The organism is Devosia sp. Z11_6, assembly GCF_058133665.1.
Genome location: NZ_JBYUNQ010000003.1, coordinates 506,713 through 554,524 on the forward strand (window position 1 = coordinate 506,713; position 47,812 = coordinate 554,524).

51 protein-coding genes (1 of these 51 cut by a window edge) are annotated in these 47,812 nt (G+C 61.4%); 22 read left to right on the top strand and 29 right to left on the bottom strand.

The window, feature by feature from the left end; translation table 11 throughout:
• Nucleotides 1-1,487, top strand: partial view of a D-lactate dehydrogenase gene (gene dld / locus AC3YMN_RS11940; RefSeq protein WP_489890147.1) — the 3' portion only. It extends 199 nt beyond the left edge of the window; 1,487 of the gene's 1,686 nt are visible here — the last part of the coding sequence; the start codon falls outside the window, past its left edge; it ends in the stop codon at nt 1,485-1,487.
• On the opposite strand, the gene AC3YMN_RS11945 is transcribed toward dld, so the two are convergent.
• The 5 genes from AC3YMN_RS11945 to AC3YMN_RS11965 all read right to left on the bottom strand — a co-directional run bounded on the left by AC3YMN_RS11945 (nt 1,488) and on the right by AC3YMN_RS11965 (nt 6,607).
• Nucleotides 1,488-2,372: a DMT family transporter gene (locus AC3YMN_RS11945; RefSeq protein WP_489890202.1), complete on the bottom strand. Its 885-nt coding sequence runs from the start codon at nt 2,370-2,372 to the stop codon at nt 1,488-1,490.
• Between the two features lie 17 nt (nt 2,373-2,389).
• Nucleotides 2,390-3,604 (bottom strand): mandelate racemase/muconate lactonizing enzyme family protein, encoded by a 1,215-nt coding sequence (locus AC3YMN_RS11950; RefSeq protein ID WP_489890148.1) that lies wholly within the window; start codon nt 3,602-3,604, stop codon nt 2,390-2,392.
• 124 nt (nt 3,605-3,728) lie between these two features.
• Nucleotides 3,729-4,739: a TRAP transporter substrate-binding protein gene (locus AC3YMN_RS11955; protein ID WP_489890149.1), complete on the bottom strand. Its 1,011-nt coding sequence runs from the start codon at nt 4,737-4,739 to the stop codon at nt 3,729-3,731.
• Nucleotides 4,740-4,796: 57 nt separating this feature from the next.
• The gene (locus AC3YMN_RS11960; RefSeq protein WP_127752725.1) at nt 4,797-6,074 is read right to left on the bottom strand and encodes a TRAP transporter large permease; all 1,278 of its coding nucleotides are present in this window, start codon (nt 6,072-6,074) and stop codon (nt 4,797-4,799) included.
• Nucleotides 6,071-6,607, bottom strand: a complete 537-nt coding sequence (locus AC3YMN_RS11965) for a TRAP transporter small permease (RefSeq protein ID WP_127752724.1) — start codon at nt 6,605-6,607, stop codon at nt 6,071-6,073. Before AC3YMN_RS11965 ends, AC3YMN_RS11960 begins: the two co-directional genes overlap by 4 nt.
• A gap of 199 nt (nt 6,608-6,806) precedes the next feature.
• Here AC3YMN_RS11965 and gntR point away from each other — a divergent pair, with 199 nt between their 5' ends.
• A complete protein-coding gene (gene gntR / locus AC3YMN_RS11970; RefSeq protein ID WP_489890150.1) occupies nt 6,807-7,841 on the top strand; it encodes an HTH-type transcriptional regulator GntR in 1,035 nt (344 codons plus the stop codon).
• A 76-nt stretch (nt 7,842-7,917) separates the two neighbouring features.
• On the opposite strand, the gene AC3YMN_RS11975 is transcribed toward gntR, so the two are convergent.
• Nucleotides 7,918-8,127, bottom strand: a complete 210-nt coding sequence (locus tag AC3YMN_RS11975; protein WP_127752722.1) for a YMGG-like glycine zipper-containing protein — start codon at nt 8,125-8,127, stop codon at nt 7,918-7,920.
• 148 nt (nt 8,128-8,275) lie between these two features.
• Nucleotides 8,276-8,467: a hypothetical protein gene (locus tag AC3YMN_RS11980; protein WP_489890151.1), complete on the bottom strand. Its 192-nt coding sequence runs from the start codon at nt 8,465-8,467 to the stop codon at nt 8,276-8,278.
• A 192-nt stretch (nt 8,468-8,659) separates the two neighbouring features.
• Here AC3YMN_RS11980 and AC3YMN_RS11985 point away from each other — a divergent pair, with 192 nt between their 5' ends.
• Nucleotides 8,660-9,562, top strand: a complete 903-nt coding sequence (locus tag AC3YMN_RS11985; protein ID WP_127752720.1) for a S1C family serine protease — start codon at nt 8,660-8,662, stop codon at nt 9,560-9,562.
• Nucleotides 9,563-9,603: 41 nt separating this feature from the next.
• Here AC3YMN_RS11985 and AC3YMN_RS11990 read toward each other — a convergent pair whose 3' ends face one another.
• From AC3YMN_RS11990 to AC3YMN_RS12020, 7 genes are all read right to left on the bottom strand, one after another.
• Complete coding sequence (locus tag AC3YMN_RS11990) at nt 9,604-10,524, bottom strand: MYG1 family protein (protein ID WP_489890152.1); 921 nt, start codon at nt 10,522-10,524, stop codon at nt 9,604-9,606.
• Nucleotides 10,525-11,138: 614 nt separating this feature from the next.
• Nucleotides 11,139-11,516: a septal ring lytic transglycosylase RlpA family protein gene (locus AC3YMN_RS11995; RefSeq protein ID WP_127752718.1), complete on the bottom strand. Its 378-nt coding sequence runs from the start codon at nt 11,514-11,516 to the stop codon at nt 11,139-11,141.
• 567 nt (nt 11,517-12,083) lie between these two features.
• Nucleotides 12,084-12,998 carry an SMP-30/gluconolactonase/LRE family protein gene (locus AC3YMN_RS12000; RefSeq protein ID WP_489890153.1) on the bottom strand — a complete coding sequence of 305 codons (915 nt, stop codon included), beginning with the start codon at nt 12,996-12,998 and terminating at the stop codon, nt 12,084-12,086.
• Between the two features lie 32 nt (nt 12,999-13,030).
• Nucleotides 13,031-13,996 carry an ABC transporter permease gene (locus AC3YMN_RS12005; RefSeq protein ID WP_489890154.1) on the bottom strand — a complete coding sequence of 322 codons (966 nt, stop codon included), beginning with the start codon at nt 13,994-13,996 and terminating at the stop codon, nt 13,031-13,033.
• Nucleotides 13,993-14,988 (bottom strand): ABC transporter permease, encoded by a 996-nt coding sequence (locus tag AC3YMN_RS12010; RefSeq protein ID WP_489890155.1) that lies wholly within the window; start codon nt 14,986-14,988, stop codon nt 13,993-13,995. Before AC3YMN_RS12010 ends, AC3YMN_RS12005 begins: the two co-directional genes overlap by 4 nt.
• Nucleotides 14,985-16,454 (bottom strand): sugar ABC transporter ATP-binding protein, encoded by a 1,470-nt coding sequence (locus tag AC3YMN_RS12015; protein WP_489890156.1) that lies wholly within the window; start codon nt 16,452-16,454, stop codon nt 14,985-14,987. Before AC3YMN_RS12015 ends, AC3YMN_RS12010 begins: the two co-directional genes overlap by 4 nt.
• A 19-nt stretch (nt 16,455-16,473) precedes the next feature.
• Nucleotides 16,474-17,487, bottom strand: coding sequence for an ABC transporter substrate-binding protein (locus AC3YMN_RS12020; RefSeq protein WP_127752713.1), 1,014 nt, complete (start codon nt 17,485-17,487; stop codon nt 16,474-16,476).
• A 223-nt stretch (nt 17,488-17,710) separates the two neighbouring features.
• Between AC3YMN_RS12020 and AC3YMN_RS12025 the strand changes: the two genes are divergently transcribed.
• From AC3YMN_RS12025 to AC3YMN_RS12035, 3 genes are all read left to right on the top strand, one after another.
• On the top strand, nt 17,711-18,463 hold the full coding sequence (locus AC3YMN_RS12025; protein ID WP_127752712.1) for a GntR family transcriptional regulator: 753 nt from the start codon (nt 17,711-17,713) through the stop codon (nt 18,461-18,463).
• A 9-nt stretch (nt 18,464-18,472) separates the two neighbouring features.
• Nucleotides 18,473-18,682: a tautomerase family protein gene (locus AC3YMN_RS12030; RefSeq protein WP_127752711.1), complete on the top strand. Its 210-nt coding sequence runs from the start codon at nt 18,473-18,475 to the stop codon at nt 18,680-18,682.
• Nucleotides 18,683-18,796: 114 nt separating this feature from the next.
• A complete protein-coding gene (locus AC3YMN_RS12035) occupies nt 18,797-19,840 on the top strand; it encodes an Ldh family oxidoreductase (protein ID WP_489890157.1) in 1,044 nt (347 codons plus the stop codon).
• 45 nt (nt 19,841-19,885) lie between these two features.
• On the opposite strand, the gene AC3YMN_RS12040 is transcribed toward AC3YMN_RS12035, so the two are convergent.
• From AC3YMN_RS12040 to AC3YMN_RS12060, 5 genes are read right to left on the bottom strand one after another with little or no spacing between them, the layout of a single operon-like run.
• The gene (locus AC3YMN_RS12040; protein ID WP_127752709.1) at nt 19,886-20,497 is read right to left on the bottom strand and encodes a DJ-1/PfpI family protein; all 612 of its coding nucleotides are present in this window, start codon (nt 20,495-20,497) and stop codon (nt 19,886-19,888) included.
• Between the two features lie 56 nt (nt 20,498-20,553).
• Nucleotides 20,554-21,504, bottom strand: a complete 951-nt coding sequence (locus AC3YMN_RS12045; RefSeq protein ID WP_172123002.1) for a substrate-binding domain-containing protein — start codon at nt 21,502-21,504, stop codon at nt 20,554-20,556.
• A 46-nt stretch (nt 21,505-21,550) separates the two neighbouring features.
• Complete coding sequence (locus tag AC3YMN_RS12050) at nt 21,551-22,555, bottom strand: ABC transporter permease (RefSeq protein WP_489890158.1); 1,005 nt, start codon at nt 22,553-22,555, stop codon at nt 21,551-21,553.
• The gene (locus AC3YMN_RS12055; RefSeq protein ID WP_489890203.1) at nt 22,542-24,053 is read right to left on the bottom strand and encodes a sugar ABC transporter ATP-binding protein; all 1,512 of its coding nucleotides are present in this window, start codon (nt 24,051-24,053) and stop codon (nt 22,542-22,544) included. Before AC3YMN_RS12055 ends, AC3YMN_RS12050 begins: the two co-directional genes overlap by 14 nt.
• Nucleotides 24,054-24,109: 56 nt before the next feature.
• Nucleotides 24,110-24,820 (bottom strand): GntR family transcriptional regulator, encoded by a 711-nt coding sequence (locus AC3YMN_RS12060; RefSeq protein ID WP_489890159.1) that lies wholly within the window; start codon nt 24,818-24,820, stop codon nt 24,110-24,112.
• A 174-nt stretch (nt 24,821-24,994) separates the two neighbouring features.
• Here AC3YMN_RS12060 and AC3YMN_RS12065 point away from each other — a divergent pair, with 174 nt between their 5' ends.
• The 11 genes from AC3YMN_RS12065 to AC3YMN_RS12115 all read left to right on the top strand — a co-directional run bounded on the left by AC3YMN_RS12065 (nt 24,995) and on the right by AC3YMN_RS12115 (nt 36,271).
• Nucleotides 24,995-25,822 (top strand): alpha/beta hydrolase, encoded by an 828-nt coding sequence (locus AC3YMN_RS12065; protein WP_489890160.1) that lies wholly within the window; start codon nt 24,995-24,997, stop codon nt 25,820-25,822.
• Between the two features lie 73 nt (nt 25,823-25,895).
• The gene (locus AC3YMN_RS12070) at nt 25,896-26,687 is read left to right on the top strand and encodes a YdcF family protein (protein WP_489890161.1); all 792 of its coding nucleotides are present in this window, start codon (nt 25,896-25,898) and stop codon (nt 26,685-26,687) included.
• A gap of 132 nt (nt 26,688-26,819) precedes the next feature.
• The gene (locus AC3YMN_RS12075; RefSeq protein WP_489890162.1) at nt 26,820-27,740 is read left to right on the top strand and encodes an acetamidase/formamidase family protein; all 921 of its coding nucleotides are present in this window, start codon (nt 26,820-26,822) and stop codon (nt 27,738-27,740) included.
• Between the two features lie 273 nt (nt 27,741-28,013).
• Complete coding sequence (locus AC3YMN_RS12080) at nt 28,014-29,594, top strand: ABC transporter substrate-binding protein (RefSeq protein WP_489890163.1); 1,581 nt, start codon at nt 28,014-28,016, stop codon at nt 29,592-29,594.
• Nucleotides 29,594-30,631: an ABC transporter ATP-binding protein gene (locus AC3YMN_RS12085; RefSeq protein WP_489890164.1), complete on the top strand. Its 1,038-nt coding sequence runs from the start codon at nt 29,594-29,596 to the stop codon at nt 30,629-30,631. The genes AC3YMN_RS12080 and AC3YMN_RS12085 overlap by 1 nt, the downstream gene beginning before the upstream one ends.
• Nucleotides 30,628-31,506, top strand: a complete 879-nt coding sequence (locus tag AC3YMN_RS12090) for an ATP-binding cassette domain-containing protein (protein WP_489890165.1) — start codon at nt 30,628-30,630, stop codon at nt 31,504-31,506. Before AC3YMN_RS12085 ends, AC3YMN_RS12090 begins: the two co-directional genes overlap by 4 nt.
• On the top strand, nt 31,503-32,225 hold the full coding sequence (locus AC3YMN_RS12095; RefSeq protein ID WP_489890166.1) for a glycerophosphodiester phosphodiesterase: 723 nt from the start codon (nt 31,503-31,505) through the stop codon (nt 32,223-32,225). Before AC3YMN_RS12090 ends, AC3YMN_RS12095 begins: the two co-directional genes overlap by 4 nt.
• Nucleotides 32,222-33,658, top strand: coding sequence for an alkaline phosphatase family protein (locus AC3YMN_RS12100; protein ID WP_489890167.1), 1,437 nt, complete (start codon nt 32,222-32,224; stop codon nt 33,656-33,658). Before AC3YMN_RS12095 ends, AC3YMN_RS12100 begins: the two co-directional genes overlap by 4 nt.
• A complete protein-coding gene (locus AC3YMN_RS12105) occupies nt 33,646-34,593 on the top strand; it encodes an ABC transporter permease (protein ID WP_489890168.1) in 948 nt (315 codons plus the stop codon). Before AC3YMN_RS12100 ends, AC3YMN_RS12105 begins: the two co-directional genes overlap by 13 nt.
• On the top strand, nt 34,590-35,495 hold the full coding sequence (locus AC3YMN_RS12110) for an ABC transporter permease (RefSeq protein ID WP_489890169.1): 906 nt from the start codon (nt 34,590-34,592) through the stop codon (nt 35,493-35,495). Before AC3YMN_RS12105 ends, AC3YMN_RS12110 begins: the two co-directional genes overlap by 4 nt.
• Complete coding sequence (locus AC3YMN_RS12115; protein WP_489890170.1) at nt 35,492-36,271, top strand: HAD-IIA family hydrolase; 780 nt, start codon at nt 35,492-35,494, stop codon at nt 36,269-36,271. The genes AC3YMN_RS12110 and AC3YMN_RS12115 overlap by 4 nt, the downstream gene beginning before the upstream one ends.
• A gap of 210 nt (nt 36,272-36,481) precedes the next feature.
• Here AC3YMN_RS12115 and AC3YMN_RS12120 read toward each other — a convergent pair whose 3' ends face one another.
• The 4 genes from AC3YMN_RS12120 to AC3YMN_RS12135 form a co-directional block, all read right to left on the bottom strand.
• The gene (locus AC3YMN_RS12120; RefSeq protein ID WP_489890171.1) at nt 36,482-36,805 is read right to left on the bottom strand and encodes a hypothetical protein; all 324 of its coding nucleotides are present in this window, start codon (nt 36,803-36,805) and stop codon (nt 36,482-36,484) included.
• A 405-nt stretch (nt 36,806-37,210) separates the two neighbouring features.
• Nucleotides 37,211-37,537, bottom strand: a complete 327-nt coding sequence (locus tag AC3YMN_RS12125; RefSeq protein WP_489890172.1) for a hypothetical protein — start codon at nt 37,535-37,537, stop codon at nt 37,211-37,213.
• A complete protein-coding gene (locus AC3YMN_RS12130; RefSeq protein WP_489890173.1) occupies nt 37,534-38,814 on the bottom strand; it encodes a site-specific DNA-methyltransferase in 1,281 nt (426 codons plus the stop codon). The genes AC3YMN_RS12125 and AC3YMN_RS12130 overlap by 4 nt, the downstream gene beginning before the upstream one ends.
• A 280-nt stretch (nt 38,815-39,094) precedes the next feature.
• Entirely contained in the window at nt 39,095-39,895 is an 801-nt protein-coding gene (locus AC3YMN_RS12135; protein WP_489890174.1) for a hypothetical protein, read from the bottom strand.
• A gap of 235 nt (nt 39,896-40,130) precedes the next feature.
• Here AC3YMN_RS12135 and AC3YMN_RS12140 point away from each other — a divergent pair, with 235 nt between their 5' ends.
• The 3 genes from AC3YMN_RS12140 (at nt 40,131) to AC3YMN_RS12150 (ending at nt 43,193) form a co-directional block, all read left to right on the top strand.
• Nucleotides 40,131-40,889: a TIGR02391 family protein gene (locus tag AC3YMN_RS12140; RefSeq protein ID WP_489890175.1), complete on the top strand. Its 759-nt coding sequence runs from the start codon at nt 40,131-40,133 to the stop codon at nt 40,887-40,889.
• 924 nt (nt 40,890-41,813) lie between these two features.
• A complete protein-coding gene (locus AC3YMN_RS12145) occupies nt 41,814-42,281 on the top strand; it encodes an acyltransferase (protein ID WP_489890176.1) in 468 nt (155 codons plus the stop codon).
• A gap of 531 nt (nt 42,282-42,812) precedes the next feature.
• Nucleotides 42,813-43,193 (top strand): Rap1a/Tai family immunity protein, encoded by a 381-nt coding sequence (locus AC3YMN_RS12150; RefSeq protein WP_489890177.1) that lies wholly within the window; start codon nt 42,813-42,815, stop codon nt 43,191-43,193.
• A gap of 31 nt (nt 43,194-43,224) precedes the next feature.
• On the opposite strand, the gene AC3YMN_RS12155 is transcribed toward AC3YMN_RS12150, so the two are convergent.
• Entirely contained in the window at nt 43,225-43,362 is a 138-nt protein-coding gene (locus AC3YMN_RS12155) for a hypothetical protein (protein ID WP_489890178.1), read from the bottom strand.
• 564 nt (nt 43,363-43,926) lie between these two features.
• Here AC3YMN_RS12155 and AC3YMN_RS12160 point away from each other — a divergent pair.
• Nucleotides 43,927-44,088 (top strand): BA14K family protein, encoded by a 162-nt coding sequence (locus tag AC3YMN_RS12160; protein WP_489890204.1) that lies wholly within the window; start codon nt 43,927-43,929, stop codon nt 44,086-44,088.
• 209 nt (nt 44,089-44,297) lie between these two features.
• The gene (locus AC3YMN_RS12165; protein WP_489890205.1) at nt 44,298-44,435 is read left to right on the top strand and encodes an excalibur calcium-binding domain-containing protein; all 138 of its coding nucleotides are present in this window, start codon (nt 44,298-44,300) and stop codon (nt 44,433-44,435) included.
• Nucleotides 44,436-44,503: 68 nt separating this feature from the next.
• Here the strand turns inward: AC3YMN_RS12165 and AC3YMN_RS12170 are convergent, their stop codons facing one another.
• From AC3YMN_RS12170 to AC3YMN_RS12190, 5 genes are all read right to left on the bottom strand, one after another.
• Complete coding sequence (locus tag AC3YMN_RS12170) at nt 44,504-44,902, bottom strand: hypothetical protein (RefSeq protein WP_489890179.1); 399 nt, start codon at nt 44,900-44,902, stop codon at nt 44,504-44,506.
• 395 nt (nt 44,903-45,297) lie between these two features.
• Nucleotides 45,298-46,482, bottom strand: coding sequence for an AAA family ATPase (locus AC3YMN_RS12175; RefSeq protein ID WP_489890180.1), 1,185 nt, complete (start codon nt 46,480-46,482; stop codon nt 45,298-45,300).
• Nucleotides 46,479-47,063 carry a hypothetical protein gene (locus tag AC3YMN_RS12180; protein ID WP_489890181.1) on the bottom strand — a complete coding sequence of 195 codons (585 nt, stop codon included), beginning with the start codon at nt 47,061-47,063 and terminating at the stop codon, nt 46,479-46,481. Before AC3YMN_RS12180 ends, AC3YMN_RS12175 begins: the two co-directional genes overlap by 4 nt.
• Nucleotides 47,060-47,377 (bottom strand): hypothetical protein, encoded by a 318-nt coding sequence (locus tag AC3YMN_RS12185; RefSeq protein ID WP_489890182.1) that lies wholly within the window; start codon nt 47,375-47,377, stop codon nt 47,060-47,062. Before AC3YMN_RS12185 ends, AC3YMN_RS12180 begins: the two co-directional genes overlap by 4 nt.
• Complete coding sequence (locus AC3YMN_RS12190) at nt 47,370-47,582, bottom strand: helix-turn-helix transcriptional regulator (protein WP_489890183.1); 213 nt, start codon at nt 47,580-47,582, stop codon at nt 47,370-47,372. The genes AC3YMN_RS12185 and AC3YMN_RS12190 overlap by 8 nt, the downstream gene beginning before the upstream one ends.
• Nucleotides 47,583-47,812 lie beyond the last annotated feature (230 nt).

The window sequence follows — 47,812 nt, forward strand, 5'->3', positions numbered from 1 at the left end:
AGGCGGCTAATACGGGCCTGACCGGCGGGTCAACGCCGGCAGGGAACGATTATGACCGACCCATCGTCATCATCAACACGATGCGGATCGACCGGATCGACCTGATCGAGGACGGGCGCCAGGTGATCGCCCTGCCCGGCGCCACCCTCGACAAGCTGGAAAAAGCCCTGCGGCCGATCGGGCGCGAGCCCCATTCGGTGATCGGATCGAGCTGCATTGGGGCTTCGGTGACAGGCGGGGTGTGCAACAATTCGGGCGGCTCGCTGATCCGGCGCGGGCCGGCCTATACGCAGTTTGCCCTTTATGCGCAGATCGATGCGGAAGGACGATTGCAGCTGGTCAACCATCTGGGTGTGGCGCTAGGCGATGATCCCGAGACGGTGTTGTCGCGGCTGGACCGGAAGGATTACCGGGACAGCGACATCACTCATGCCAGCAATCAGTGGGCTTCGGACAAGCAATATTGCGAGCATGTGCGCGATATCGATGCCCCGACGCCGGCACGGTTCAATGCCGATCCGCGGCGGCATTATGAGGCTTCGGGCTCGGCCGGCCGCATCGGCGTGTTTGCGGTGCGGCTCGACACCTTCGAGGCGGACAAGGATGTGACCGTGTTCTATATCGGCGCTAATGACCCCAACACCTTGGGCGAGATCCGGCGCGATATCCTGGCCAAGTTCGAGAACCTGCCCATTGCCGGGGAATATATCCACCGGGAGGCCTATGAGACCGCGCAGGTCTACGGCAAGGATTTGTTCCTGTTCATCCGCGCCTTTGGGACCGACAATGTGCCCAAGGCCTATTCCGCCAAGAGCTGGTTCGATGGCCTGACCGAGCAGTTGCGGCTCGGCTCCACCATTGGCGATCATGTGCTGAATGCCCTGGCGCGGCTGTGGCCGGAGCACCTACCCAAGCGGATGAATGCGTATCGGGATCGCTATACCCATCATCTGCTGCTCAAAATGGGTGGCCCCGGAGTGGCCGAGGCGCGCGACTATCTTGCAGCACGGTTGCCGAGCGGGGATGCGGACTTCTTTGAGTGCACCAAGGAAGAAGGCGAGGCCGCGTTCCTCCATCGCTTCGTCGTGGGTGGATCAGTGGTGCGCTATCGCGCCACCCACAAGCAAACGGTGGAGAACATCGTGGCGCTGGACGTCGCCCTGCCCCGCAATGCCATCGACTGGTTTGAAACCTTGCCGGCCAGCATCACCGACCGGATCGAGCGCACGATCTATTGCGGGCATTTCTTCTGCCATGTGCTGCACCAGGAATATCTGGCGAAGAAAGGCGTGGATTGCCATGCGCTCGAAGAGGAGATGCTGACGATCCTCGACACGCGGGGCGCGCAATATCCGGCCGAGCACAATGTGGGGCATCTCTACAAGGCGCAGCCGGCGCTCGAGGACTTCTACCGGAGCCTTGATCCAACCAACAGCTTTAACCCGGGCATCGGCAAGACCTCCCGCAAGAAGATGTGGGCGGCCTGATCAACCCGGTTCAGGCTGGGCCGCGCCGAGTTCGGCCTTGGCGCGGTTTTCGCGCAGATAGATGATGAAGCTCGAGGCGAGGATGATGGCCGCGCCGAGGAGCGTCAGCGGGCGCGGCAGATCGCCAAAGAACAGATAGCCCAGGATAATGGCCCAGGGCAGCAGCGTATATTGCAGGGGCGCGATGGTTGCCGCATCGGCCAGCTTGACCGCACGATTGACCCCGATATGGGCCACCATGGCCACAACGCCGAGCGCGCCGAGCAGCAGGAAGTCGGGGGCGGTGGGCGTGGTCCAGCTGAAGGGGGTCAGCACCAGGCCTGCGACCAGTGCGCCGCCGAGCTGGAACAGCACCAGCGTGGTATCGGGCGTGCCGCGCAGGCTGCGGCCAGTGATCATCATTAGCGCAAAGGCAAGCGTGCCGACCAATGCGGCGCCGAGCGCAATGAAATTGATCTCACCCGAGGGCGTCAGCGCCACGAGCACGCCGACGAAGCCCAGGGCAATGGCCGCCCAGCGCACCGGACCGACCTTTTCCTTGAGCAGGATTGGCGAAAGGGCTGCGACATAGATGGGCGCGGCAAGCCAGTAGGTCATCACGTCGGCGAGCGGCAGATAATACACCGCCCAGTAAAAGCAGAACACTTCGGCGGTGGAGAACACGACGCGCATGAACTGCAGCCACGGGCGCTCGGCCGAAAGGATCGGGCGCAGTCCCGCTTTCCACAGGAAGGGCAAGAGGATCAGCAGCGCCACGGCGGAGCGCAGCAGCAGGACCTGACCGACCGAATAGGTCGAGACCAGCCACTTGCCCATCGCATCATTGAGCGAGAACAGGAACATCGCCAGCAGCATGACGAGCACCCCCATTCGAGCGGGGGACATGGCTGGCTTAGATGTGGTCACGTCACTTCTCCGTCGGCGCCTGAGCGGCGGTGGATGGCATCGGGGCGGGTAAACAACTCAGGCAGAAGCTCAAGCCCCAAGCCGGGCGCGTCGGCGACCGAAATCTCGCCTTTGCTGACGAGGGGCAACGCGGTCACAAGCTCGGTGTACCAGCCGGTGTAAAAGGCTCGCACGGACTCCTGGATCAGGGTGTTTCGCGCATGGAGCGAAAAATGGCAGGAGGCCATGAACACGACGGGACCCGTGCAATCATGGGGCGCCACCGGAATGTGGTGCGCTTCGGCGAGTGCAGCGATTTTCCGCGCTTCGGAGAGGCCACCGCACCAGGACAGATCGAGCATGGCAACGCCCGCGACACCGGTCGCGAGATAGTCGCGGAAGGCATGGGGATAGGCCAGCGTTTCAGAGGCACAGATCATCGCATCGGAATGGGGCGCATAGGCCTTGAGCGTCTCGAGGCTATCCATGCGAACAGGATCTTCGTGCCAGAAGGTGTCGTAGGGCTTGAGCGCGCGGGCGATGCGCTGGGCGGCCGGCAATTTCCACAGTGAGTGGAACTCCACCATGATGTCCATCTTGTCCCCTACCGCACGGCGGATGCGCTCAAAGGGCGCCAGAGCGATCGTGAGCTCCTCGGCAGAGATATCCAGGCCATTGGTACGCTCGGCCGCCAAGTCGAAGGGCCAGATCTTCATGCCGGTTACGCCCTGCTCGAGCAGGGAGTGGGCCAGATCGTCGGCGCGGTTAAGGAATGCGTCCAAGTCTTCGTATGGACCGGGAGCGGCTTCGCCCATGCCCCAATTGGCAACACTTTGCGCACGCGCATCGCGGATGTAACGGTAACCGGCGCAGGTGTTGTAGGTGCGGATCTTGTCGCGCGACTTCCCACCCAGCGCCACCGAGATCGGCACCCCAAGCACTTTGCCGAAGATGTCCCAAAGCGCGATATCCACCGCGGAATTTCCGCGTGTTTCCACACCGGCCCCGCGCCAGCCTAGATAACCGATCAGGTCCCGATTAATGGCTTCGATCTGCAGCGGGTCACGGCCGATCAGTTTTGGCGCAACTGTCTCGTGGATATGGGCTTCAACGGCTGCGGCGCCCATGAAGGTTTCGCCCAGTCCGGTGACGCCTTCGTCGGTGCGCAGAATAATCCAGACGATGTTGGCAAATTCGGCAAGCCGAAGCGTCTCGACGCCGGTGATCTTCATCTAGGCAATCCGGGAGCGGTTGTCCGCGCCGTGCTGAATAACGAGCAGCGGATTGGGTAGGCAGGGCGGGATAGAAGAGGCGGAACCAAAGCACTGGTCCCGCCCCCGTGATGCGCTCGCGGGTTTAGCCGCGGATTTCGGCTAGGGCCGCGTTGACGCGCTCGACGACCTCGGCACCGATGGTGGCGGCACTGCGCTCGTAGACGCCCTGCACGGCTTCGCGGATCTTGGCCATGTTCTCTGGCGAGATGTCGTTGACCTCGAGGCCCGCATCCTTGATCCGCTGGAGCGACTGCTCGGAAAGCGTGCGGCTGGCCTTGCGCTGCACGTCGCGGCCAACCACGGAGCATTCCTGCAGGATCTGCTGCTCTTCGGCCGAGTAGGTGTCAAAGATTGGCTTCGAGAACAGGACCATGAACGGCGTATAGGCGTGGCGGGTGTTGGAGACGTAATCCTGCACTTCAAAGAAGCGCGAGGTGTCGATCGTCACATAGGGGTTTTCCTGCGCATCGATTGCGCCGGTTTCGAGGGCTGTGAACACTTCGCCGAATGCCATTGGCGTGGCGTTGGTGCCCAGCGTCTGGAAGGTATCGAGGAAGATGTTGTTCTGCATCACGCGAACGCGCATGCCCTTGAAGTCCTCAAGGCTTTCCACCGGACGCAGCGAGTTGGAAAGATTGCGGAAGCCGTTCTCCCAATAGGACAAGTTGACCAAGTTGTGCTTGGGCATCATATCGGCGATGTACTGGCCGAATTCGCCATCCAGCAGGGCATCAGCTTCCTGTTCGCTCGAGATCAGGAATGGCAGATCAAACACGCCCAGTGCCGGCTCGATGGCGACAAGTGGCGAGCTCGAGGAAATCACCATTTCCAGCGTGCCGGAGCGAAGCGACTGGGCGGACTGCAGATCGTCGCCCAGCGCCGAGCTCCAGAAGGCGTTGACGGTCCAGGCGCCGTCGGTGCGCTCGGCGATGCACTGGGTCATCGCGTCGACGCCGTCCCCCACCGGATGATCGGCGGCAATGCCGTTGGCGATGCGAATGGTGCGCTGGGATACTTCGGCGCTGGCCGGGACGGTCAGGGCCGCAATCAGGGTTGCCGATACGGTTGCGGCAAGAAGTGCCTTGAGTGTCATGTGGTTGTCCTCCTCTTTTGGACGTCGTTCTTTAGTCGTCAGGTCCTCGCGGCGGGGCTAGCGCAGCCAGCGCAACGGCGTGAGGACAAGTTCTGGAAACAGTACCAGCAGCAGCAGCACAAAACAGTGCGCCAGCAGGAACGGCATCACGCCGGTGATAACCTTGCCAAGCGGCACGCGCGCTACGCCGCTCACCACATTGAGTACGACACCAACGGGCGGCGTCAGCAGGCCGATGCAGTTGTTCATGATGAACAGGACGCCGAAGTAGACCGGGTCGATACCGGCCTGACGCACGATGGGCATCAGGACCGGGGTAAGAATGAGAATGGTGGGGGTGAGATCGAGCGCCGTACCGACGACGAATACCAGCACCATGATGAGCAGCATCAGGAGCAGTTGGTTGCCCATCACCGGCTCAAGAATGCGGGTGATCTCGCCCGGGATGTTGGCGCTGGTGATGAGCCAGGCCGAAACCAGCGCACCAGCGACGAGGAACAGGACAACCGATGTGGTCTTGGCTGCGCGCAGGAACACCCAATAAAGATCGACAAGCTTGAGTTCGCGATAGATGAACAGGCCGACGAACATGGCGTATACGGCGGCGATCACACCAGCCTCGGTTGGCGTAAAGATGCCGAAGCGAATGCCGCCCAGAATGATCACGGGCATCATCAGCGCCCAGCCAGCACGCAAGGTGGCACGGCCGCGGGCACCCCAATCCTGCTTGGGCAGGACCTCGACGCCATCCCGGCGCGACACGATGGACCAAGCAACTAGCAGCGCCACCGCCATCAGCAGGCCCGGCACGATGCCGGCCAGGAACAGCTGAGTGATCGACACATTGGCGGCCACGCCAAAAACGATGAAGGCGATGGAAGGTGGGATCACTGGGGCGATAATGCCGCCCGCTGCGATCAAGCCAGCAGAACGAGGCACGTTGTAGCCGGCCTTGCTCATCATGGGGATCAGGATGGCGGCCAGCGCTGCCGTGTCGGCGGCCGCAGAACCCGACAGCGAGGCCATGATCAGGGCTGCGAAGATGGCGACAAAGCCGAGGCCGCCACGGAGATGCCCAACAAAGGAGATGGCGAAATCGATGATGCGCTTGGACAGGCCACCCGCATTCATCAACTCACCGGCGAGGATGAAGAACGGAATGGCCAGCAGAATGAAGCTGTTGGTGCCATCGACCATGTTCTGAGCGACGATCTGCGGATTGAAGATGCCCATATAGGTCATGAGCACGATGCCGCAGAACATCAGCGCAAAGGCGATCGGTGCGCCGATGGCCATGGCGCCCAGCAGTGACGAGAGGAATACGAACAGCGTCATTCGCCGCGCTCCAGCAAGCTGTCGATACTCTCGTAGTCACCCACGAACTGGGCGATCTCGCCTTCGGTCACCCGGCCGGTGAAAATTCGGAACAGCCGCCAGATCGCGATCACACCAATGCCGGCCGCGGTAAAGAAGGTGACACCGAACACATAAGCCAGGGGCATGCCAGCCACCGGCGAACGCATCGAGGCGTTGATCGGCGCCTGCATCCACGTGCCCCAGAACAGAACCACCACGCAAAACAGGATGAGGATGTTGGTCAGCGCCATGCAGATGATGCGGCCACGGCGACCGAACCGCCGGACCAGCGTTTCGACACCCAGATGACCATTCTCGCTGAAGGCCAACACGGCCCCGATAAAGGTGAGCCAGACAAAGAAGAACCGGCTCATTTCCTCGGAAATGACCAGGCCGGAATTAAAGCCGTAGCGAAGCACGACATTGAGAAAGATCATGGCCGCCATGCCTGCAAGCAGCAGCACAAGGGATACCTCGATGATCCTGCCGATGCCCGAAGTGAGCCGCCTCATGGCAAGCATGCCCCGAGCGTGGCGAACGGAGTCGCATTGGTCACGATGATCTTCTCCCCACGGCCTGCCGCACATTGCGGCCTGCCGCTCTCCCCTCACGACTGCCCTGGTCAGCCGTCAATATAGACAACGGCTTAAATGACAGCGTATGTCATTGTCAACGGCTCACCTGCTGCGGACGGGTGCATTTGGAGGGGCGATGGGGGAAAATGGCAGAAGTTACAGGGCGGTAACGCTCAAGGATGTTGCGGCCGCTGCTGGTGTAAGCGTTATCACCGCATCTCGCGCTTTGCGGACGCCTGACATAGTGTCCGGGCTTGCTTTGGCGAGGGTAAAAGAAGCCGTTGCGAGTCTCGGCTATACACCTAACCAGGCAGCCCGCGCGCTCGCATCCGCGACCACCTCGACCATCGGGGTGATCATCCCATCCCTAACCAACCAGGTCTTTGCGGAAGTGCTGCGGGGCATTTTCGACGCGGCGGAAGGCACAGCTTACCAAGTGCAGCTGGGCAATTCGCGTTATACGAACCGCAAGGAAGAAGAGCTTCTGCGCTTGTTTGGTGCACAACGTCCCGCGGGGCTCGTGGTCGCGGGAATCGATCAAAGCGAATTGGCGCGTGCCATGCTCGACAGCTTCGGCTGTCCGGTGGTGCAGATCATGGACATCGGCGCCAGCCCAATCGACATGATGATCGGGTTTGACCACCGGGAAGGCGGGCGCGCCGCGGCGCGGCACCTGCTGGAGAAAGGTTATCGGCGCATCGGTTTCATTGGAGCCCGTATGGACCCGCGCGCGCAACGGCGGCTGGAGGGATATCGGGACGTTTTGCAAGCTGTCGATCTGTTTGACGAAAGGCTGATCTATACCAGCCCGCACCCATCTTCGGTCACCCGAGGCGCGGAGATGCTCGCCGATTTTCTGGAACTGGTGCCGGATGCAGATGCCGTATTCTGCAACAATGATGACATGGCCCTGGGCGCCCTTTTCGAGTGCCAGCGGCGACATATCCGGGTACCGAGCCAGTTCGGCATTATGGGCTATAACGACCTGGAATATGCTGCAGCTAGCGCGCCGAGCGTGTCATCGATCCGCACGCCGCGCTACGAAATGGGGCGCCAGGCGATCGGAATGATCATTGCCGCCGCGAATGGCGAGCGCCCTGTGCCCGCGGTGGTGAACCTTGGTTTCGAGCTCAAGGCGAGAGACAGTACGGATCGTCAGATCAGCGACTGACGCCAACCTATCGCTAATGAAAAAAGGGGCCCGAGCGAACTCAAGCCCCAGACAATCGCGAAACGTATTGGCCGCCCTATCGGGAGTTCCGGCCAATAACGGCGCCCGTCGCGCCACCGGCGACGCCACCGACAACGGCACCGGGCGTGCCAGCGACCGCGCCGCCGACAACTGCGCCAGCGCCAGCGCCAATCGCAGCGCCAGCGACAGTACGCTCAGTGGTGGTGCACGCAGTAAGGGACATGGCCCCAACAAGGACCAAGGCAATAGGTGCAATCTTCTTCATGTTTTCCTCCGGAGGTAAGATGGAGAGTGAACCACTAAAATCCTATGTGGTTCCAACCGAGATTGCCGCAACTTAGATCAAAGCCGCAAGGATTGTCGTTGAGGGAGTGGGACTTACCTTCCTGGATTGCCGAAATGAGCTCCTGGCGTCAGCCGGTTGTAGTGTAGGTGGCTAGCAACCAGGCCTTCAGCTCGGACTTATCCAAAATGGAAGCGGGCAACTGGTCGGGCAAGGCAAAGCCGTGCCGGCGCAGCGTCGCGCTCAGCGCGAGAGCGCGGTTTTGCGGGTTGACGACCTGCATTGTTCGTTCTGCGATCTCTGCCGCGAGGGTCTTGGACATGCGTTTTGTCAATGTTTCACTCCGAAGCTGACAGGCGCCAGTGAACGTAAAGCACGAGGCCAGCTTCTGTATGGCACTTCACTCTCGCGGTTTGAACCGGCAGAGCATGTTAACGGGCTGGAGACGAGCCTTGCGGCTGTGCGATATCATCCTATCTGGAACAAGTGCATGGCTCGCCGTGGGGAGATAGAAATGACCAACAAGTTCCGAACCTCCATTGTGTCCCTCAGGGCGATGGTGCCCGAAACGGCATTCACCGCCTCGACCCTGGGTACGATCCGCGAAGGCAGCGGCGTCGTCATCAACACCACCGGCTTGGTCCTGACCATCGGATATCTCATCACCGAGGCTGAGGAAGTATGGCTAACCACGCATGACGGGCGGGTTGTCTACGCCCATGTGCTCGGCATCGACCAGCAAACCGGATTTGGCCTCGTCCAGGCTTTGGGAGAACTGGATCTCCCTGCCCTTACCCTTGGCAGTTCCGGTGCCACCAAGTTGGGGGATATCGGCACTATTATTGATGGGGAAGGCAGTGAGGTGCTGACCGAGATTGTCGCCAAGCAGGAATTCGCCGGCTACTGGGAATACCTGCTTGATGAGGCAATCTTTACCGCGCCGTTCCACCCTTCCTGGGGCGGGGCTGCGCTGGTGGATCCGCAGGGTCAGTTGATCGGACTGGGTTCGCTGCGCCTGCAGATGCTGCAACTCGGGCGCACCACGGACATCAATATGTTCGTGCCGATCGATTTGTTGAAGGACATCCTTGATGACCTCGTCAACCTCGGGCGGTCGCGGAACGAGCCTCGCCCGTGGCTAGGCGTATTCACGGCCGAGCAGAACAACGAGGTGATCGTGATGAGCGTCGCCGAGCACGGCCCCGCTGCAGACGCGGGGCTCAAGAGCGGGGACATCATCAGTGAGCTCGACGGCCACGCTATCAATGGCCTGAGTGATTTTTACCGCAAGCTTTGGACCACGTCCCCGGTGGGCTCCGAGTTCGCCTTACGCTTGGTCCGAGACGGGAGAGACAATTGGGTCCGGGTAAAAACCGCGGACCGCAACAGCTTCCTGCAAAAGCCGCAACTGCAGTAACGAACAACGCCCCTGCCCGGAGGTATCGGAGCGGAGTGGGATCAGGAGGTAATTTCTCGAACAGCCAAGTCGGCCATGGCCAGGATGGCGTCGCGAGACTTTGCCGCCGCGATGAACCGCCCATTGTGGCAGAAGCTCGCGCCCTCGACGCCGCAGACGGCCTCGAGATCGCCATTGGTCAGGCCAGCCCATGCGGCGGGAAGATCCGCTCGGAGCTTGAATTCGCCTTGCACGACGGGAATGCCGCCCAGGCACCAATCCTTGTCGCGGGGATGGACCACAAAGAGCAGGTGGTCGGCACCTGATTTCGCGATCGCTGATCGGTATGGCATGCCTTGGGGAAGCTCTAGGATCCGTCCTGAGCCGGCTGTTTCGATGGCCTGCAAAACCACTTGCTCCGCGCGCAATTTGGCAGCCCTGCGAGCGACATTGCCCTCAACAAACCGGCTGACAATGGCGAGAGCTTCGGCAAAGGCTCTGTCTTCGCTTGCCGGATCGGCCTGATCAAAGGGGGGCCTGAGACTATCCAGCAAAGCCGGCAGGGTCAGTTCGGCCAAGGCCCCCGCGACGGTGGCGCTGAGCGCGCCATTGTCCATCAGGTCGACCGGGAGAACGAATTCGCTGTCAAAGGAGGCGTGCACCTCATCCAAATTGGCGTCGACGATCCCTGAGGCACGGAGATAATCGCGTCCGTAGTGCTTCCAGACCAAGCCAAAGGAGCTGAACGGCTCGCCGCTGTCCCGAACCGGCGCACCGCGCTGATGGTGATCGAAGATCTGTGCTGCGGCATCATAGGCGCCGCCAACATCGTAGATGATGCGGTCTTGGGCGGGAGTAATCCACTGTGCACCGCGGGAGCGGATTAGTTGCGCATCGGGGAAGAGCCGGGTCAGAACGACGCTGGACAGGAGTTCGTCGGCGTGAAAGCCACCGGAGTGAGTAACGAGAAAGTTCGGCTGCAAAACGGGAACGCGCCTTTCTTGGGCAGAGCGATACGGCGCCTAGCATCTGGCTCGCCGATAAACCAGTGGCGCATGGCAACAAAAGTGCGGGAGGCGCCAAGCTCTACCCCGAATGGCGGATGATCAGAAGCGCAGGACTTAGCGAACAGCAGCCGATCGCTGGACCGGCTGCTTGGGGCAACTTGCGCAGTCTTCTGGGTCAACGCTGGCTTGGCTATCGGCTGGCGAAGTAGGGGTTCTCCGGGAAATCTCCTACCAAGCAGCGCGAGAAGCCGCGGGTGCCGGGCCGATAATCGAGCCGCACGCATGCCGCACGGCGGTCAGCTTCAGGAAACGCGGCGACATAGCCGCGGCCGGGCCGCAGCGCCGCGACGGAATCCACATTTCCCCTGGCGGGTGTCGGTTCGACGCGCCGAACCACTGGCTGCGGCTGAACAATAACCGCAGTTGGTGGTGATAAGACCACGACGCGCTCTCGAGACGTAGAACAGCCTGCCAGTGCCACAGCGGCTGCGAAGACTACAAGGACTTTACGCATGATGATCACCTCTGCTTGAAGAACACCCGTCTTATTGGTTTGTTCCCAAGCGCATTGAGGTGCAATTTCTGCTTATTTATGCGAGTATTTCTACAGTGACCGACGCGGTCCCGGAGCCGATCATGCCGATGGCCTGGGCAGCGCCTTTGGAGAGGTCGATGATCCGGCTGCCAACGTAAGGTCCACGATCATTGATCCGCACGATGACGGACTTGCCGTTCTTCTTGTTGGTCACACGAACCTTGGTGCCGAACTTGAGGGATTTGTGAGCCGCGGTGAGCTGGTGCATATTGTACTTCTCACCATTAGCCGTGGTGCGCCCGTGAAAGCCGGGGCCATACCAGGAAGCCACACCTGACAAAGTGCTGTCCTTGGCGAAGGCTTGTGGAGCCATTGGAACTGCGGCGAGGGTGAGGGAAAGAGCAACGGCGGCGGCTTTGAAAATCTTCTGCATTAAGGGAACGATATCTCGTTGTTGACGTTGAGGTCAGCATTAAAGGGATCGTTGCGGCCCCAATGGGCGGACAGAGCGGCTGGATTAGGGTGATTCTGGGACCCTGCCGCATTGCGTCCTTATTGTGGGGCATTGCTGCCCAACATGCGTCCGAATCGGGATCGTCAACCCTGCGACAGGTGTGCCTGGTCGACGCAGGTCGCGGTGTAGCTTGACATTGAGGACGCTCGTCACGCGCCGCTGTAACCTGTGCTCGCACGCACCGGCCGAGATGTTGGACCCGTTGGGAACAGGGATTTAACACTTCAATGCTGCGGAAAGCCCGCACGACACGGCTCGGGAGATCGGGAGCGGAGCACGCAGCAAAGAACAGGAAACGGCGCGCAATGCACCCTCTCTATCTCGTGACCGGGGAGCGTCTTGCGGGTAGGCCAGCCGCAACTATCTAAGGGTCAAGCCGGTGCGCGATCCCCTCCTCGCGGCCGCCGGCGAAAAGAAGGCCCTGGCGCTGTTATAGCTGCCGGGGCCTTTGTTTTTTGTGCGGTGCCTCCCGTTGAGTGGTCGGGCTCAGAAGGTCTTTGCGCCGTTAACGAAGAGGCGCACGGAATACAGTGTCGTTGTGGCGCAGATAAAGAGCCGGTCCCGCTTGGGTCCGCCAAAGCAGACATTAGCCACGACTTCGGGAATGCGCACCTTGCCGATCAGGGTGCCATCGGGATCATAAACGTGTACGCCATCGGCAGCCGAGGTCCAGATGCGGCCATCCGTATCGAGGCGGAAGCCGTCGAACAGCCCGGCCGTGCAATCCGCAAAGACCCGACCGCCTGAGAGCGTGCCATTCTCGCCGACTTCGAACACGCGCATATGCGCCGGGTTCTGCGGGCCATGGGTGCGGCCGGTGTCGACGACGTAAAGCAGCTTTTCATCGGGCGAGAACGCCAGGCCGTTTGGCTTGACGAAGTCATCACAGACAATGGTGAGTGCGCCGGAAGCGGGATCGATCCGGTAGACATTGGACGCGCCGATCTCGCTTTCGGCCTTGTTGCCCTCGTAGTCAGAATCGATGCCATAGGTCGGGTCGGTAAACCAGATCGAGCCGTCCGACTTGACCACCACGTCATTGGGGCTGTTCAGCCGCTTGCCGTTGTAGTTGTCGGCAAGGACCGTGATGGAGCCGTCATGCTCGGTGCGGGTGACGCGGCGGGTGCCATGTTCGCAGGTAACAAGGCGACCCTGGCGGTCAACGGTGTTGCCGTTGCTGTTGTTGGCGGGCTGGCGGAAGACGCTGACGGCGTCGCTGGCCTCATCATAGCGCAGCATGCGGTTGTTGGGCGCGTCGGACCAGACGAGGTAGCGCCCGGCCGGGAAGTATGCGGGACCCTCGGCCCAATGGCAGTCTTGGTAAAGCTTATGGACATTGGCCGTGGTGCACGGCAGGCGCGCAAAGCGTTCGTCCAGAACTTCATAATCCGATGCAGCCAAAATACCCTCCTCCGAGATTGCTTCTTGGGCTCTTACCTGAGCGCCTGACGCGTGCCAGTGATGGCGATCGCGGCAACGATGATCAGACCGGTAAAGACGTCCCGCAAGCCCGAGCCGAAGCCTGCGGTGTTGAGCAGAGTGGACACCATGAACAGGAACAAGGCGCCGCCCCAAAGGCCGGGGACATTGGCCCGCCCGCCCGCGACCGAGGTGCCGCCGAGCACGACCACGGCGATTGAGGTCAGCAGGTATTCGCGGCCCATCGACAGCGAGGAACCTCCCGAAAATCCGGCCAATAGCGCGCCGCACAGCGCGGCAAGAGCGCCGGAAAGCACATAGGTCAACAGCCGGGTGCGCTCGACCGACAGGCCGGCGAAGCGGGCGGCGCGTATATTCTGGCCAGTGGCGAGCACGGTGCGGCCATAGATGGTGCGGTGCAGCACGATCCCTGCCACGACCGACAGGGCGATGGCGACGATGGCGAGTACGGGAACACCTAGAAAGCGCGAGAAGGTAAAATCGGAGAGCGCCGCGGGCGGCTTGATCTGCAGGCCGCGGCCATAGCTGATGCCGACGGACTGGATGATGAAGCTCGAGGACAGGGTCGCCACGATGGGCGGGATGCGGAGGAGCCGGATCAGCAGATAGTTGAAGCCGCCGATCAGGATGCCGCAGGCGAGCGCGGCAAGGAGGCCCCAGAGGATAAGGCTGTTCTGTCCATCCATGACCTTCATGGCGACGGCGCTGGCTAGGCCAATGGTGGCCGGGATCGAAAGGTCAACATTGCCGGGCCCGAGGGTAATGACGAACATCTGGCCCAAGCCCACCATGACGGTGAACACCGAGAAGGACAGGGCGGCGACAAGCATTCCCTGGGCGCCCTGCCCCGCAATGGAAAACGACAGCACCCAGACCAGAAAGGCGCCGAGGAATGACCAGAGCCAGACCGGAAGACTGTTTAGGGTGAACCGCGAAAGGGAAAGGGTCTGATCGGTCATTTTTCAGCTTTGCTGATGAGCACGCGGGCGGCGAGGATGATGATCAGGAACATGCCTTGGGCACCAACCTGCCATTCCTGAGGAATGCGGCCGCCAGGCAGGAACGGCACCTGGAAGAAGTTCAGCGCCGAGGATGCCAGTTGCAGCACCAGAGCCCCAATCACCGCGCCGATGGGCGAGATGCGACCGCCAACGAACTCGGCGCCACCAATCACTGCCCCGGCGATGGAGAGCAAGGTGTAGCCGGTGGCCATGTTGGCGTCGGCGCTGGAGGACACGCCCACGAGCGTCATGCCGGCCAGAATGCCGAACACACCGGCCAGGGCGAACATGGCGATTTTGGCCTTGAGGATGGACCAGCCGGCACGATGGACCGCGCGGGCATTGCCGCCAACGCCGCGCAGCACCGCGCCATAGGAGGAGCGCATCAAGATGAGGTGCACGACGAGGCCAATTACGATCGCCAGCAAGACCGGCATGGGGATGAACGGGGGCTGGAGGGCCATGAAGTCGCGCAGAAAGCCGGGGGCGGAGCCGCCGGGCGTCGGGCGGATCAGGAGGGCGAGGCCGGCCCAGAAAAAGCTCAGGCCCAGGGTCACGACGATGGAGGGGACATTGCGCAGGTGGATGATGACGGCCGCCAGCATGTAAACCAGCACGCCGCCGGCCAGCATGAGCGCGGCAAGGAGCGGCGCTTCAGGCATATAGGTGGCGGTGACGCAGGCAACGAAGCCGACAAAGGCACCGATCGACAGATCGAGCTCGTTGGTGGCCATGACGCACATCTGGGCGATGGTGGCCAGAGCGACGGGAATGGCGAGGTTCAGCATCAGGTTGAGGCCGAAATAGCTGATCGCCCGGGGATTGAAGTACCAGATGGCTGCAAGCACGATGACGAGCGAGACTGCCGGCAGGGCGCCGCGCAGCAGGCGCTGACGGGAGGACGCAGCCAGGTTCTGGCCGCGTGCCGTGGTCGAAATGTCGGTGGTCATGCCGCGTCCTTGTCCTTGAACGAGGAGCCAATCACGCTGGCCTCGGTAATGTCAGCGCCCTGCAGTTCGCCCACGATGCGCCCGTTCTGGAACACGTAGACGCGGTCGCAATATTCGAGCTCTTCGAACTCGGTGGTGTACCAAAGGAAGGTTCGGCCGCCCGCTGCCTGCTCGGCAATGATGTCATAGACTTCGAGCTTGGTGCCGATATCGACGCCGCGCATGGGATCGTCCATCAGCACCACGGCGGATGTGGTCGAGAGCGCCCGGGCAAAGAGCGCTTTTTGCTGGTTACCGCCGGAGAGGGAGAGAATTTCGTCGTCAAGCGAGGGCGCCTTGATCGCCATGGTTCGGCCCCAGCGGCTCGAAAGCTCCCGCTCCTTGGCGCCGGACAGAAGCAGGCCGTTGCGCAGCACCGGCAGCGAGCCAACGGCAATGTTGTCGGCGATGGACCAGAGCGGGAAGATGCCATCGGCTTGCCGGTCGCCGGCAACGAAGGACACCGCGCCCGCGACGGTGATCTCGGGCTTGCGGGCGCGCGCCGCTTCAAAGACCTGCACCAGGAATTCGGTCTGACCATGCCCGGACAAGCCAGCAAGGCCGATGACCTCGCCGCGCCGGGCAACGAAGGGCAGCCCCCTGCCCGCTGGTTCGGCCTTGACGGCAACGGGAGCGTCGGCGAGGGAGCGGATCGAGCGCTGGCGCGCTGCGCGGTCAGGATGCTCGCCGCCGCTCATCAGATCGACGAGGCTGTCGCGCGAGAAGTTGGCGACCGGGCCGGAAGCCACCAGTTGGCCATTCTTCATCACCGCGATCTGATCGGAGTAATCGAGGATTTCGCCCAACATATGCGAGATGAGGATGCACGAGACCCCGCTCTGGACCTCCTTGCGCACGAACTCCAGCAACTGGCGCGACGTGGTCGCATCAAGTGAGGATGTCGGTTCATCGAGGATCACGAGGCGCAGCACGCCTTCGCTGACGGTGAAGGCTCGGGCGATCTCGACCATCTGGCGGCGGCCGATTGAGAGGTCGGAAACTACGGTGTCGGGCGAAATGTCGTGGCCGGGAAAAATGCGCTCCAGCATGGCGCTGATCAGCGCACCGGCCTTTTTGCGCCAGCCCCAGCCCTTGATGGAGGGGTGGAGGATGCGCGTGTTCTCGGCCACTGTGAGGTTGGGGCACAAGGACAGTTCCTGAAACACGCAGCGCAGCCCCAGGGTTTGCGCCAGGTGCACCGAAATCTGGTCGTACTGCTGCCCGCCGACCTGGATGCGGCCCTGATCGGGTCGCAGCGTGCCGGCAAGGACATGCATCAAGGTCGACTTGCCGGCCCCGTTATGGCCGACAAGTCCGAGGCATTGGCCCCCGGCGATCAACAAGTTGACGTCGGACAGGGCGCGCACCGCGCCAAAGGAGCGGGAAACACCCGCCAGCTCAATTGCCGATCCGTTTGGCGCGGTCATGGCTTACTTCTGCTCTCGCCTAGAGGTTGTCTGCGATGGCCTGGATGGCTTCCTCTTGCGAGTATTCCTTATTGGCAACGCCGCCGACCGGCGTGTTGGCAACAGCTTCATCCAGCGTTTCCTGGGTGACGGTCAGGTAGGGAACGGTCACGTCCTTGGGGATTTCCTTGCCGTCAAGGATCTGCTGGGCAACCCAGAAGGCGAGCGTCGAGATGCCGGGCGCGATGGTGCCGGACCAGGTCTCGTAACCATTGGCATCGCGCTGCTCCTGCCACCAGGCCAGCTCGTCCTGACGGTTGCCCATGATGATGATCGGCACATCACGGCCGGCAGCACGGAAGGCCTGAGCCGCGCCATAGCCGTCGCCGCCCTGGGTGACGATGGCATCGATCTCGGGCAGCGAGGGCAGCACGGTCGACACAGCGCGCTGGGCCGTGGCCTGATCCCAGTTGCCGGTAGCTTCACCCACAATGGTGAAGTTTGGATGAGCCTTGACGCCGTCGGCGATACCTTCATGAATGAGGTTATCAATGGAAGTGCCGGCAAGACCACGGATTTCCAGGAGATTACCGCCTTCGGGAAGACGGCCGGCGAGATAGTCGAGCTGCTGCTGGCCGAGCTGCTTGTAGTCGACCGCCACGCGCCACGCGCAAGGCTCGGACACAGTGCCATCAAACGAGACAACAACGATACCGGCGTCGCAGGCGGCCTTGACGGCGCCGTTCAGGGCGTCGGGGGAGGCGGCATTGATGACGATGGCGTCGTAGCCCTGCAGAATCAGGTTTTGGACCTGGGCGGCCTGGGTGGGCACTTCCTGATCGGCGGTGGTGAAGGTGTCGACGGCCGCGACGATCCCGTCAGCAACGGCCTGGCTCGTCACCTTCTCCCAGCTTTCGAGCATGGCCTGACGCCAGGAATTACCGGCATAGTTGTTGGACAGGGCAATGCGCTTGCCCGATGTTTCGGCATGCGCGATGCCGGTCAGGCTGGTCGATGCCAGAACTGCAGTCAGCAGAATCAGTGAACGCTTCATTGATATTCCTCCTCGCCGCCAGGCGGCCCTATGAACCCCTCGTCAGCTCGCGCAACACCTGAGCAGCTTACCTGCTTCTTTGGACGGGTCGCTTCGCACCAGGTTGTCGGATGCGAGCTGGCTCTGTTCTGTCCGATTTCGTAGTATATAGGATATTGATTAGCAAGCTGGCTTGTGGTGGTTTGCAGAGCAGGTTGCTGATGGGGAGCCGTGAAGACGTGGCGTGCCTGGCGTCGTGCTGCAGGACGCGCCATCGGAAAGGACGATTATGCCGGCGGCGGACAAGACCCTCGACAAGACCAGCCTGGCCGAGCAGGCCTATAATCACATTCGCAACCTGGTGCTCGACCAAGCCGTCGAGCCCGGTGAGGTGATCGGCATCGATGTGATCGCGAGCAAGCTGGGCGTGTCCCAGACCCCAATCCGCGAAGCCCTGGCGCGCCTCGAAGGGGACCGGCTCGTCGTACGGCTGCGCAATGGGCGCTACAAGGCGGCGCCCGCCATGTCCCTGCTCGACTACGCGCATCTGTTTCAAACGCGCTTGCTGCTGGAGCCTGCGGCCGCGGCTCTCGCGGCGCAGCATCGTACCGAGCAGACCATTGCGACGCTCGAGCAGTCGATCAAGGGAATCAACTCGGCCGGACGGGGCCCACGCAGCCAGCTGTTCGTGAACTTCGTGGACGCAGATGCCCTGTTCCACCAAACCATTGCCGCCGATTGCGGCAATATGTTCATCACAGGGGCCCTGGCCCAGTTGCAAGCCAATCATCGTATTGGCCCGCTTTATCGCAATCGTGGCGTGGTCGATGCCGATGCGGTGATTGCCGAACATACAAAGATCTGTGCCGCTATTCGTGCTGGCGATGCCAAGGGCGCCGAAGACGCCATGCGGCATCACATAGAGCGGGCACGCGACGTCATCCTGGCCTGGGTGGAGGATGCCCCGGCCACGCAGGATAGCACCAAAAAAGGGTAGGAGATTCCCATGCCGTTCATCAACATCCGACTGGTCCGGGAAGTCATCGCCGATGACCCCGAAGGCAAGAAGGCCCAGATCGCGCGCAAGGTGAGCGATGCGGTAACCGAGGCGACGGGGCTGGCGCCCGAAGATGTCTGGGTGGTGTTCGAAGAGGTTGCGGCGCGCGACTGGTATGTCGGCCCCACCAATGTCCATACCCGGCGAAATCTCGGCTAGGCCCGCCGGATCGATTACGCCACGGAATGGCAGCGGCTGCAGCCACCGCGCTCTCGCGCGGGCGACCGCGATTGCCTGGCGACCCCTCACCCAACAAGAACTGAAAGCGCTGATATGACGGATGTTTCTGCCGGCACCATTACCATTGCCCCCGAGGAGCTGGAGGGACGAGTCCAGGGGGCGCTGCGGGCAGCGGGCGCAAGCGAAGCGTCGTTGCTGGCTGCGACCAAGGCGATGATGCATGCTTCGATGCTTGGGGTAGACAGCCATGGCGTGCGCCTCGTACGGCATTATTGCCAGATGCTGGGTGGCGGCCGGATCAACAAGAACCCGGAACTGCGCGTCGAGCACAAGGGGGCTGGCAGCACCATGCTGGATGGGGATGACGGGCTGGGTCATTACGCCTCTTACCGGGCGATGGATATTGCCTGCGAGCGGGCCAAGGAAAGCGGCATTGCCGCGGTGGGGGTCCGCCGCTCGTCTCATTTCGGCGCCGCGGGTGCCTATGCCCTGGAGGCCGCTTATGCGGGCATGATCGGCTTTGCCACCACCAACACCGATTCCATGGTGCCGCTGTTTGGTGGCGCCAAGCGCTTTCACGGCACCAATCCGCTGGCCTTTGCGGCACCCCTGCCCGGCCACAAGCCCTGGCTGCTGGACATGGCGACTTCCTCGATCCCGATGAACCGCGTGCTGCTGCATCGATCGCTGGACAAGGAACTGCCGCCCGGTGTTGCGGCCGATGAGAGCGGCGGCACCGTGACCGACCCGCATAGCGCCGAGATGGTTCTGCCATTGGGCGGGGACGAGTATGGCTACAAGGGCGCGGGGCTAGCGGGCCTCGCCACGCTGCTTTCGGCCGTGCTCACCGGCACAACCCTCGATGCCGATTTCATCCCGATGGTCGGGGCGGACGATATCAGCACGCCCCGCAATATGGGCCACTTCGTGCTGGCGATCGATCCTGACCATTTCGCCGGTCGGGCCATCTTCGAGATGGGCATGTCGCGCTATATCGCCTCCTTGCGCGAAGCGCCCACGCGGGAGGGACACGAGGTCATGGCACCCGGCGACCGGGAATGGAAGCGGGCCGAACATCGACGCCAACATGGGGTGCCGATCGATCTCGATACGGGTCGGTTCCTCGACCTCGTCTGATGCAAAGATTGAGCCGGCCACGTGGCGCGGCCGGCTCAATGGTGGTTAGGCGGCTTTCTCGGTGACGTCGCCGCTGTGGCGGATTTCGGTACCGAGGACTTTGAGGCATTCGCGGATAAAGGCGGCAAGAGCTGTCCAACCCTTGGCTGAAACCATGGTGCCATCCACATAGGCTTCGGTGGGCGACAGATCGATATAGGTGCCGCCGGCCAGGATCACTTCGGGCTCGCAGGCGCCTAGGGCCGCGACCTTCTTGCCGCGCACGACGCCGTCCACCGCCACCAGAATCTGCACGCCGTGGCAGATGGTGAAGATGGGCTTGTTGGTTTCGTGGAAGTGCCGGACCATGGCCTGCACGCGCTTGTCGGTGCGGATATATTCGGGACCACGGCCGCCCGCGGCATAGACGGCGTCGTATTGGTCCAGCTTGACCTCATCGAAGCTTTTGTTGAGCTGGAAATAGTGGCCCATCTTTTCTGTATAGGTCTGGTGACCTTCAAAATCGTGCAGGGACGTGGCGATGATATCGCCGGCCTTCTTGTCGGGGCAGACGACGTGGACCGTGTGGCCAACAGCTTCCATGGCCTGCTGATAAACAAAGATCTCGTATTCCTCGGTGAATTCACCGACCAGCATCAGGATTTTCTTGCCTGGCATTTTGCGTCTCCAGTGGTTGTTTGGGCGGGGCCAGCACTGGGCTGGCCCTGCAGCTATCAGAACGGGGAGTCAGGGAAGTAATATTCAGCCGCATTGTCCTTGGTGATCAAGGGCGCGTCGAGCTTTACAGAACCGCGCACCGGAGCCTGCCCGTTGAACTGGGCAGCGGTCATGTAGATCGCGGTCTTGATCATGGACGGCGGATAAGGCGTCTCGATCGGGGTCATGGGGTCACCCGCCATCACCTTTTCGATGATTTCCTTCATGCCATTGCCGCCGAGCGCATATTTGATTTCGGTCCGGCCGGACTGCTGGATGGCTTCCAGCACGCCGAGCAGCATGTCGTCGTCATTGGCCCACACAGCGTCGATATGGGGGTACTTGGCGAGATAGTCCTGCATCAGGCTGAAGGCTTCGTCGCTGTTCCAGTTGGCATACTGGATGTCGAGCACATTGATGTCAGTGCCTTCGATCGTGTCCTGGAAGCCCTGGATACGCTCGTCATCGATCACGGTGGGAATGCCGCGCAGCACCACCACATCGCCCTTGCCGCCGAGATTGTCGATCAGGAACTGGGCCGTAGTGGAGCCAACGGCGATGTTGTCGCCGGCCACGTAAAGGTCCTGGATTTCAGGATCCGTCAGACCACGATCAACCACGGTGATGAAGGTGCCGGCATCCTTGATGCTCTGGACCGGCCCTGTCAGTTCCTCGGAGGAATGGGGCAGGATCACGAGGGCATCCGGCTGGCGGGTGGCGGTCAGATCCTCGAGCGCGCTGACCTGGGCGGATGCCGAAGGTGAAGTCTTGACGACAACTTCGATATTGGGGAATGCGGCCTGGATTTCTTCGGCTGCGGCCTGGGCGTGGTAGACAACACCGGCGGTCCAGCCATGGTCGGCGGCCGGGATCGAGACGGCGATCAGCTTTTTTTCCTGGGCGAGAGCAGGCACGGCCACGAGCGCGGCGGCGACACTGATCGCGGCAAGCATATTCAATCGAGACATAGTTTCCTCCCTTTGACCTTTCGCAGGTGCAAGCCGTTCGGTCGCTTTACGGCTGCGCTTTCGAGAACCTCTGTACGAGCATCGCAATGATGATGATGACGCCTTGCACCGCGGCGACGAGGTATTCGGAGATGAAATCGGACAGCACCATCAGGTTGGCAATCATTTCAAGGATCACCGCGCCCGCGATGGTGCCCCAGATGCGCCCCTTTCCACCGCGCAGGGCAGTGCCGCCGATCACCACGGCGGTGATCACCTGCAACTCCCAGAGCAGGCCCGTTGTGGGGGTGGCAGCACCGAGCCGCGGGACGTAGCAGATCGCGGCGATCGCAACGCATACGCCTTGAATGACGAAGGCGGTGGTGCGGATCTTGGGGATGGAGATACCGGAAAAGCGTGCCACTTCCTCATTGGCACCGACAGCGGCGCAGCGGCGGCCGAACTTGGTCTTGTAGAGCAGGAAGGCGCCGATCAGGGCCACCACGATCGAAACGACTATCGGAATGGGTATCCCTGCCAAGGTGCCGAAATAGATTGGCCGGAAGGGCTCGCGCAGGCTGCGGTCGATCGGGATCGTGCCGCCATTGGACATGAAGGTGATGAGGGCGCGGAAAATGCCCATCGTGCCAAGGGTGACGATAAAGGGCTCAATCTTGCCGATAGTGACGATAAGACCGTTGAAGAGCCCGCACAGCGCACCGACGCAAAGCACCAGGGCCATGCCGGCAATGATGGCATTGGCGCCCAGACTGGGAACGAGGGCGTTCATGAACATGATCATGACGCCGGTTACAAAGGCCGCCATGGAGCCCACAGACAAGTCGAGCCCGCCCGAGGAGATGACGAAGGTGGCACCCACCGCGATGATGGCGATGAAGGACGAACGCGTGATGACATTGGTGAGGTTGGTGGGCGAGAGGAAATCGGGGTTGACGAGGAAACCGACGACCACGAGGACGGCCAGGGCGATGAAGGGGCCCAGATCCACCCAGTTGATGCGCCCGAGCAGGGTTTCGCGCGGTGATGCGGCACTGATTTCAGCCACGGGCATTTCCTCCAGTTGAACTGGCGGTTGTCCCGCCACTTGTTGCGGCAAGCACCACCGCATGTTCGGTGATGGCGTCGCCCTCCAGTTCGGCCACGAGCCGGCCCGACCGCATCACGAGAATGCGGTCACACAGGCCCACCAGCTCCTGCAGTTCCGAGGAGATGACGATGCAGGACTTGCCCTCGCGCACCAGCTTGTCGATGAAAGTGTAGATCTGGCTCTTGTTGCCGATATCGATGCCGCGCGTCGGCTCATCGATGATGACGACTGAAGGGTTGAGCAGCATGATCTTGGCGAGCAGCAGCTTTTGCTGGTTTCCGCCCGAGAGCTGACCGGCCTGCAATTGGCGGCTGCGCACGCGGATATCATATTCCTGCACCGCGCGATCGAGCTGCTGATCTTCGAGCTTTTGCTCGAGATATGGTTTGCGATATATCCAGGACAGAGCCGTCAGCACCAGGTTGGGTGCCAGTCGCTCCCGCAGCAGCAGACCCTTGCCCTTGCGATCTTCTGTCAGATAGCCGATCCCGGCCTCGATGCCATCGGCAACCGAACGGATATGGGTCTTCTTGCCGCCGACGCGCACGGCACCGGTCTTGGCGGGCCGCAGTCCCAGCAGGCCCTCAAAGAGCTCGGTTCGCCCAGCCCCGATCATGCCGCCAAAGCCGAGCACTTCGCCCGGGCGGGCGACGAAGGAAATGTCGTGCGCGAAACCTGGCACATCGGCATGCTCGACTTCGAGCAGCGGCGCTGCGGTGGAGAGGCCGCGCTTATGTGGGTAGAGCATAGCCAGGTCGCGTCCGACCATGAGGTTGGCCATGTCCTGCTGGGTTAAATCAGCGGCGGGATAGGTGCCGATCTTCTTGCCATCGCGGAGCACTGTGATGCGATCGGCGAGAGCTTCGACCTCATCCAGGCGGTGGGAGATGTAGAGCACGGCTGCGCCCTGGTCCCGTAGGCCACGCACGATCGCCAGCAGAGTTTCGACTTCGGTGGCGGCGAGCACCGCGGTGGGTTCATCGAAGATCACCATGGTGTGCTCTTCGAGCAGGGCACGGGCGATTTGCACCAGCTGGCGCTGGGCGATGGGAAGATTGCGAACCAAGTCCCGGGGGGAAGCGGTGCAGCCGATCGCCGCGAGCCGCTCGGCGGCGATGCGCTCCATGGTCGCGTCATCGACGAGCCCGTTGCGACCGAGTTCGCGGCCTAGAAAGAGGTTTTCCACCACGGTGAGACCGTCGGCGAGCAGGATCTCCTGATGCACCAATACGATGCCGGCATTCTCGGCCTGCACCGGCTTGCTGAAGTGTGCGGGCTCACCGCGATAGGTGATGGTACCGGTGGTGGGTTCGACATGCCCGGAAACCAGGCGCATCAGCGTAGACTTGCCAGCGCCGTTCTCGCCGATAATGGCGTGGATTTCCCCGGCGCGGATATCCAGGTCAACGCCGCTCAGCACCGTGATCGGGCCATAGGCTTTGCCGAGATCCTGCAACTGCATCAGCGGCTGCGCTGTGGTTTGCGCCCGATCCTGGAGCACAGCGTGCGCGACCCCGGTCATTCGAAAACCGGCAACAAGCGGTCGCGCGAGCGCTCGATGTGCGCCCGCATCGCCTGCTCTGCGGCCTGCCCGTCACGCGCTTCAAACGCGGCAATGATCGCCTCGTGCTCCTCCAGCGCTTCCGCAGTGACGCGCGAGTGGAACATCAAGCGAAAGATGTGGAAGTGGACATGCTGGTGTGCCAGCGTATCGCGGATCAGGTCGTTGCCTGCGGTTTGCACGATCATGTCGTGGAACACCGCGTCCTGCCGGGCAAACTGCGAATAGCGCGCGCGTTCATCGCCTGATTTGGCGCGCCGCCCCATAACCCCCGCAGCTTCGGTGAGTGCAGCAAGGTTCTTGTCGGTGAGGCGCGCAACGGCCTCCCGGGCAGCATGAGGCTCGAGCAGAAGGCGAAGTTCATAAAGATTCGCGAATTGTCGAACCGATATCTGTGGGGTGGCGCTAAAGCCGATGAGATGAGTCTTGTTGACCAGCCCCTCACCCTCGAGGCGGCCCAAGGCCTCACGGATGGGAGTCTGCGAGACGCCAAGCTCGCGGGCAAGATTGTCGACGGTGATGCGGGCACCAGGCGCGATCTTGAGCGCCATCAGCTGGGAGAAGATTGCCTCATAGACTTCGTTGGCGAGACTGATCGGGCGCGGGATTGGCGCGGCGCTTTTATCCGCCTCCACTTTTGCATCTCTCGTGAGCACGTGCCGAGCCATTGCTTCCCCCTCGCAATGACAAACAGCTAGCACGACATACCTCGACATGCAATCGTATATGATATTGGATTGTGGACGCGCAGTTGCTCCGAGTTGCCTCGGCGCGCACAAGAGGCTCACTCCGGGAAGTGGCCAGTGCGAAGAACGGATGACGTGCAAGCTGGGGAAATGATCGTGGAAGATGCCAAGGACCTGTTTCGGACACGCGATCACGTGCCGGACTTTGATGGCTACCTGAAAGAATATGCCGGCCGCAGCGCCTCAGCGCGGCATAATCACCGGGCTGTATTGGACCTTGAGTACGGGCCCAAGCCAGACGAAAAGCTCGACCTGTTTTTGCCACCGCGCGCGGCCGCCCCGGTGCCGGTGCATCTCTTTATTCATGGCGGCTATTGGCGGATGTTCAGCAAGGACGACTTCTCCTTTATTGCCAATACGGTGGTCGCTGCCGGCGCCATCGCCGCTGTTATGGACTATTCCCTGATGCCAGCGGTTCGCATGGAGACGATTGTAGCGCAGGTCCGCCGCGCTGCCGATTGGCTTGTAGCGAACACACCTCGCTTTGGCGGCGACCCGAACCAACTGAGCGTATCGGGCCACTCCGCTGGCGCCCATCTGTGCTGCACGCTGCTGGAAGCGGATTTCCCAGTAGCGCCTAAGCGCGCGCTCCTTCTCAGCGGTATCTATGACCTAAAGCCGCTGCGGTCGTCCTTTCTGCAGCCAATGATCGGCCTGACGGAGGACGAGGTCACTAAATTCTCGCCTCTCTCGAGAAACTATCGTGCAGGCGGCGATGTGCTGCTGCTGGTGGGAGAGCAAGAAACCCTGCCGTTCCATTCCCAGGCAGACGCGATGCAATCACGGCTTGCTGCCCAGCAGGTGCCAACCAGAAGGATCGATATCCCGGACAGCAACCATATGAGCATAGCTCTCGACCTCGGGGTCGGCTCAACCGCAGTGAGCCAACTCCTGACCGCCGCCATCAAGAGCACCGGAGGCTAGACTTCTCCCCACGTATTCAACGTGGCGCGGGAAGCGCTTTACTCCGTTGCCGCTCCGGGGCATCTAGCCTCGCATGTTTTTCATCCTGTCCAAGATCTTCTGGCTGTTCGTGCAGCCCGTCGGCCTTACCTTCGTGCTGTTTTTGGCGGGATGGATGTTGAGCCTGTTGCGCCGCCGACTAGCGGGGCTGGTATTTGTTGGCCTGGGGCTAATGATCTTTGGGCTAAGCGCCTTTACCACGCTTGGATTCAACCTGATTGCGCCGCTGGAAGAGCGCTTTCCACGCGGAGAGCCCCTCCCCTCGGATGTGCAAACCATCATAATGCTGGGCGGCGCCACGGCCGGCCGGGTCAGCACGGCGCGGCGCATTGCCGAACTCAACGAGGCAGGGGATAGGCTCACCGAAACCCTGCAGCTGGCCAAGCAGTATCCCCAGGCCAAGATTCTGCTGAGCGGAGGTGTCGGTCTGCTGATCGCTGATGGCGAACCAGAAGCAGAAACGGCCCGGCGGTTCTTTAGCGCCCAGGGCATCGCTCCCGAGCGGCTGGTGCTTGAAGGAGAGTCGCGCAACACCGACGAGAATGCGGCCAACAGCGCCGCCCTGCTTGGGGCGGAAGCCAGGACCATCGTGCTGGTCACGTCGGCGTTTCACATGCCCAGATCTGTGGGCTTGTTCCGCAGCGCTGGCCTTGAGGTGCTGCCGCGGCCGGTCGACTATCGCAGCTCAGGGACCGAGGGTATGGGCTTTGATCTGGCCAACCCAATCCTGAACCTGAACACCACCGCACTTGCAATCCGCGAATGGATTGGCTTGATCGCCTACAAACTGACCGGCCGCATTGGCGACTGGTTTCCCGCGCCCTAGGTTCAGAACGGCTTGGCTTGCTCAACAGCACTGGTGGCTGGATGCTGGGGGCAGCTTGGGGTTAGGCTGGCCAGGGAGTGCATCAGCCCGGCGCCGTGTGCCGCCGCTTCAACCCCTCGAAGGAACAACAGCTTGGCCATCCATCGCTTCACGCCGACCACTTATTACAATGTTATCGGCACTTTTCCGCCGGCTCTGCGCATTGCCAATGGGGACACGGTGATAACCCGAACGCTGGACGCGGCCGGCGATGACGAGCACGGTGTCAACCGCTCGGGTGGACCCAATCCCATGAATGGGCCGATATTTGTGGAAGGCGCCGAGCCCGGCGACGCGTTGCGGGTGCAGATCATGGCCATGGAGCCCACGCGTGACACGGGCTGGACCCGGCAAGTGCTGGCCGCCAATGTGGTTGACCCCGAATTTGTTCGCGTCCTACCCCCCCGCAACCGAACGGAATGGCGCATCGATCGCGCACAAGGGACCGTGCAGTTGCACGACCCGGTGCCCGGTCTTGAGCACCTGGTGCTGCCGCTTGCGCCGATGATCGGGTGCTTTGGCGTCGCCCCCACACTTGGGCAGGCAATTTCCACCGCAACCAGCGCCGAGCACGGCGGCAATATGGATTACCGGGGCTTTGGCCCGGGCACCACGGTGTGGTTTCCCGTAGCCGCGCCGGGCGCGCTGTTCTTTCTCGGCGACGGTCACGCCATTCAGGGGGATGGCGAGATCGTCGGCACGGGGGTGGAGACCAGCTTTGAGGTCACCATTACCCTAAGTGTGGAAAAGCGGCGGCCGCAGGTCTGGCCAAGGGCGGAAACGGCCGAGGATATCATTACCATCGGCAATGCGCGCCCGCTCGATCAAGCCCTTCAGCACGCCACCACCGAAATGGCGCAGTGGCTCGGTCAGGATTTTGGTCTCGATCTCGTGGCGTCGAGCCATTTGCTGGGCCAAGTCGTTCGATACGACGTCGCCAATGTGTTCGATCCCGCCTACACCGTCGCCTGCCGCCTGCCCAAGCGGTTCCTGCCGAGGCGACATGGCGTCTGACGGTTCCGGATAAAGGTAACCAGGGCCGCTGCAGAAGAGCGGCATTGGCGGAGGAAGGGGCACTGACATCCAACATTCTCCACGCAGGGTCTGCTTTGCGCCCTCATCCGGCAATTACCGCCATATCTCAAATTTCCTATGAGCTGCCACAACGAAGGACGCGTTGTCACACCTTCCAACCCGAGTTTAGCCGAACTGACACATTGTTGTCGTCCAGCTGTCAGACAGCTGCCTTAGCTACCCCGCAATCACAATCGCAGTCGGGGCCACTCCATGACCAGATCCGCTTTTTTCAGCAAGACCCTGATGGGTGCAACCACGGCGCTCTTGCTCGCCACGACATCAACGCTCGCCATTGCTCAGGACCGCCCCGATCTCGTGGTCGGCGTTGCAGACCTGCCGGCAACGCTGGAGCCCGGCAAGGAGCTCTCCAATGTCGGCACGCGCGTTAATTACAGTGTCTTCGATACCCTGATCCGCCGTGATTTCCTCTCGGCTGAAGGCGGCGGCGGTTCCGTGCTGGTTCCAGGCCTCGCAACTGAATGGACCCATCTCGACGAGCTGACCCTGGAGGTCAAGCTGCGCGACGACGTGACCTTCCATAACGGTGCACCCCTGACCGCCGAGGACGTCGTCTTCACCTTCTCGCCCGGACGCCTCTCGGGTGAAAATGCCGTACTGCCCGAAGGCCCGGCGTACTTCTCGGTTCTCGCCGAGGTCAAGGCGATCGACGAGCACACCGTTCACTTCATCACCAAGGCGCCGGATCCGCTGCTCGAGCACCGCATTTCTTCTTGGGCCTCCTGGATCGTCAACAAGGCCGATTGGGAAGAGAAGGCTGCCAAGGACGGCGGCGTTCCCATGTTCCCCGTGGGCACCGGCCCATACATGCTGGACGAATACAAGGCCGACGAATCCATTCGCCTCGTTGCCTTTGACGATTATTTCGGCGGCACGCCAACTGCGGCTTCCGTCACCTTCCGCGAGATTCCCGAGCCCTCCACCCGCGTTGCCGGTCTGGTCTCGGGCGAATTCGACATCATCACCAATGTCGCGCCAGACCAGATCCCGCAGATCAATGGTTATGAGGATATCGAGACCCGCTCGGTTGTTCTCGCCAATTCGCACGTGCTGACCTATGGCACGCAGGACCCGGTGATCAAGGATGCCCGCATCCGCCAGGCCATGAACCTGGCCATCGACCGCCAGTTGCTCAACGAAGCCCTCTGGGGCGGCCAGGCGGTGGTGCCGAATGGCCACCAGTATCCCGAGTTCGGCGACATGTATAATCCAGACCACAAGGGTCTTGAATATAACCCTGAGCGCGCCAAGGAGCTGCTGGCCGAAGCCGGTTATGATGGCGGTCTGATCAAGTATACCACGCAGCCCAACTATTATCTCAACGCCCTGCCGGCCGCCCAGGCCATTGTCGAAATGTGGAAAGCCGTCGGCCTTAACGTTGAGCTCAATGTGGTTGAAAGCATGTCCGGCCTCGACATGGCAGCCCTTCAGGTCCGCACTTGGTCCAACTCCACCCGCTACCCCGATCCGGTCGGCGGTCTGTGGAATTTGTGGGGTGCGTTCGGTGGTCCGCAGCGTGGCACTGGCAGCTGGGCCGGCACGGAGAACCTCGAGCGCTTCAACGAACTCGGCCGCATCATCGAAAGCACGGTTGATCTTGAAACTCGCCGGCCGGCCGCATTCGAAATGCTGAAAATCTGGGAGACCGACGCGCCCGGCACCATCCTCTACCAGCCGCTCGAAACCTATGGCGTGTCCAAGAACATCAACTGGCAGCCCTATACTTTCTACTACATGGACCTGCGTCCCTATAACCTCAGCTTCAACGACTAATGGTCACGCTCTTCAACACCAGGGAAGGCGGCAAAATTGCTGCCTCCCCGCCGGTTCCCGTCGCCATCGGTTCGGTTCCCGTTCTTGAGGTCTCGCGCCTCAGCGTTCATGCCGGCCCTAATGCGCTGGTTGAAGACGTGAGCCTATCGGTCCGCGCCGGAGAGACGCTGTGCCTCGTGGGCGAGAGCGGCTGTGGCAAGAGCCTCACCTGCATGTCGATGCTGGGCCTACTCGATGATAATCTCCGGATGGCTGGCTCGGTCCGGCTGTTTGGCACCGAGACGATCGGCGAGACCGAGAGCGTGCTCAACAATCTGCGCGGCAGCGACGTCGCCATGATTTTTCAAAACCCCATGGTCTCGCTCAATCCGGTGCAGCGCGTTGGCGCTCAAATTGCCGAAGCCATTGTCGAACATACGCCGTTGCGCGGCGGCGCCGTCGACCGGCGCGTGGTGGAACTGCTCGACCAGGTGGGCATTCCCAATGTCGCTCGCAACAGGAATTATTATCCCCACCAGCTCTCCGGCGGCATGTGCCAACGCGTCATGATCGCCATGGCGCTGGCCTGCAAGCCCAGGCTGCTCATCGCCGATGAGCCGACCACCGCGCTTGACGTCACTATCCAGGCCCAGATCCTGCGCCTGTTGCGCGACCTGCAGGTCGAGCTCGGCCTTGGCATCGTGCTAGTCACCCATGACCTCGGCGTCGTGGCTGAAATCGCCGATCATGTCGCGGTCATGTATGCCGGCCGCGTGGTCGAAACAGCGCCGGTCGACGACCTGTTCGAGGATCCGCGCCACCCCTATACCCGCGCGCTCATGGCCAGCCGCCTCGGCTTTGGCCGCCAGCCAGGCACGCCGCTCGATACCATCGGCGGCACGGTGCCGTCCCCGTCGGCGCGACCCGTCGGCTGCAACTTCGCCCCGCGCTGCCCCATGGCCCGCGAGATATGCACCAAGGATCCGCAACTATTCCGCCGGGGCGACCGCGCTGCCGCGTGCCACTTTTCCGGCTTTGAAGCCGGGAGCGCCGCATGACCAATACGAAAAAAAATGGCGTCGTCGCCACCAATCTCGTGCAGGCCTATTCCTCAGGCCGCAAGCTCTGGGGCAAGGCGGATGAATTCCGTGCGGTCGATCGCGTCAGCCTCACTATTGCCGAGGGCGAAACCCTTGGCATTGTGGGGGAAAGCGGCAGTGGCAAATCCACGCTAGGGCGCATGATTGCTGGCATCGAAGCGCCCAGCAGCGGCACGGTTTCCTTCTGGGGCGAGCACTATGCCCGGGTCGGCACGTCGCAATGGCGCCGCCAGCGTCGCCATGTGCAGGTCGTGTTCCAGAACCCGGCTGCCGTGGTCGATCCGCGCTGGTCAATCCATGCTCAAGTGCGCGAGGCCCTCACCACTCACGAAACGTTCGCCCCATCCGAAGCCAATGATCGCGCCCAGTCCATGCTGGACATGGTCGGCCTGGGCACCATGGGCAAGCGCCTGCCGCACCAGTTGTCGGGTGGCCAGTTGCAGCGCGCAGTGATCGCCCGTGCCCTGGTGCTCAATCCGCGCCTCGTCATCTGCGACGAAGCAGTTAGCGCGCTTGACGTTTCGGTGCAGGCCCAGATCATCAATCTTCTGCTGGAGCTGCGCGAGAAGCTCAATCTCTCGCTGATGTTCATCAGCCATGACCTGTCGGTGGTCCGCCACATCAGCCACCGCGTCGGCGTCATGCATGCCGGGGAACTGCTCGAGATCGGCGACAGCGGCACGCTCTTCGACAATCCGCAGCACGACTATACCCGCCGCCTGCTCGCAGCCATTCCCCCCGATAGCCCGCGCCAGCGCCGCCAACGGGACATGAGTGCCTTTGGCGGCTGCAGCACCGTTCCCGCCCAATCCAAGTTTCCGGTCCAGTCATGAAGATCATCGCGCATCGTGGCGACAGCGCCAACTTCCCCGAAAACACCCCCGAGAGCTGGGAAGCCGCCTATCGCAATGGCGCCTTCGCCATCGAGGCCGATGTCCGCCTCTCCAGCGATGGTTTCTGCATTTGCGCCCATGATGCCAATCTGCAGCGTCTGTTCGGCCGCCCGGAGCGTCCCGAGGAGCTCGCGCTTGCTGAATTGCTCGAGCTTAAGAATGCCGCGGGTGGCCGCATCGTCATGCTTGCAGATGTCCTGCAGCATGCTGGCACCAATGGGCGTGTGCTGCTCGATATCAAGGACGAGACACCGCGCGCGCTCGAAGCCATCTGGGCAGTTATTGTCGAGACGATTCCTGTCCCCCGACGCCCTCTGGTGACCGCCGGCTGCCACACGCTAGAGGCGGTGCGGTTCTTTGCTGCCAGGGAAGAGGCCGGCATTCTGGGATTTATTCCATCACCCGACGAGGCCGAGGCTTTTTTTCATGCCGGCGCGGGCATCATCCGTTTCTGGGAGCGCGACGTCACCCCAGAGCGGGTCGCCCTGCTCCAGGCCCTGGGCGCCGAGGTCTGGGTTACCGCCGGCGGCCGCGGCACCGCCTACGACGGTGGCGACAGCTCGCCCGGAAATCTTGCCGCGCTGGTGAAAGCTGGCGTGAGCGGCGTCTTGGTCAACGACGTGACCCTGACCCGTGCCGCCATGGAGAGCATGCAATGACCACCGGATCGACCCTGCTTCTGTGCTTTGACGGACTGCGCCGCGATCGCGTGACGCCATCACTCATGCCCAATCTATTCCGCTTCATGGCCGAGGGCAGCAATTTCCTCCATTCCCGCTCTATCTTCCCGAGCGAGACCCGCGTGGCCGTCACCTCCACCATGACCGGCAATCCGCCCGGCGCCCACGGGGTGGTCGCCAACCAGTTTATACACGCCGTTCGCCCCAACGATCTTTTCCGCACCTCCGAATGGGAAGATCTTGAACTGGCCGCCCAGGCCGGGCAGTTGCTCGATCGCCAAACCATGGGCGAGCGCATGGCTGCCGCCGGGCGCACCATGGCCGTGGTCAGCACGGCCACCAAGGGCGCCTCGCGCATGATGAATTCCAGTGCTCATGCCCTAGGTCAGCCGGTTTTTTCCGTGCATGGCATGCCAGTCTCGACCCCGGATGTGCATGAGGCCGTGGTCGCGCAACTCGGTGATATTCCTCCGGCGGGTGCCCCAAACGGCGCGCGTGTTACCTATGCCACTACCGCGCTGCTCAAGGTTATCTATCCGCGCCATCAGCCAGACTTCTGCATCTTCTGGATGAACGAGCCCGATACCAGCTCGCACAAGTTCGGGGTGCTCGGTGCTGAAACCGAAGCCGCCCAGCGTATGGCCGACGACAATTTCGCCCGAATCCTGGCCTGGTGGCAGGCGGGCAACGGCCCCGAAAACCTAGTTGTTATGTCCGACCATGGCCAGGTCACCGGTCATGCCCAGCTCGACACCCTCGACATTATCCCGGCCGAATTTGGCAGCGCCTCGATCGGCTCATTCAGCGGCATCTACCTACATGACACCTCCGACGCCCGTAAGGCGGACATTGTCGACTGGCTGGTGCGGCAGGATTTCTGCGGCCTGGTGTTTGCCTCGGATGCTGAACGGAAAGCGATTGCCGGCGCGTTGCCCTGGTCCGCCGTGCGCAACGACCATCCGCGTGGCGCCGATGTTGGCTTCACTCTTAAGGCGACCAATAGTTCGCAACACTATGGAGCCGATGAAGATGGCTGCATCTTTGCCGCATGGATCACCCCAGGTGGCGGCATGCATGGCGGCCTCAACCGAGGCGAACTCTCAACGGTGCTGGCTGCCCAGGGCCCAGCTTATCGCAAACGGTTCCAGTCGGACGTGCCCTGCTGGCTGCCTGACATCATCCCCACCATCCTCACCACAATGGGTCTGTCCACCGAGGGTGCCGAAGGCCGCCCGATGGTCGAGGCGCTGGCAGGCACTGATCCGCGCTTTGGCATCGCCCCTGCTGTCGAAACCCGCGTGCTCCGTGCCAGCCTCAACGGCCACGAGCAATATCTGCGGCAATGGGTGATCGAGGGCAGGACCATTGTCGATTGCGGCTGGACCGAGGGCACGGGGGCATGGGTCAAGTGAACCTGCACTTCTTCCTCACCAAGCTACTTCGCGGGGCGATGACGCTGCTGCTGGCGGTGACTTTCGTCTTTATCGTGCTGCGCGCCTCAGGCGATCCTGCACAGATGATGCTTTCCGACGAAGCCTCGCCTGACGCAATAGCCGCCTTCCGCCAGCGCTGGGGGCTCGACGGCTCCTACATTGAGCAATATCTCACCTATCTTTCGGCCATTGTTCAGGGCGATTTCGGCGACAGCTTTCGCGATGGCAGACCGGCTTTGCAGGTGGTCATGGAACGTGTGCCCGTCACCTTGCAACTGGGTGTTACTGCCCTGCTCATCACCCTCCTGATCGGCATTCCGGCGGGCATTCTCGCCGCGCTACATCGTGGCCAATGGCTCGACCATGCGGCCATGAGCTTCACCATTTTCGGGCAGAGCGTCCCTAATTTTTTCCTCGGCATCATCCTAATCCTTGTCTTCTCCATGACGCTGCGCTGGCTGCCGAGCTCTGGCACCGGCAGTTCCTGGCACCTTGTCATGCCGGCGCTGACCCTAGCCACCGCGGCAGCGGCCACCGTGGCGCGTTTCACACGATCATCCATGCTCGACGTGCTGCACCAGCCTTTTATGCGCACGGCCAAGGCCAAGGGCATTCCGCATGACCGGCGGGTACTGCGCCATGCCCTGCCCAACGCTGCTATCCCGGTGGTGACCGTCGTCGGCATGCGCATCGGCGGCCTCATTGGCGGCGCCGTCACGATCGAGACCGTCTTTGCTTGGCCGGGCGTCGGCATGCTCCTGGTGAATTCGGTCAACCAGCGCGACCTCGCAGTCGTTCAAGCCGTGGTGCTGCTGATCGCGCTCACCATGGTCGTGGTCAATCTCCTCGTAGATTTCACCTATGGCTGGCTCGACCCTCGTATTGAACTGCACAGCCAGAAAGCCACGGCATGAGCAGCGTCGACCTTTCCTCCCAAGTGCCCGCCCTGCGCCGCCATGGCTGGCTGACCCGCATCTGGAAATCGCGGCCGCCACTGGTCATCGGGCTTTGCCTGGGTTGGCTCACCCTCGTGATCGCCGCCGCACTGTTTGCCGAATTCCTCGCGCCGTTCGGCTTTGCCGAACAAAGTCTGCTCAAGCGCCTCAAGCCGCCTTCGGTCATGGGCGGGCCGGCGGAGAATCTCTTCGGCACGGACAATCTGGGCCGCGACGTCCTTAGTCGCGTCATCTATGCTATGCGCACCAGCATACTCATCGCCATCATGGCGACCGTAATTGGCGCCACGGTGGGCACCGCGCTGGGCATTATCGCGGCCCATTTCCGTGGCTGGGTTGACGACATCATCATGATGCTGGTCGATTTCCAGGCTTCGGTGCCCTTCCTGATCGTCGCGCTTGCCGTGCTCGCGTTCTTCGGCAACAATTTCCTGCTGCTGATCATCCTCATCGGGCTTTTCGGGTGGGATGGCTATGCCCGCATTGCCCGCGGTCTCGTGCTCTCGACCAATGGCCAGGGCTATGCCTTCGCTATCCGCACGCTGGGTGTTCACCCGGCAAAGGTCTATCTGCGTCACGTCCTGCCCAATATGCTGGGCGTCATCATGGTGCAGATCACCCTCAACTTCCCCGAAATTATCCTGCTCGAAACCTCGCTCTCATTCCTTGGCCTGGGCGTCCAGCCGCCCGGCACCAGCCTCGGGCTCCTGCTGGGCGAGGGTCGCAACTACTTGACCACGGCGTGGTGGATGGGCATCCCAGCGGGAATGGTCATCTTTCTCACTACGCTGGCGATAAGCCTTGTCGGCGATTGGCTGCGCGACATGCTTGACCCAAATCTAGGAACCAAAGGCGAATGAGCATGACCACGCAGCGGCTCGGCTCGATTGACGAGCTTACCTTTTCCGCTGTCCTGTCCGATCTCGATGGTGTCGTCTATCGCGGCGAGGACGCCATACCGGGTGCCGTTGATCGGTTTAGGCGGTGGCAGGATGCCGGCATTCCCTATTGCTTTGTCACCAACAATGCTGAAAAGGCGCCGGACGCCTTTGCTGACAAAATCCGCGGTCTCGGCATTGCCTGTGAGGCCGAGCAGGTCGTGACCTCGGGCGACGTGGCGCTGGACTACGTGCGCAGCCATTATGCCCTAGGCAGCGGCGTCTATGTGATCGGCACGGCATCTTTCAGGGACCGCGTGCACGCGGCCGGTTACGAGTTAGTGGAGACCGCCGCCGCCGCCGTCCTCGTCGCCCTCGACCGCAATTTCAACTATGCCATGATGACAACGGCTCTGGGCAACGTACTAAGCGGTGCGCATCTCATCGGCACCAATCCCGATCTCATCCGCCCCTTGGCCGATGGTTTCGAGCCTGGAGCTGGCGCCAGCACGCAGTCCATTGCGGCGGCCTCCGGCACCACGCCCATTTTCATGGGCAAGCCTGACCCGACCATCATCCGTGCCGCCATGGCCCGCTTGGGCGTAGAGCCTGCGCAGGCCATTATGATCGGCGACAAGCTCGATACCGATATCCTCGCGGGGCAGCGAGCAGGCGTCACTTCGATCTTTATGGAAACAGGTGTCCCGCTAGACAGCCGCAGCCCCGTGACGCCGGAATACATCCTGGCCTCTCTTTGAGGAGGAATGAACAGGCGGAATCTGGCTGCCAAGCGCCCTAATTCAGCCGTTGAGGTGAGCCTTAACCTTTCCCGAAAGCCGACATCTGGGTTAGCGCTTGCGGACGTCCAATTTGGGGTGGAATGCAGACTGGCAGGTTTCGGTTGTGATGGCATTCGTACCGGAAGTGGGAATGCTGCTCCGGAACCTAGGACGGTGCCAACCCGAGTGTCATGGCTTGCGGGCGCCAGCCGCTTTCCAGAATTTCGTCTTCTCTATCACGTAGCCTGACGGAAAAATCGCCACCCAGAAGTAGAAGGCGTTGATGTAAGACGCGATATTGCTCGGACCATCTGCGCTCCTGCCCAGTACAGCAGGTAGTAGAAAGGCCGTAACGAGTGGCACAAACGGCAGAAAACTCGCCACCAGACCTAGCACAATGCGACGCCTATCCGATCTTTCTGCACGACGAAAAAATGACGTAAGAAGCACGCAGTAACCTACTACGCCCACCGAAATCCCGATGTAAGTTTCCGCAATCAACTGCTCCCTCATAGCGCAGGGTAGCTCCTATCCGCACATACTTTCGCCGGAGCTGGTCTCAGCAGGATCGACGTACCCAGATGATGAGTGCGGACGGTGCTGATGTCCACCTATGTGATTTGAACTTCGATGCTGACAATGCGCATCTCACCTATCTCAAGCGCCGCTGAGGTTCCAATGGGTGGCCGATGCAATCGGCTAGGCTGCTTTCAGGAGTAAGCTCGATACCTTCAACCGTCCGGAATGGGTCGGGAGTTGCCTTTGACCAAACTGCTGCTGAACGGCAGCTATGTCAGCTCCATATCCTTGCAGCGGACCGACCGCTACCGGCCCATTCGGACCTTGGGGAGCTTCAGTTGGCTGCTTCGTCCGGTGCCGCCCTACCCTCGCGATAGTACCGGGGTGGCTCCGGCACTTTCAGCAGGTCACGCCACTTTGAAGAGCCTGTGCCCGCCTGTTGCGCGGCCTGTAATCGAGCCTCCTTCTTACCCAAGGGCTGTTCTCGCGCTGGTGGTTGCTGCTCGACCCAGCCGAAGCAATGCGGAGGAGGTTCTGTGCGAGTTGCGCTTCGAGCTTGGCATGGCCAACCTCCAGCTCAGTTCCGAAGTGCTTGCGTAGCGTCTTGGGGTCGATTGTCAGCAGCTTGGCAATGCGCTCTTCCGGAATAGCCCAGCCTGCCATCATCTCGACCAGGCGCCGGTCCTTATCCGTAGGCTCATAAGCTGGGCGGCCACGCGTGGTCATGGGGCGAGCTCTGGTGCTTTGGTCGTGATGCCGCGTTCAGCTGCTACCTCGGAAAATGTCCCGCCGCCGTCCAGTACCGCTTGCTTGCCGGTGAATGCCTGCCAGCGCAGCACCGCAACGTCGACGTATTCGGGCGAAAGCTCTACCGCATAGCAGCGGCGGTTCTCGATCTCCGCAGCAATGATCGTGGTGCCCGATCCACTGAATGGCTCGTACACCGCATCACCAAGCTTGCTGTTGCTCTGGATGGGCCGGCGCATGCACTCAACAGGTTTCTGCGTAGAGTGGCTGGTGTCCTGGTCCTCGGCTGCACCATCGATGGCCCAGATGGTGGTCTGATCCCGAGCCCCTTGCCAGTGCCCCTGCCTGCCTTCCCGAACTGCGTACCAGCAGGGTTCATGCTGCCAATGATAGTGCCCGCGGCTTAGCACCAGGCGTGGCTTGGCCCAAATGATCTGCGAGCGCAAGAAGAACCCTGATGCCAGGAGACTCTCGGCCACGGTGGTAGCGTAGATGCCGGCATGCCAGACATAGGCGACTTCGCCGGGGAACAGAGCCCAAGCTTCGCGCCAGTCTGCTCGGTGATCGTTCTCGACCTTGCCCAGCCGCTCGGTGGTAGACACCCCTGCCCGGTTACGCCACTCGCGGTCATAGTCCACGCCATAAGGTGGGTCCGTGACCATCAAGTGCGGCTTGGTGTCCGCCAGCAGTCGAGCAACGGTGTCTGGATCCGTGCTGTCGCCGCAGATGATGCGATGATCGCCCAGGATCCATAGATCGCCAGGGCGGCTCACCGGCTGCTCGGGGACAGCCGGGACGTGGTCGGCGTCACCCTCCACTACCTCGGGCAAGAGCTTGCCAAGCTCCGCCTGAGAGAACCCCGTGAGCGGCAGGTCAAAGCCGAGATCCCCTAGGTCGGCTAGTTCACTCCTGAGCAGGTCCTCGTCCCAGCCCGCATCCAGTGCCAGGCGATTGTCAGCGAGAACATAGGCGCGCCGCTGGGCTTCGGTCCAGCAAAAGGCGACCATCACCGGCACCTCTGCGAACCCAAGCTTCTTGGCGGCAAGCACGCGCCCGTGTCCAGCAATGATGCTACCGCTCTCATCGATCAGCACGGGATTGGTCCAGCCCCACTCCCGGATGGCGGAAGCGATCTTGCTGATCTGGGCAGGGCTATGGGTGCGGGCGTTGCGCGCATACGGCACGAGCTCTGCAACAGGGCGGCGCTCGACGCGATCGGCAGGCCAGGCAGCGGTTGTAGGGCTTTGATCTATCATGTTCAGAGTCTAGCACCTGAGCTAAACCCATGTAAGGAAGACATTATTGCTAAGATGTGCGCCTGGCTGCGCAGAACATGTGCGAGGCAGGGTGAAGTGACCAGCAAGACGACATTCCCAATGACTGAGGTGTGAGCGTCATCTAGCCGTGCCCGCTTCCGCGCCATGCAAGCCGTTGAACAAAGGGAGGCAACTGGTGCGGAATCTTGGTTATGCATCGACCTCTTCCGACCCCCTCGTGCCCGTTTTCGGTCGAAATGCTCAACCTATGCAGCCGCCGTTAGGGACCGCCTGGCGGGGTCGCATCGTCGGGCCGGCCGCCCATGCCCATCCCCATGCCTCCGCCACCGCCGCCGCCTCCGCCAGCACCACCGGCACCGCCTCCGCCACCTTCGCGGCCACCGCTGCCCTGCTGACCACCACCCCTGCCTCGTCCGCCAGTGCTGGCCGGTCGGGTCGGGCCCTGCATGGGGATCTGCAGGTCAGCCGGAATTGCAGACAGGTCGAGCGCCTGGCGAATGAAATTGCGTAGCGACACCACGAGCTCATCGGTATGGATCTGATTGCCGGCCACGAGGTCACGCGCCGCCTTCTCGGCCAGCCGAACATGCTCGTCAGTGCCCAGCAGGATTATGTCGGACAGCGCCGCTTCCACCGCGTCACGCATCTGGCGAACGCGTTCGAACATCTCGTCGCTCATGGTGCGCGGCACGACCGCCTCTCCGCCCTGCTCGGCCGCCACCTTTTCCGCCGCTCGGATATCGCGAAGGTGCCGCGGCTCGACCGAGAGCCTTCCGGTAAACGAGCCGCCTAGCACCTTGTAGGCCGCCATCAAGGTTTTGAGGCGCTCGTTGATCTGCCGGTTCTGCCGCTGCTGGCGCTGCTGGATCGTGGTCATCATCACCAGCCGAACCCCAATGCCCACCAGCGCAAACAGCGCGATGCCGACCAGGGTGGTTAAGACACTCTCCCAAGAACTGAAATCAAAACTGCGCAAACCATTCTCCTGCAATTGGCCGCAGAGTGCCATGCGAGGCGGGTCGGCGCAAAGCACATCGGGATCGTCATCTGGCGGGGTCACTCTGCGAGCGGCCCAGCGGTCGCCGAGTTAGCCATTTGTAGTTGGTCATTTGCCGTGCTTTTAAGAAAGCAATGAGCCAGGCGTTCCACCGGCCTAGAGCCTCGCGCGCGTTTTTTATAGGCGGGAAAAAATCTGTGCGTGAGGGGGACGCGGGTCCAGACGGCGAGGGCCTTGGGGACTTTCGGATACCCCCCTCCTGTGTGATCATCTGACGCTGTCTCAGGATGAGAGAACGATGCGAGAGTTGCCTGTTGCTATCTCTGACGTGGACGCCCTGCTCCATCTAGAGCCAGAGGAACTCGGCGCTAAGCTCTTGTTTCTTGTTCGTGCACGGCTTCAGGCGGGCCATCTGCATCAGGGCATGTTTAACCCGCAAAATCTGATGTCCGAACTCGGGCATTTGCATTCGGGCCCCGATTACCCACCGGATCGAGAGAACGAGGTGAAGCAGGTTCTCATCGAAGCGTGGGCCTGGCTTGAGGCTCAGGGCCTTATCGTGCCAGCGGTGGGGTCCAACGGCGGCAATGGATGGCGGATACTGTCTCGCAGATCGAAGCGCTTTGCCGATGAGGGAGAGTTCGAAGCCTTTGCGGTCGCGAGAACCTTACCTCGCGAAGCGTTGCATACGGCCATCAGGGAACCGGTCTGGCTTGCCTTCATGCGCGGTGAGTTCGACGTCGCAGTATTCTTGGCCACCAAGGCCGTGGAAGTGAGCGTCAAAGCGCGCGTGAAGGATCTACCGGGGTTTGAAAAAGCCTTAGGTGTCGACCTGATGCGGCGATCGTTCAACCCCGACAACGGTCCCTTGGCAGATTTAGACGCTCCGCATGCGGAGCGGCAAGGTAGGGCCGACCTATTTTCAGGTCTGATAGGGACGTTTAAGAACCCTCAGTCTCATCGAGACGTGAACCTTGCTGACCCCATTGAAGCAATGGAAGTCATTATGCTGGCTAACCGTCTGCTCCGCTTAGTGGATAAACGCCCACTGAATTGAGAAGCGATTTTGCCGTCGATCTCCGTTCTTGTGCTTGCGCCTCGCTGTCGTGCCATTCCTTGGACACGGCCTCGAGGTTGTTGGTGTCCCAGAATAGTTGCTCGTCGCCCTATGCGGCACCTTGTGGTGGACCACTGGGCTATCGGGTGCATCGGCCCTGCCAGTGAGGATCACGCCTGTGTGCTGGCAGGTGTAGAGATCGCGGGCGAGTACCTCTTGGCGTAGAAGCTGCCACCGAGCGCTCTTGTACCACTGGCGGTAGGCGTTGAGGCTGGCCTGTGGCTGGGCTCTGTCCCTTGTCTCCCGCTGCGAATGGATGCGCGGGGGCATGGTGGCAACGAGGGGGCGCAGAGTCTTGAGCTTAGCCATCTACCCACGCCACCAGGATATGCTCACAGCCAAGCATCACAGCAGCAATTGCCTCGTGCCGCCCGTCGATGACCCAGAACCGTTCGCCTCGCCACTCGCCACGGGGGCAAGGCCATGGCTGGGCCGGGGCACATGACATGCGGCGCTGCATTGCGCGCTCAACATCGCCCACAGCCATGCAGGCCAGAGCGATCTGCTCTATCGACACATAGTCGGTAATGACCTTGGCGCCGGGAGGGACAACCATGCTGCGGTCTTCGGCTACTCGAAGGGGCACACTGTCTCCCCTCCATTCTGGGCCAGCCATGAAAGGCTCCTATGCCGATATGAAAAACCCACACCAGGCGGGGTGGCGGGCCCAGTTGATGTGAGGGCTGGGGGTGGGTTGATCCCAACTAGGGCAACTGCGAAGCGCTCATTACAGTGCTGGGGCTGAACTCACCCGGAGCGACAATGCTACTGCCTTGGACATTCCACAAAGCTATCGCACACGCCAGAGGGTGGTTCGGCTCTTGGGTATGGAAGTTGAGCGGCGCTCAGGTTCGAAGCCACCCGGTGATCTTTGGTAAGAGCCCATCGATTTCCGGCGGGCCTTGTATTTCCCTTGGTGAGCGGCTGCAGTTGCGCGGCTTTGAACGCGGGATCACCATCCGATCGCTCGGGGGCGCGAGGATCACAATTGGTAACCGCGTGCTGCTGAATAGCGGCGTTACGATTGAAGCGAGTGCAGGAGTTACCATAGGCGACTATTGCCTGATCAGCGATGGCGTTCAGATCCACGACTTCAGCTACCATGAGGTGGATGAGGGCGCGGGCGCCTCAGAAGGACAGATAACCATCGGGAGAAACGTATGGCTAGGTCGGGATGTGCTGGTATTCCCTGGCGTCGCTATCGGTGACCACAGTGTAATTAGCGCCAGGTCGATTGTGACTAAATCCATTCCATCCAAATCATTCGCTGCAGGGGTACCAGCAGAAGTGAAGCGCCAAATAGAGGCGTCGGAGGGATTTAGACGAAAGTAAGCGCATTTAAGGGAGCGGTACTCGATCCACTTGGAGAAGCGTATCCAGCTCCTTAGCCAATGCCGGGCAACGCCCCATTCTGGTAGGGCGGCGCTCCGTGCGCTGCGGAGGAGTCGAGCGGCCCGGATCTATTGCAAAGGATGCTGGAGGGTGGCCGTCCGCTCGATGGGGGTGCGACGAGTAGCTGTCGAGTAAGCGTCGAGTAGTTACAGACCCGCCATTGATCGCGAGTGGGGTCCCCACCTGCAGATGACGACTTCGCAGAGACGTCTGCGCGCGTTAACAGCTAGGAACGAACCCCAACCGGGGACCTGAATTGATACGGGCTAGGCCACTCGCTACCCATCCCGGCTTGGCATGGATGGTTCGGCGGTATTGGCATCCATGGTAGCGGCACTACCCGATGCTCCCGCTCCCATCATCCTCGCCTCACGGGCCAAAGCCTTGTTCGCCTGCCGGTTCGATTTCAGAGATCACCCGTTTGGGTGTCGTGCACTTTTCAACCAATGATGTCACCCGACAGACGGATTTATGTTCCGCTTCACAGAGACAGGCGCTAGGAACCGCGCTTCTGTGGAGAAGACTATGAAAACGAGGCTTGTGTGTGCCTGCCTGCTGCTGAGCATATTGACCGGGCCGGCAACGGCCCAGCAGGGCGGCTTTACATTGGGCAGCGACCTTTACGAAGATTGCCTGGTAGTCCCGTTAGCCTGTTTAAATTATGTGACCGGCGTCGTTGATGGCGTTCTCGCCCTTGAGGCGATGGAACTCTGCCTCCCTGACAACGTGACGATCGGCCAAATGACCGACGTGGCACAGAAGTACCTTGAAGAGAACCCAGACCTCCCCCACTACACCGCGGCGTCCGCAGTCCTTGTCGCCATAAGAGACGCATTCCCCTGTAAGGAGTGAAGCGGTCAAGCAGCCCGACGGCTCTGTCACATTATTCGCGCAGTGCCGTTAGCCGCTTGGGCGAATCATTGCTGATCCACGCGACAGTGACTGCAGCAGGCTCGATCAGCTTTGCCGCTGCACATAAGGCTTGATGAGCGTTCAGCTTTGCATATTCGGTGAACTGCATAAGCCGTCCGCTCGATGGGGTCACGCATAGGGAATGGCGGTTTGCTTTGGGCATTGATCCGATATGCATAGATGTTGGGACTGATGCAGCCCGCCGGTTGAAGGCATTCGGGGCTGTAAGCCTCGGACGATATTGGTACCGAGTGCATGTCATCCGCTAACCGCCTGGCCTTCCCTAAGGTGGCCTACTTACCAATTTGTAATGAGTTTATCTAAACCAATCCCGAACTGGCCCGTTTACGTCTGCCAATGAATAGGATTGTTGAATATGAAGAAACTTGCCTCACTCGCTTGCGCCGCTGTCGTCAGCATCACGAGCCTAGGAGCCATGATGCCGGTGAACGCTGCCCCCTTCAATGCTAGCGGTGCAGAGCTCGTCCTCGTTCAGCACCGTCAGTCAAGTGACCGGGATCATCGTGGTTTCGAGCGCCGCGGTAATGGCGCCTACTACAATGGGCAGCGCGGTCAGCGGGAACGCCGGTCGGGCTGGCGTCAGCACAACGGTTACTGGTTCCCACCGGAAGCATTTGCAGCTGGTATCATCGGCGGCATTATCGGTGGCGCTATCAACAGCCAAAACGGCAACAACGGCCGGGGCGAGGTAAGAGTCTCACAGCAGCATGTCGACTGGTGCAAGGGGAAGTACCGGTCTTATCGCTCGTCCGATAATACCTTTCAGCCGAACAGGGGCCCCCGCCAAAGCTGCGTGTCACCCTACACTCGCTAAGCTCTAGCGCTCACGTGTGGCGGCGCTGTTTGGCGCCGCCTGAATCTAAAAACCCGCCCGGTTAGGACGGGAATTTCGAGTGGGCGCGGGATCAGTTGGTCTCCGCCGGACGCACCTGATCAAAGCAACTTGCAATAATTGACTCTCCTGCACACGGCTGCCACCGTGCTGTCGGAGGAATAAACGTGAATACGATTCAAGCTGTGCTTATGAGTACCCCAAGCCGCTGGGATTGCTCAGACTTCAGTTCACAAGAAGAGGCTCAAGCCTTTTACGAGCGCAACGGCCCTGGCGACCCTCACAGGTTGGACCGCGACAAAGACGGTATCGCCTGGGAACGCAATTGACTCGCGCAGAGCCCCGGACCTGCATCCGTCATGAACTTCACAAGCTGGCGGCGCCGGACTCTTAACACTCACTCCGAAAGCGAGTTGGGAGCTGGCTGAGTTTGCTCTGGTGGCTTGTAGTCGGGTGGCCTGTTGAAGCGCTTAACCTTTTCCGGCGCCTCTCTACATGTTTTCTCGGTTACCTGCGGGGCCGCATAGTCAGCAAACTCCTGAGCCTTCTGCAGAACTGACGCCGGAGACATATCGAAAGACCGGGCCAGCATTTGAATATCCGCGTCGAACCGGGCAGGATCATACCTGACACCGCAGATGCGTTGGGCATTTATCAAGTAGCCCACGCTCAAAAAGATCAAATCTTGGCCGCTGACACTGTTCGGCTGACTAAATGGCGATTGCTGGGCCTGAGCCGGCAACACCATCAATAGGAGAGCAGCGGCCGCAAATGAGCACCTAAGTCTCGCGTTCATACTTCCCGTTCTCATCCCAGCTTAAAAACAAGCGTGCTACCAATTTTAGCTGTTGAGACAGACAAACAAAAGGCCCGTCGAGGCGAACCCTAAGCCGAACGCGAAATGCCCGGGGGCTTGCGATTGGCCCCGTGGTCCGGCGAGTAATACTCCGAACCCGTCAGCTTTTGGTGCCGGTTTCAGCTCCGCCTCTGAATATCATAGGCACTAAGCTGACCTGCGCGGCCTGATGCTGTATACGCATGCGCCCACCCTCAAAGAGGGCGCAACGCGTATAGGGGGTATGGGGGTGCGGAAGAACAGGGGGTAAGCAGGGGTTCGCAGGGGAGTAAGCAGGATGTGCGGCAGGGGGTAACGCACCCGTTCTGCAGGGGGTAAAGCAGGGGGTAAGTAGGTCAATCATGCTGCCCATCCCCTCTGCTAAACACCACGATGTCGGTCTGCTTGGATGGAGGCCCCGGAGACTTCGCAACCCGGATCTTACCTGCCGTAAATAGGCGGTTCATCGCCGCTTCTAGCCCCCTTTTAGTGATCCCTTCTGCTCCGGCATGTTTGGCAAAGTACGATGGCGCACAGGTGGGTGCGGCAGGCGTTGGGCTGACTCGCCTTCCCTCTGCTTCGAACCGAGCCAATAGGCTGAGGAATATCTGATCGGCCGTGTTCTCCGCCGACATCTGCGCAAGCGAACTGATTGCCGGCTGGGCTTTGGCTTCGAGTACACCATCCACCCATCTGAGCGCGATCTCACCGCCAACTCTCCCATAGTTCGCCTTCACAGTCCTAAGCACCCGGGCGTCTGGATCGGGTTCAAACACTTTGTTGTCGTCTTTGGTTATCACCCGCTCCAGATAGAGGCGGCTGCGCACGCTGTTGTTCCAGGCGGTGTTGCCGCTGGAGCCGCTCCCATTGGCCATGCCGCTCAAGGACGGATGGGCCAGCAGGACGATCGTGGTGTGGTGCTTTATGGCCCAGCCGCGAAGAAGACCAACGAACTGGCGCGCCTGCGCCCGCTGGTTCTCCTCACCACCAAACAGATCTGCCAGGGTGTCCAGGACAACTAGGGCCGGCTGCTCCTCCTTGATGGCCTCCTCAATGGATTCGAACAGCAGCGTGGTGGTCAGCACATTGCTGCCCGGCTTGGGCGCGGCCAGCAGAGCATCCTCACCAGCCAAGGGAACAATGTGGAGATCGTCCAGACGCGTTAAGGGCACCCCTGCCCTTTCGGCAATAGCAACAATGCGGCGGTGCAGTTCGTCCAGATCGTCTTCAGCACTGAGATAAATGCAGGGACCCTGCGCCACCTCCCGACCGATCCAAGGCGTGTTACTGGTGGTGGCAAGAGCCAGCTGGGTGATCAGCAGCGATTTGCCGGTGCCCCCATCGCCATTGACGATGGTGACCGTGCCGGCAGGAATAAGCTCCTGCACGTGCCAGCGCCGGACCGGCAGCTCCATGCGATCAAAGACACTCGCCCGCACCAGATCGACGAACCGCTTCTGCGACTGGCTCGTACCAGGCGAACGCCACGTCCCAGCATCGAAGCCGAAATTGCCAGACGGGGAGAACGGCAGGTCACTCATGCCGCTCTCGCTTGCTCCGGGATACAGATGATCTTGCGCTCATCCACAACGCTGCGGACCAGTTCCAGCAGGTGTCGCCGATGTCGCTCATCCTTGCCCGCGATCGTACCATCAATGTCGAAGAGGAAGCGGGCAGCGAGATGGGGTACCACCACCGCAGCACCACGACAGCCCGATTGCAGCCACTCCAGTGGCGTGCGGTGCATTTGTAGCGCCTTGCCGCCGAAATAGGTGGATGGATTCACCGCGTCCCAGAGCCCTAGCACCGGAGCCCGGCCGAACATGCTCAGCACGGTGGTCGGGCGAGTCACCGGCCAGGCCACCAGGTCCACAACACTCTCGCCGTCCTCTCCCAGAGCCTCGCAGATGAAGGCCTCAACGAGTTCCCCAAGGGCTTCGAAGTCGAAGTGCCCACCGCCGCAGTCCACGACGGGCAACATACCGGTGGCCCCGGCAAAGCCATTGATCCGGGCCAGCTGCAGCCCATTCTGACGGACGTAGTGGACGTATTTGGGGGGAGCCCAGGCGCGCTCGTAGAACTCCTCGCGAGCGGCAAGCAGGGCATGATCAATGCTCATCATCGTTCGCCCTCCCCGGCTAGGTGGTCGAGCACGGCACCGGCAATGCTATGGGGCGTGCCGCTGATCTCTGTTCGGCCGACGGCACCTTGCAGCACCGCTACTGGTACCTGGTACTGAATGGCAATGGAGACCAGCACCGCCACATCGTGCACGAGGTGCGAGACCTCACTACCGATGCGCGGACCATCAATGAAGACCTCGCCAATCTGGCCCTCGGCATAGTAGCCGGCAGTCAGGTTGTAGGGCGCACCATTGTGCCAGAACACCAGGATGGTGCAGGAGCGACGATCGGGGAGACGGTGTCGGTCAACCACGGCGGTCAGCCTCCGCCTGCATGGTGGCGCGATAGCCATCGGCCTCGAACTTCTCGACATCAACCAACCGGTAGACGACGCGCTTGCCAATCTTGGTGTAGCTGGGGCCCTCCCCAACCCAGCGCCACCGCTCTAAAGTGCGGTGCGACAACTTCCAGCGACGGGCCAGCTGGATCTGATCGATAAAGAGGTCTTCGTTCTTCATGTGCTTTCTCCCAGGCATGATTGCCTGCGAGAACCAGCAAATCACAGCGTGGGAGTTCGTGCGGTGGGCCCCGGTGTGGGACGGGGTGGGACGCGGAGTGGGCCTGGGGTGGGCCGGGTGTGGGCGAGCGTGGGACGGGGTGGGACGCGGAGTTGGTCTGCCCCCACAGAAGTGGTCCTTTTTGAAGTATGGGAAGCTCCCATTTTGAAAGGATACGCAGATGCCCAGGA

Excerpts from the sequence above, each read along its gene's own strand:
- AC3YMN_RS12090 (WP_489890165.1), top strand. The coding sequence starts at position 30,628 with ATGACCAATACGAAAAAAAATGGCGTCGTCGCCACCAATCTCGTGCAG.
- AC3YMN_RS12140 (WP_489890175.1), top strand. The coding sequence starts at position 40,131 with ATGCGAGAGTTGCCTGTTGCTATCTCTGACGTGGACGCCCTGCTCCAT.
- AC3YMN_RS12040 (WP_127752709.1), bottom strand. The coding sequence starts at position 20,497 with ATGCCAGGCAAGAAAATCCTGATGCTGGTCGGTGAATTCACCGAGGAA.
- AC3YMN_RS11975 (WP_127752722.1), bottom strand. The coding sequence starts at position 8,127 with ATGAAGAAGATTGCACCTATTGCCTTGGTCCTTGTTGGGGCCATGTCC.
- AC3YMN_RS11965 (WP_127752724.1), bottom strand. The coding sequence starts at position 6,607 with ATGAGGCGGCTCACTTCGGGCATCGGCAGGATCATCGAGGTATCCCTT.
- AC3YMN_RS12045 (WP_172123002.1), bottom strand. The coding sequence starts at position 21,504 with ATGTCTCGATTGAATATGCTTGCCGCGATCAGTGTCGCCGCCGCGCTC.
- AC3YMN_RS12155 (WP_489890178.1), bottom strand. The coding sequence starts at position 43,362 with ATGCAGTTCACCGAATATGCAAAGCTGAACGCTCATCAAGCCTTATGT.
- AC3YMN_RS12020 (WP_127752713.1), bottom strand. The coding sequence starts at position 17,487 with ATGAAGCGTTCACTGATTCTGCTGACTGCAGTTCTGGCATCGACCAGC.
- gntR (WP_489890150.1), top strand. The coding sequence starts at position 6,807 with ATGGGGGAAAATGGCAGAAGTTACAGGGCGGTAACGCTCAAGGATGTT.
- AC3YMN_RS12100 (WP_489890167.1), top strand. The coding sequence starts at position 32,222 with ATGACCACCGGATCGACCCTGCTTCTGTGCTTTGACGGACTGCGCCGC.
- AC3YMN_RS12150 (WP_489890177.1), top strand. The coding sequence starts at position 42,813 with ATGTTCCGCTTCACAGAGACAGGCGCTAGGAACCGCGCTTCTGTGGAG.
- AC3YMN_RS12125 (WP_489890172.1), bottom strand. The coding sequence starts at position 37,537 with ATGACCACGCGTGGCCGCCCAGCTTATGAGCCTACGGATAAGGACCGG.
- AC3YMN_RS12055 (WP_489890203.1), bottom strand. The coding sequence starts at position 24,053 with ATGCAGTTGCAGGATCTCGGCAAAGCCTATGGCCCGATCACGGTGCTG.
- AC3YMN_RS12190 (WP_489890183.1), bottom strand. The coding sequence starts at position 47,582 with ATGAAGAACGAAGACCTCTTTATCGATCAGATCCAGCTGGCCCGTCGC.
- AC3YMN_RS12005 (WP_489890154.1), bottom strand. The coding sequence starts at position 13,996 with ATGACCGATCAGACCCTTTCCCTTTCGCGGTTCACCCTAAACAGTCTT.
- AC3YMN_RS11945 (WP_489890202.1), bottom strand. The coding sequence starts at position 2,372 with ATGTCCCCCGCTCGAATGGGGGTGCTCGTCATGCTGCTGGCGATGTTC.
- AC3YMN_RS12130 (WP_489890173.1), bottom strand. The coding sequence starts at position 38,814 with ATGATAGATCAAAGCCCTACAACCGCTGCCTGGCCTGCCGATCGCGTC.
- AC3YMN_RS12180 (WP_489890181.1), bottom strand. The coding sequence starts at position 47,063 with ATGATGAGCATTGATCATGCCCTGCTTGCCGCTCGCGAGGAGTTCTAC.
- AC3YMN_RS12085 (WP_489890164.1), top strand. The coding sequence starts at position 29,594 with ATGGTCACGCTCTTCAACACCAGGGAAGGCGGCAAAATTGCTGCCTCC.
- AC3YMN_RS12030 (WP_127752711.1), top strand. The coding sequence starts at position 18,473 with ATGCCGTTCATCAACATCCGACTGGTCCGGGAAGTCATCGCCGATGAC.
- AC3YMN_RS11985 (WP_127752720.1), top strand. The coding sequence starts at position 8,660 with ATGACCAACAAGTTCCGAACCTCCATTGTGTCCCTCAGGGCGATGGTG.
- AC3YMN_RS12070 (WP_489890161.1), top strand. The coding sequence starts at position 25,896 with ATGTTTTTCATCCTGTCCAAGATCTTCTGGCTGTTCGTGCAGCCCGTC.
- AC3YMN_RS12110 (WP_489890169.1), top strand. The coding sequence starts at position 34,590 with ATGAGCAGCGTCGACCTTTCCTCCCAAGTGCCCGCCCTGCGCCGCCAT.
- AC3YMN_RS12060 (WP_489890159.1), bottom strand. The coding sequence starts at position 24,820 with ATGGCTCGGCACGTGCTCACGAGAGATGCAAAAGTGGAGGCGGATAAA.
- AC3YMN_RS12095 (WP_489890166.1), top strand. The coding sequence starts at position 31,503 with ATGAAGATCATCGCGCATCGTGGCGACAGCGCCAACTTCCCCGAAAAC.
- AC3YMN_RS12170 (WP_489890179.1), bottom strand. The coding sequence starts at position 44,902 with ATGAACGCGAGACTTAGGTGCTCATTTGCGGCCGCTGCTCTCCTATTG.
- AC3YMN_RS11955 (WP_489890149.1), bottom strand. The coding sequence starts at position 4,739 with ATGACACTCAAGGCACTTCTTGCCGCAACCGTATCGGCAACCCTGATT.
- AC3YMN_RS12080 (WP_489890163.1), top strand. The coding sequence starts at position 28,014 with ATGACCAGATCCGCTTTTTTCAGCAAGACCCTGATGGGTGCAACCACG.
- AC3YMN_RS12050 (WP_489890158.1), bottom strand. The coding sequence starts at position 22,555 with ATGCCCGTGGCTGAAATCAGTGCCGCATCACCGCGCGAAACCCTGCTC.
- AC3YMN_RS12035 (WP_489890157.1), top strand. The coding sequence starts at position 18,797 with ATGACGGATGTTTCTGCCGGCACCATTACCATTGCCCCCGAGGAGCTG.
- AC3YMN_RS12115 (WP_489890170.1), top strand. The coding sequence starts at position 35,492 with ATGAGCATGACCACGCAGCGGCTCGGCTCGATTGACGAGCTTACCTTT.
- AC3YMN_RS12165 (WP_489890205.1), top strand. The coding sequence starts at position 44,298 with ATGAGTACCCCAAGCCGCTGGGATTGCTCAGACTTCAGTTCACAAGAA.
- AC3YMN_RS12175 (WP_489890180.1), bottom strand. The coding sequence starts at position 46,482 with ATGAGTGACCTGCCGTTCTCCCCGTCTGGCAATTTCGGCTTCGATGCT.
- AC3YMN_RS11980 (WP_489890151.1), bottom strand. The coding sequence starts at position 8,467 with ATGTCCAAGACCCTCGCGGCAGAGATCGCAGAACGAACAATGCAGGTC.
- AC3YMN_RS11950 (WP_489890148.1), bottom strand. The coding sequence starts at position 3,604 with ATGAAGATCACCGGCGTCGAGACGCTTCGGCTTGCCGAATTTGCCAAC.
- AC3YMN_RS12120 (WP_489890171.1), bottom strand. The coding sequence starts at position 36,805 with ATGAGGGAGCAGTTGATTGCGGAAACTTACATCGGGATTTCGGTGGGC.
- AC3YMN_RS11995 (WP_127752718.1), bottom strand. The coding sequence starts at position 11,516 with ATGCAGAAGATTTTCAAAGCCGCCGCCGTTGCTCTTTCCCTCACCCTC.
- AC3YMN_RS12015 (WP_489890156.1), bottom strand. The coding sequence starts at position 16,454 with ATGACCGCGCCAAACGGATCGGCAATTGAGCTGGCGGGTGTTTCCCGC.
- AC3YMN_RS12105 (WP_489890168.1), top strand. The coding sequence starts at position 33,646 with ATGGGTCAAGTGAACCTGCACTTCTTCCTCACCAAGCTACTTCGCGGG.
- AC3YMN_RS11960 (WP_127752725.1), bottom strand. The coding sequence starts at position 6,074 with ATGACGCTGTTCGTATTCCTCTCGTCACTGCTGGGCGCCATGGCCATC.
- AC3YMN_RS12010 (WP_489890155.1), bottom strand. The coding sequence starts at position 14,988 with ATGACCACCGACATTTCGACCACGGCACGCGGCCAGAACCTGGCTGCG.